General features: G+C 64.7%; 45 protein-coding genes and 2 pseudogenes. 23 read left to right on the top strand and 24 right to left on the bottom strand.

All coding sequences use genetic code 11. From position 1 onward, the window contains the following. Positions 1–71 precede the first annotated feature (71 nt). Positions 72–1,229, top strand: a complete 1,158-nt coding sequence (locus ACODTJ_RS24120; protein ID WP_488850362.1) for a right-handed parallel beta-helix repeat-containing protein — start codon at positions 72–74, stop codon at positions 1,227–1,229. A gap of 176 nt (positions 1,230–1,405) precedes the next feature. On the opposite strand, the gene ACODTJ_RS24115 is transcribed toward ACODTJ_RS24120, so the two are convergent. The 5 genes from ACODTJ_RS24115 to ertC are packed head-to-tail and all read right to left on the bottom strand — an operon-like array spanning position 1,406 to position 6,494. After that, on the bottom strand, positions 1,406–2,089 hold the full coding sequence (locus ACODTJ_RS24115) for an aspartate/glutamate racemase family protein (RefSeq protein WP_488850360.1): 684 nt from the start codon (positions 2,087–2,089) through the stop codon (positions 1,406–1,408). Continuing rightward, on the bottom strand, positions 2,086–2,748 hold the full coding sequence (locus ACODTJ_RS24110) for a flavin reductase family protein (RefSeq protein WP_488850358.1): 663 nt from the start codon (positions 2,746–2,748) through the stop codon (positions 2,086–2,088). The genes ACODTJ_RS24115 and ACODTJ_RS24110 overlap by 4 nt, the downstream gene beginning before the upstream one ends. 5 nt (positions 2,749–2,753) lie before the next feature. After that, positions 2,754–3,998 (bottom strand): N-carbamyl-l-glutamate amidohydrolase ErtE, encoded by a 1,245-nt coding sequence (gene ertE / locus ACODTJ_RS24105; RefSeq protein ID WP_488850356.1) that lies wholly within the window; start codon positions 3,996–3,998, stop codon positions 2,754–2,756. 5 nt (positions 3,999–4,003) lie between these two features. After that, the gene (gene ertD / locus ACODTJ_RS24100) at positions 4,004–5,353 is read right to left on the bottom strand and encodes a hydantoin-5-propionate amidohydrolase (RefSeq protein ID WP_488850354.1); all 1,350 of its coding nucleotides are present in this window, start codon (positions 5,351–5,353) and stop codon (positions 4,004–4,006) included. Between the two features lie 43 nt (positions 5,354–5,396). Then, on the bottom strand, positions 5,397–6,494 hold the full coding sequence (gene ertC, locus ACODTJ_RS24095; RefSeq protein ID WP_488850352.1) for a thiohydantoin desulfurase: 1,098 nt from the start codon (positions 6,492–6,494) through the stop codon (positions 5,397–5,399). Positions 6,495–6,612: 118 nt separating this feature from the next. On the opposite strand from ertC, the gene ACODTJ_RS24090 reads away from it, so the two are divergent. From ACODTJ_RS24090 to ACODTJ_RS24070, 5 genes are all read left to right on the top strand, one after another. Continuing rightward, positions 6,613–7,539: a LysR family transcriptional regulator gene (locus ACODTJ_RS24090; RefSeq protein WP_488850350.1), complete on the top strand. Its 927-nt coding sequence runs from the start codon at positions 6,613–6,615 to the stop codon at positions 7,537–7,539. 144 nt (positions 7,540–7,683) lie between these two features. Further along, the gene (locus tag ACODTJ_RS24085; RefSeq protein ID WP_488850348.1) at positions 7,684–8,559 is read left to right on the top strand and encodes a substrate-binding periplasmic protein; all 876 of its coding nucleotides are present in this window, start codon (positions 7,684–7,686) and stop codon (positions 8,557–8,559) included. 14 nt (positions 8,560–8,573) lie between these two features. Further along, complete coding sequence (locus tag ACODTJ_RS24080; RefSeq protein ID WP_454659052.1) at positions 8,574–9,323, top strand: amino acid ABC transporter ATP-binding protein; 750 nt, start codon at positions 8,574–8,576, stop codon at positions 9,321–9,323. A gap of 8 nt (positions 9,324–9,331) precedes the next feature. Then, the gene (locus ACODTJ_RS24075; protein WP_454658329.1) at positions 9,332–10,006 is read left to right on the top strand and encodes an amino acid ABC transporter permease; all 675 of its coding nucleotides are present in this window, start codon (positions 9,332–9,334) and stop codon (positions 10,004–10,006) included. Beyond that, on the top strand, positions 10,006–10,680 hold the full coding sequence (locus ACODTJ_RS24070; RefSeq protein ID WP_454658328.1) for an amino acid ABC transporter permease: 675 nt from the start codon (positions 10,006–10,008) through the stop codon (positions 10,678–10,680). The genes ACODTJ_RS24075 and ACODTJ_RS24070 overlap by 1 nt, the downstream gene beginning before the upstream one ends. Positions 10,681–10,700: 20 nt before the next feature. Here the strand turns inward: ACODTJ_RS24070 and ACODTJ_RS24065 are convergent, their stop codons facing one another. After that, the gene (locus tag ACODTJ_RS24065) at positions 10,701–11,552 is read right to left on the bottom strand and encodes an NHL repeat-containing protein (RefSeq protein WP_488850345.1); all 852 of its coding nucleotides are present in this window, start codon (positions 11,550–11,552) and stop codon (positions 10,701–10,703) included. A gap of 74 nt (positions 11,553–11,626) precedes the next feature. Here ACODTJ_RS24065 and hydA point away from each other — a divergent pair, with 74 nt between their 5' ends. Continuing rightward, positions 11,627–13,069, top strand: a complete 1,443-nt coding sequence (gene hydA / locus ACODTJ_RS24060; protein WP_488850343.1) for a dihydropyrimidinase — start codon at positions 11,627–11,629, stop codon at positions 13,067–13,069. 18 nt (positions 13,070–13,087) lie between these two features. Here hydA and ACODTJ_RS24055 read toward each other — a convergent pair whose 3' ends face one another. The 8 genes from ACODTJ_RS24055 to ACODTJ_RS24020 form a co-directional block, all read right to left on the bottom strand. Continuing rightward, positions 13,088–14,035, bottom strand: coding sequence for an N-carbamoyl-D-amino-acid hydrolase (locus tag ACODTJ_RS24055; protein ID WP_488850341.1), 948 nt, complete (start codon positions 14,033–14,035; stop codon positions 13,088–13,090). A 159-nt stretch (positions 14,036–14,194) separates the two neighbouring features. Further along, a complete protein-coding gene (locus tag ACODTJ_RS24050) occupies positions 14,195–15,406 on the bottom strand; it encodes an MFS transporter (RefSeq protein ID WP_488850339.1) in 1,212 nt (403 codons plus the stop codon). 194 nt (positions 15,407–15,600) lie between these two features. Continuing rightward, complete coding sequence (locus ACODTJ_RS24045) at positions 15,601–17,598, bottom strand: acetyl/propionyl/methylcrotonyl-CoA carboxylase subunit alpha (protein WP_488850337.1); 1,998 nt, start codon at positions 17,596–17,598, stop codon at positions 15,601–15,603. A gap of 4 nt (positions 17,599–17,602) precedes the next feature. Continuing rightward, the gene (locus ACODTJ_RS24040; RefSeq protein ID WP_488850335.1) at positions 17,603–19,201 is read right to left on the bottom strand and encodes an acyl-CoA carboxylase subunit beta; all 1,599 of its coding nucleotides are present in this window, start codon (positions 19,199–19,201) and stop codon (positions 17,603–17,605) included. Positions 19,202–19,383: 182 nt separating this feature from the next. Next, positions 19,384–20,373 (bottom strand): alpha/beta fold hydrolase, encoded by a 990-nt coding sequence (locus ACODTJ_RS24035; RefSeq protein WP_488850333.1) that lies wholly within the window; start codon positions 20,371–20,373, stop codon positions 19,384–19,386. A gap of 78 nt (positions 20,374–20,451) precedes the next feature. After that, the gene (locus tag ACODTJ_RS24030; protein ID WP_488850331.1) at positions 20,452–21,423 is read right to left on the bottom strand and encodes a hypothetical protein; all 972 of its coding nucleotides are present in this window, start codon (positions 21,421–21,423) and stop codon (positions 20,452–20,454) included. Between the two features lie 39 nt (positions 21,424–21,462). Beyond that, a complete protein-coding gene (locus ACODTJ_RS24025; protein ID WP_488850329.1) occupies positions 21,463–22,170 on the bottom strand; it encodes an ABC transporter ATP-binding protein in 708 nt (235 codons plus the stop codon). A 1-nt stretch (position 22,171) separates the two neighbouring features. Further along, positions 22,172–22,804, bottom strand: coding sequence for a KpsE/RkpR family capsule polysaccharide export protein (locus ACODTJ_RS24020; protein WP_488850327.1), 633 nt, complete (start codon positions 22,802–22,804; stop codon positions 22,172–22,174). Here ACODTJ_RS24020 and ACODTJ_RS24015 point away from each other — a divergent pair. The 6 genes from ACODTJ_RS24015 to ACODTJ_RS23990 all read left to right on the top strand — a co-directional run bounded on the left by ACODTJ_RS24015 (position 22,793) and on the right by ACODTJ_RS23990 (position 29,958). After that, positions 22,793–23,374: a hypothetical protein gene (locus ACODTJ_RS24015; RefSeq protein ID WP_488850325.1), complete on the top strand. Its 582-nt coding sequence runs from the start codon at positions 22,793–22,795 to the stop codon at positions 23,372–23,374. The two genes, ACODTJ_RS24020 and ACODTJ_RS24015, sit on opposite strands and share 12 nt — an antisense overlap. 149 nt (positions 23,375–23,523) lie before the next feature. Further along, a complete protein-coding gene (locus ACODTJ_RS24010; protein WP_488850323.1) occupies positions 23,524–24,783 on the top strand; it encodes a KpsE/RkpR family capsule polysaccharide export protein in 1,260 nt (419 codons plus the stop codon). Between the two features lie 341 nt (positions 24,784–25,124). Next, positions 25,125–26,249 (top strand): polysaccharide biosynthesis/export family protein, encoded by a 1,125-nt coding sequence (locus ACODTJ_RS24005; protein WP_488850321.1) that lies wholly within the window; start codon positions 25,125–25,127, stop codon positions 26,247–26,249. An 80-nt stretch (positions 26,250–26,329) separates the two neighbouring features. Next, the gene (gene cysD, locus ACODTJ_RS24000) at positions 26,330–27,223 is read left to right on the top strand and encodes a sulfate adenylyltransferase subunit CysD (RefSeq protein WP_488850319.1); all 894 of its coding nucleotides are present in this window, start codon (positions 26,330–26,332) and stop codon (positions 27,221–27,223) included. Further along, positions 27,220–29,124 carry an adenylyl-sulfate kinase gene (cysC, locus tag ACODTJ_RS23995; RefSeq protein ID WP_488850317.1) on the top strand — a complete coding sequence of 635 codons (1,905 nt, stop codon included), beginning with the start codon at positions 27,220–27,222 and terminating at the stop codon, positions 29,122–29,124. The genes cysD and cysC overlap by 4 nt, the downstream gene beginning before the upstream one ends. Positions 29,125–29,184: 60 nt before the next feature. After that, complete coding sequence (locus ACODTJ_RS23990; protein ID WP_488850382.1) at positions 29,185–29,958, top strand: sterol desaturase family protein; 774 nt, start codon at positions 29,185–29,187, stop codon at positions 29,956–29,958. Between the two features lie 24 nt (positions 29,959–29,982). Here the strand turns inward: ACODTJ_RS23990 and ACODTJ_RS23985 are convergent, their stop codons facing one another. The 4 genes from ACODTJ_RS23985 to ACODTJ_RS23970 all read right to left on the bottom strand — a co-directional run bounded on the left by ACODTJ_RS23985 (position 29,983) and on the right by ACODTJ_RS23970 (position 33,922). Next, entirely contained in the window at positions 29,983–30,807 is an 825-nt protein-coding gene (locus tag ACODTJ_RS23985) for a class I SAM-dependent methyltransferase (protein ID WP_488850315.1), read from the bottom strand. Positions 30,808–30,818: 11 nt separating this feature from the next. Next, on the bottom strand, positions 30,819–31,715 hold the full coding sequence (locus ACODTJ_RS23980) for a metal-dependent hydrolase (RefSeq protein ID WP_488850313.1): 897 nt from the start codon (positions 31,713–31,715) through the stop codon (positions 30,819–30,821). Positions 31,716–31,869: 154 nt separating this feature from the next. After that, positions 31,870–32,115 carry an acyl carrier protein gene (locus tag ACODTJ_RS23975; protein WP_488850311.1) on the bottom strand — a complete coding sequence of 82 codons (246 nt, stop codon included), beginning with the start codon at positions 32,113–32,115 and terminating at the stop codon, positions 31,870–31,872. 55 nt (positions 32,116–32,170) lie between these two features. Then, positions 32,171–33,922: a fatty acyl-AMP ligase gene (locus ACODTJ_RS23970; protein WP_488850309.1), complete on the bottom strand. Its 1,752-nt coding sequence runs from the start codon at positions 33,920–33,922 to the stop codon at positions 32,171–32,173. 243 nt (positions 33,923–34,165) lie between these two features. Here ACODTJ_RS23970 and ACODTJ_RS23965 point away from each other — a divergent pair, with 243 nt between their 5' ends. Further along, positions 34,166–35,941, top strand: a complete 1,776-nt coding sequence (locus ACODTJ_RS23965; RefSeq protein WP_488850307.1) for a WcbI family polysaccharide biosynthesis putative acetyltransferase — start codon at positions 34,166–34,168, stop codon at positions 35,939–35,941. Positions 35,942–35,977: 36 nt separating this feature from the next. Here the strand turns inward: ACODTJ_RS23965 and ACODTJ_RS23960 are convergent, their stop codons facing one another. Beyond that, complete coding sequence (locus tag ACODTJ_RS23960) at positions 35,978–36,640, bottom strand: CDP-alcohol phosphatidyltransferase family protein (RefSeq protein ID WP_488850305.1); 663 nt, start codon at positions 36,638–36,640, stop codon at positions 35,978–35,980. A 180-nt stretch (positions 36,641–36,820) separates the two neighbouring features. Between ACODTJ_RS23960 and ACODTJ_RS23955 the strand changes: the two genes are divergently transcribed. The 4 genes from ACODTJ_RS23955 to ACODTJ_RS23940 all read left to right on the top strand — a co-directional run bounded on the left by ACODTJ_RS23955 (position 36,821) and on the right by ACODTJ_RS23940 (position 48,470). Further along, positions 36,821–38,110, top strand: coding sequence for a glycosyltransferase family 4 protein (locus ACODTJ_RS23955; protein WP_488850303.1), 1,290 nt, complete (start codon positions 36,821–36,823; stop codon positions 38,108–38,110). Between the two features lie 116 nt (positions 38,111–38,226). Further along, positions 38,227–45,672: an SDR family NAD(P)-dependent oxidoreductase gene (locus ACODTJ_RS23950; protein ID WP_488850301.1), complete on the top strand. Its 7,446-nt coding sequence runs from the start codon at positions 38,227–38,229 to the stop codon at positions 45,670–45,672. Then, complete coding sequence (locus ACODTJ_RS23945; protein ID WP_488850299.1) at positions 45,669–47,021, top strand: aminotransferase class I/II-fold pyridoxal phosphate-dependent enzyme; 1,353 nt, start codon at positions 45,669–45,671, stop codon at positions 47,019–47,021. Before ACODTJ_RS23950 ends, ACODTJ_RS23945 begins: the two co-directional genes overlap by 4 nt. 123 nt (positions 47,022–47,144) lie before the next feature. After that, positions 47,145–48,470, top strand: a complete 1,326-nt coding sequence (locus tag ACODTJ_RS23940; protein WP_454658304.1) for a glycosyltransferase family 4 protein — start codon at positions 47,145–47,147, stop codon at positions 48,468–48,470. Positions 48,471–48,497: 27 nt separating this feature from the next. Here ACODTJ_RS23940 and ACODTJ_RS23935 read toward each other — a convergent pair whose 3' ends face one another. The 4 genes from ACODTJ_RS23935 to ACODTJ_RS23920 all read right to left on the bottom strand — a co-directional run bounded on the left by ACODTJ_RS23935 (position 48,498) and on the right by ACODTJ_RS23920 (position 52,477). Continuing rightward, positions 48,498–49,286, bottom strand: coding sequence for a hypothetical protein (locus ACODTJ_RS23935; protein ID WP_488850297.1), 789 nt, complete (start codon positions 49,284–49,286; stop codon positions 48,498–48,500). Positions 49,287–49,347: 61 nt separating this feature from the next. Continuing rightward, on the bottom strand, positions 49,348–50,166 hold the full coding sequence (locus tag ACODTJ_RS23930; protein WP_488850295.1) for an SDR family NAD(P)-dependent oxidoreductase: 819 nt from the start codon (positions 50,164–50,166) through the stop codon (positions 49,348–49,350). Between the two features lie 40 nt (positions 50,167–50,206). Beyond that, the gene (locus tag ACODTJ_RS23925) at positions 50,207–51,055 is read right to left on the bottom strand and encodes a lysophospholipid acyltransferase family protein (RefSeq protein WP_488850293.1); all 849 of its coding nucleotides are present in this window, start codon (positions 51,053–51,055) and stop codon (positions 50,207–50,209) included. 15 nt (positions 51,056–51,070) lie between these two features. After that, positions 51,071–52,477 carry a cytochrome P450 gene (locus ACODTJ_RS23920; protein WP_488850291.1) on the bottom strand — a complete coding sequence of 469 codons (1,407 nt, stop codon included), beginning with the start codon at positions 52,475–52,477 and terminating at the stop codon, positions 51,071–51,073. Positions 52,478–52,935: 458 nt separating this feature from the next. On the opposite strand from ACODTJ_RS23920, the gene ACODTJ_RS23915 reads away from it, so the two are divergent. Further along, entirely contained in the window at positions 52,936–53,898 is a 963-nt protein-coding gene (locus tag ACODTJ_RS23915) for a class I SAM-dependent methyltransferase (RefSeq protein ID WP_488850289.1), read from the top strand. Between the two features lie 425 nt (positions 53,899–54,323). Beyond that, complete coding sequence (locus tag ACODTJ_RS23910; protein WP_488850287.1) at positions 54,324–55,040, top strand: class I SAM-dependent methyltransferase; 717 nt, start codon at positions 54,324–54,326, stop codon at positions 55,038–55,040. Positions 55,041–55,061: 21 nt separating this feature from the next. Here ACODTJ_RS23910 and ACODTJ_RS23905 read toward each other — a convergent pair whose 3' ends face one another. Beyond that, positions 55,062–55,457: a hypothetical protein gene (locus ACODTJ_RS23905; RefSeq protein WP_488850285.1), complete on the bottom strand. Its 396-nt coding sequence runs from the start codon at positions 55,455–55,457 to the stop codon at positions 55,062–55,064. Positions 55,458–55,726: 269 nt separating this feature from the next. On the opposite strand from ACODTJ_RS23905, the gene ACODTJ_RS23900 reads away from it, so the two are divergent. The 3 genes and pseudogenes from ACODTJ_RS23900 to ACODTJ_RS23890 form a co-directional block, all read left to right on the top strand. After that, positions 55,727–56,515: an ABC transporter permease gene (locus ACODTJ_RS23900; RefSeq protein ID WP_488850283.1), complete on the top strand. Its 789-nt coding sequence runs from the start codon at positions 55,727–55,729 to the stop codon at positions 56,513–56,515. Between the two features lie 272 nt (positions 56,516–56,787). Continuing rightward, a pseudogene (locus tag ACODTJ_RS23895) lies at positions 56,788–57,343 on the top strand (transposase); the annotation flags it as partial. A gap of 62 nt (positions 57,344–57,405) precedes the next feature. Further along, positions 57,406–57,618: pseudogene (locus tag ACODTJ_RS23890) on the top strand (transposase); the annotation flags it as partial. Positions 57,619–57,671: the final 53 nt, after the last annotated feature.

Genomic DNA, 57,671 nt, shown 5'->3' with positions numbered 1-57,671 from the left:
CGGCTGAATACTCCGACGCGCGCGATCAGCGCGCTCGGCAGCCGGGGACTGTGAGTGTGTTGATTCGATCGTTGTTGCTGATCTGCATGCTGTCGCTCGGGGTCGCCGCGCCCGCACCCGTCACCGCACAGACCGCGAGCAGCCCGTCCGACCGTCTGACGGTGGGCTCGGTCGCGGAGTTCGACCAGGCGCTCGCCAGGAGTGGCGAAGCCAAGGTCATCGCGCTGAAGCCCGGCGTCTATGACGAGTTGACGATCCGGGGCGTGGCGGCGGGAACGGCGGTTACGGTTGTCGCCGCGGAGCCGGCCAATCGCCCCGTGATCCACAAGCTGTTGATTTCCGGTTCGCGCAACATCCTGTTGGAAGGGCTCCGGTTCGTCGGCACGGGACGGGAGGCGCCGGAGGCTTTTCTCGCGGAGGTTCGGCAAAGCCAGAATATCCGGATCCGGAAATCCGAGTTCAGTTCGCCTCAGGGACAGGCGGCGAGCAATGCCAGCGCTCTTCGGGCGGTCGAGGTTACGACGCTGCATCTCGCCGATACGGTGATCGATAATCTGCACCGCGGCATCGTGATCGACCGGAGCATGGCCGTGGTCATCGAGCATAATCGGTTTCGCCGGCTCACTCTCGACGGGCTCATGATCGTGCAGTCGGACGGCGTCACCGTCGACAGCAACCGGCTCGACGAGTTCCGGCCGGAAGTCACCGGCGCTCGCCACTTCCTGACGGCGTCGACGCGGCAGACGACCGCGCCGTCCCGGAACATCCGCATCACCCGCAACGTCATGATCCAGGCAGACGGCGAGCCGATCGCCGGCATCTTTTTCGGCAATGACGAAAAGCGGCCCTATGAGAATGTGGACGTGTCGAAGAACATCATCCTGTCCAGTTCTCCGCACGGCATTACGATCGATTATGCGGTCAATGCGTCGATAACGGACAATATGCTCCTCGACGCGCTCCATTCGACTTACAAGAATGCAATTCGATTGCTGAATTCCAGGAGCAGCGAAGTCAGCCGCAATCTTGCGGTGGCCTATGGTTACAATGGCAGCCAGGGCTTGGTGTCGCTGCGGAATGTAACGGTCGCCCGCGGAGACAGCGTCACCCGTCGCCGTATCGTCGAACGCCTGCTGGAAGGGCTGAAGCAACAGGGTTCCGGGCCCTCGCCGGTGCAGGCCGGGCATTCGGTATTGCCCGAGCATCGCGCGGCCGGGCCTCGACTCTAACGCGTTTGGCCCGGCGAGCTCGGCCGTGCGGATAACCTGACGGAACTGAGCGCGCCGCAGGACGTCACACGCCTCGGATCAAGCCGCCATCGATCCGGATCGTTGCGCCCGTGACATAGCTCGCCCGCTCGCTGGCGAGGACGGTGACGGCCTGCGACAATGCCCGGCCGGGCATGTCAGCCCTTGGCGAGTGGGCGCCCGCCCCAGCCCAGCCTGACGCGTCCGAGCGCCATCGTCACCGCGGCCAGCGTCGGCTCGACGATAGGCAGGCCCAGTTCCCGCTCCAGCGCATCGCGGAAGCGCGCCATGCCGGCGCAGCCCATCACCAGCACGTCGGCATGATGCGTGTCGCGCAGGGTTTTGCCGACGGCGATCATCCGGCCGAGCGTGAGGTCGTCATCGGCCATCTCGGCGATGGTGAGGTTGACCGGCAGGTCACCGGCGAAGCGATCCATCATGCCCATCGCGCCGAGATAGCGCAGATGGCGCGGAATCGAATTCTGCAGCATCGCCACGATGCCGAAGCGCTGGCCGAGCGTCAGCGCCGTCAGCACGCCGCATTCGGCGATGCCGAGCACAGGCTTCGTGCTCTGCTCGCGCAAGGCGTGCATGCCGGGATCGGAGAAGCAGGCGACGACGAAGGCAGCAGCCTCGTTTTCGAGACCTGCGGCGCGCTTGAGCAGGGCAGGGATCAGCCCGTCGACATCGCGCTGCGACTGGATGCCGGGCGGCCCGTCCGCCAGCGTCAGGCATTCGATCGCCGGCCCGCCGGCCATACGCAGCGGCGTAACCGCGATGTCGATCTCGCGGGTCACGCGCTCGGTCGAGTTCGGGTTGATGACGTAGATCGTGCCGTTCACGACATCTCTCCTTCGGGAATGGTGGACCGTGTCCGCTCGCGCCAGCCGTCCAATGTCTGGCGGGGCTCCTGGAAACGGTCGCGCAGGCCGACATACCAGTCGGCGCCGTGCAAACGGCCGACGAGATCGAGCTTTTCGATATCGACATGCAGGCGCTCGTCGACGATGCCGTCGCGGATATGGAGATGGACGATCTCGCCGACGACGAGATTGCGATGTCGTGTACCGAGCGAGAGCGAGACGGTTTCGCGGCATTCGAGCTGGACGGGGGAGGCCGCAAGCCGCGGGGCCGCGACCTTGGCGCTCGCCGCGATATCGAGCCCGGCGGCCGCGATCTCGTCGATCTCGCGGGGGAAGTCGATGGCGCAGACCTGCATCGCCGCGACCATCGCCCGATCGACGAGATTGACGACGAAGCTGCCGGTCTCGCGGATATTGCGCATCGTGTCCTTCAGCGGCTCGGTGCCGCTGCGCCCCTCGATGCCGAGCACGACCAAGGGCGGCGCATGGCTGAACACGTTGAAGAAGCTGAACGGCGCGGCATTGGCGCGGCCCTTCTCGTCGACCGTGGTGACGAGCGCGATCGGCCGCGGCAGCACGGTGTTGACGAGGAGCTTGTAGAGGTCGCGCTCTTTGAGGTCGCCTGCCGCCCAGTCCATCGCGTTCAGCCCAGTTGCGTGTCGAGCAGGCGCACCGTCTCGGCCAGCACCCGGGCGCCGTCGCCGGCCTGGTCTGGCGTGATCGATTCCTCCGGCGCGTGGCTGCGCCCTTCGAGGCAGGGCACGAAGATCATGCCGACAGGTCCGATATGGGCGATGTGGACGCCGTCATGCCCGGCGCCGCTCGGCAGGTCGCGCGTGGCAAGGCCGAGCGAGGCTGAGGCATTGGCGATGGCCGTGCGAACCTCCGGCGCGCAGGCCGTCGGCGCGACATGGCTGATCGGCTCGACCGCGATCGTGAGGCGCAATTCTTCGAGGGCAGGGCGCAGGTCGCGCACCAGCGTCTCGCCGAAGGCTTTCACCGCGGCTTCGTTGCCGGAGCGGACTTCGAGCGTCATCACGGCCTCGCCCGGCACCGCATTCGCCGCATTTGGGCTGACCTCGATGCGCCCGAAGGTGGCGACAAGCGGCTGGTTGTCGCGCGAAGTCGCGAGCGCGCGTTTGTAGGCGGCCTCGATCAGTTTCGCCGCGCCGACCAGCGCATCGGCCCGGAGCGGCATCGGCGTCGCGCCGGCATGGTCGGCCCGGCCGGTGACGATGATGCGTTCGCGGCGGATGCCGACGATATCGGTGACGATGCCGATCGGGATGCGCTCGTTCTCCAGCACGCGGCCCTGCTCGATATGGACCTCGACATAGGCTGCGATGCCGTCTGCCGGCCGCCTGACCGAGGCCAGCTCCGCCGGCCGTCCGCCGACGAAACCGATGCCTTCGCGCAATGTCATGCCGTCCGGGCGGGTCAGCGCCAGATGCTGCTCGCTCAGGGTGCCGGCGAGCGCGCGGCTACCGATGCAGGAGAGACCGAACTCGCTCGGCTCTTCCGCCAGGAAATCGACGACTTCCAGCGTGTGGCGCAGGCGGTCGCCGCGCTCGCTGAAGCTCTGCGCGACTTCCAGCGCGGCGAGCACGCCCAGAATGCCGTCATAGCGCCCGCCGGAAGGCACGGTGTCCGAGTGCGAGCCGATCAGGATCGGCTTCAGGCTCTGATCGGCCCCAGTGAGCCGGCCGATCAGGTTGCCGGCAGCGTCGAGCTCGGTCTCCAGCCCGGCCTCGCGGAACTCCGCCGCGAGCCATTCGCGCCCTTCGAGGAAGCGCGGCGTGAAGGAGCGGCGCGTCCACGGCCGCTCGGGATCGGTGATGGCGGAGAGCGCCTCGATGCGGCGCCAGAGCCGGTCCTGATCGATCGACATGGCGGTCACGCTGCCGGGCGCAGGAAGCGGCCGTCGCCGGCCTTGTTGCGGATTTCCTTGCCGTCCCAGGCGAGCTGGCCGCGCACATAGGTCGCAGCGACGCGGACGCGGAACTCGCGGCCCTCCATAGAGCTCCACTTCACCGCCGACAGGCTCTTGCTGGGATCATGGATGAAGCGGCCGGGCTCCAGCACGGTGATGTCGGCATCCGCTCCGGCCTCGAGCCGGCCCTTGTCGGCGAGCAGGAAGGCCTTGGCCGGTCCCTCGCAAAGCTGCTTCACCACGATGGTCGGCGACAGACCGTGCTCCTCGCAGCCGGTCCAGAGCGCCGGCAGCAGCGTTTCGATGCCTGGCCCGCCCGAGGTGTTCTTGAAGATCATCGGATCGCCCTTCTTCTCCAGCCCCCAGGAGACGTGGTCCGACGAGATGAAGTCGCAATGGCCGGCGGCGAGATGGCTCCAGAGCAGGTCGCTCTCGGCCTTCGGGCGGATCGGCGGGTAGTGCTTGATCTTGGCGCCGAAGCGCGGGCCATGCTCCTCGGCATTGAGCATGAAATACTGCACGCAGCTCTCGACGGTCGCCTTGTAGCCGGCCTGCTTGTACATGTTGCAGATCTCGAAGCCGCGCGAGGTCGAGACGTGGACAGCGTGCGCCCGGGCGCCGGTCTCGGCGCCGATCTCGTAGATGCGGGCGGTGGCGAGGTTCTCGACCAGCGGCGTATGGGCGCGCAGGAAGGCGTCCGGGCCGGTATCGCCGGCTTCGATCAGCCGGGCGATGTTGCGCCGCGTCATCTCCTGGTCCTGGTTATGGACGCCGCAGAGCAGGCCGGTCGGCTCGATCAGCTTGAAGGCCTCGTAGAGCGTGTCGTCGCCGATGCGGGGGAAGCGCGTCGGGTTGGCCTCGAAGGTCGAGAACTTGAAGGCGCAGGCGCCGGCCTCGACCAGCCCCGGAATGGCATGAAGCCCGTTCTCGATGGTGATCGTGGCATAGAGCGCGACATCGACATGGGCGTCGCGCTCGACCACCGCGACCTTCTCGTTGAAAAGCTTGGCGCTGGTGACCGGTTCCGGCTCGTCATAGGGCATGTCGACCATCACGGTGACGCCGCCGGCTGCCGCCGCCCGCGAGCACATGCCGATGCCCTCGTGGTTGGCCTGGCTGCCGGAATGGACCTGCCCATCGATGACGCCCGGCATGATCCACTGTCCCCGGAAATCCTGCGTCTCGCGGGCCGAGGGCGGCGTGCCCTGGCCGACCTTGCCGACCTTGCCGCCGCTGACGGCGACATAGCCATCCTCGATGATCCGGTCGGACAGCACGATATTGCCGCGAAGGACGAGATCGAAATCGCTCATGTTGGGTATCCGGTGATCCTGCGGGGTAGACGAAGGAGTGCGTTCAGCCTTCGCGGCCGAGCGCGTAATCGGTGAAGTTCATGCCGAGCGCCTTCTCGACGATCGGATAGACGCTGGGGTCGGTCACGCTGGAGCTCAGCGGAATCTTGCTTTTGGGCACGCGCAGCACCGAGAGCTCCATGCCCTCGCGGACATGGCCGGCACTGACCGGCTGGCCGTCGCTGTCGAGCGTGGTGATCACGTCCGGGAAGCAGGCATGGCGGGCGCCGTCGAGATCGGTCACCGCCATGTACTCGTTCATGACATGGATGATGCGGGCGGCCGCGCCGGTGCCGACCTGGATCGTGCCGATGTCGAAAGCTTCATTGGTGTAGCACACGTCCTTCTTGGCGACGGTGCCGCGTGCGATGATCGTGCCGCCGGTCTCGTCGCAGATCGCGTCGATCACGGCGCTGCCGCCCTTCGGCTTGGCGGCGAGGATGCGCTCGCCCAGCGCCAGCGCCATCGAGATGCCGCCGAGCGCCGCGTTCTTGCGGACATAGGCCGCCGAAACGGGATTGCGGCAGGAGGCGATGAAGCCGCCGGACATGTCCGAGGCCGTGCGCAGGATCGGCGAGATCTTGGCGGTCGCGCCTCGTGTCACCAGCTCGATATACTGGTTCTTCGAACGGTTGCCGCCGACCGCGACCTGGATCGTCGCTTCCGGGCTGTTGGCGAGGCCGATCGAGCCCATGTCGCCGGTGGGGTGGGCGCGGATGTCGCCGACGGCATCGACGACCTTGACCCCGAGGATCGCGCTTGGAAGCCAGGCATTCAGCGTGCTCGACATGCCGTTCTGGCCGATGATCAGGCCGTAGATCGGCTTGCCCAGCGCTTCTTGAAGCAATTGTACGGCCTTGACGTAGTCGATGCCCCACATCTCCCACTCGGTCGTGCCGGCGGGGGCGCCGATGGCGGCGGCGGTGGCGATGATCGCGTCGTCGGGGATTTCGTCCATGGTGACGAGTTCGGGCTTGCCGGTATTGACCGCGGCGGTGCCGAGCATGCGGCCATGATCGGCCCAGCCGCCACCACCCGCCGCGAAGACCGACCCGCCCGCAACCGCCGCTTCGACATCCCTGCTCGTCAGAAAGCGTCTCATCGGCCGGCCTCGCTCTTCTCCCGAGCCGGTCGTTGCCGGCACGCTGGCGAACTTAGGGCGCTAGGCGCGAAATGAATCATGCTTATTATGCGACAGACCATAATCGGATGTTATCGCCATGCGCCTCAATCTCCGGCAGATCGAAGTCTTCCGGGCCATCATGATCACCGGCTCGATCAGCGGCGCGGCCCGTCTGCTCTCGGTCTCGCAGCCTGCGATCAGCCGCCTGCTCGCCTATACGGAGGATCGACTGGCGTTGCGCCTGTTCGAGCGTGTGCGCGGCCGCGTCCAGCCGACGCCAGAGGCGCGCCGCCTCTTCCAGGAGGTCGACCAGGTCCATCAGGGCGTGGTCAGGGTCAACGAGCTCGCCGAGGAATTGCGCGAGCGCGGCACCGGCTCGGTGCGGATCGTCGCGAGTCCGAGCGTCGGCCAGGCGCTGGTGCCGGATGCCATCGCCCGCTTGCGCGAGCGTTTCCCCGATCTGCGCGTCGAGTTCGAGGTGCTGACTCTCCTGGAGGTCGTCGCCAAGGTCGTGGCCGGCCGTGCCGATCTCGGCGTCTCGATCATTCCCGTCGACGAGCCGACGCTCAATACGGAGATTCTGACGGAGGGGCGACTGATGGTGATCATGCCGCGCGACCATTCGCTGGCGCGATTGCGCGTCGTCCGCCCGGCCGATATGGCGCCTTACCCGCTGATCGGCTTCGGGCCACAGACGCCCTATGGCGATGTCGTCGGCCGGGCGCTCACCCTGAAATCCGCACCGCTCAGGATCAGCACCGTCGTGCGTTTCACGCCGGTCGCCTGCGCCATGGTGCGTGCGGGTGCCGGCGTTGGCGTCGTCGACGAGTTTGTGCTGCGCGGGCGGACCTGGCCTGAACTGGTCTCGCGACCGTTGGCGCCGAAGACGCGTGTCCGCGCCCATCTGCTGACGCCGCGCTTCGAGCCATTGTCACGCACGGCGAACGCTTTCGTCGACATTCTGCGCGGCCTGGTGCCGCCGCCGCCGGCCAGAAAGGGCGAGGAAGGTGAGGGTGGCGCTTAACATCAGGTTATGGCCACCCGACAATAAATGATTGGCTGGGCATGATTTTGCCCTGTTAGGCTCCCTTTGGACATGGCCGGATTGCTGCATGAAAGGGGTGCGGCACTCGCGGTGTAGCCACCACGCATAACGGGAGCGGGAATCATGAAGCTGAATTCGATCAAGCTGACGCGGGCCTTTGCGGCGGGCGCCGTGCTCGCCGCGATGGTCGCCATGCCGGTCATGGCGCAGGATGCCGACCACCCGCAGGGCGAAAAGCTGAAGGTTGCCTGCGATCTCGGCTTCGCACCCTTCTGCTTCAAGACGCCGACCGGTGAGACGACGGGCTTCACCTATGACATGTCGGCCGCGCTGGCCAAGCAGCTCGGGCGCCCCGGCGTCGAGGTGACGGATTCGAACTTCTCGGCGATCTTCGCCGGCCTGTTCTCCAAGCGCTACGAGATGATCCCGGCGCCGACCAACATCACGACCGAACGCGCGGCGCAGATGCTGTTCAGCGAGCCCTATATGCCGACGGGCCTCGGCTTTCTCGTCAAGAAGGGCGGCAAGATCGCCGGTCTCGATGACCTCAAGGGCAAGGCACTGACCGTCAACAACGGCTCGATCTCGGACAAGTGGCTGACCGATAACGAGGCCAAATACGGCTACACCATCCAGCGCTACAACAAGAATGCCGACGCCGTGCAGGCGGTGATGATCGGGCGCGCCTTCGCCAATGTCGCCGACGCCCCGGTCTCGCGTTATGTCGCGACGCAGACGCCGATGGCGGAAGTCCCCTTCGTGCTCGATGGCGGCCGCAATTTCGGCATTGCCTTCCGCAAGGAGGACGCGGCGTTCCGCGCCAAGGTCGAGGCGGCGCTGGAATGCATCAAGAGCGACGGCACGCTGGCCCAGCTCCACGAGAAATGGTTCGGGGTGAAGCCTGCGGCGGATTCCTCGACCGCCAAGATCTATCCGGGCATCGGTGCGCCGGATTTCGAGGGCTATGACGCGACCCCGCACAAGGCCACCTGCAAGTGACCTCCGCGCCCGCCATGACGGCATCGTCGTCCGAGACGATCGTTTCGATCGAGGGGCTGCGCAAGAGCTTCGGCCAGGTCGAGGTTTTGCGCGGCGTCGACCTCAAGGTCGGCAAGGGCGAGGCCGTCGTGATCGTCGGCTCCTCCGGTTCGGGCAAGAGCACCTGCCTGCGCTGCATCAACCGGTTGGAGGAGCCGACGGCGGGCACGATCCGCGTCGGCGGGCATGAGGTCACCGGCCCTAAGGTCGATCTCGACAGGTTGCGCCGCGGGATCGGCATGGTCTTCCAGGGCATCCACCTCTACCCGCACAAGACCGCGCTGGGGAACGTTTCGCTCGCGCTGCGCAAGGTCGTGGGCCTGAGCAAGGAGGCGGCGGAGACCAAGGCCCGCCACCATCTCGAAGTCGTCGGCCTCGCCCACAAGGCCGATGCCTATCCGGCCGAGTTGTCCGGCGGCCAGCAGCAGCGGGTCGGCATTGCGCGGGCCATGGCGCTGGAGCCGCAGGTCATGCTCTTCGACGAGCCGACCTCGGCACTCGATCCCGAACTCGTCGGCGAAGTCCTCAACGTCATGGTCCGCACCAAGGAGATGGGCATGACCATGATCGTGGTGACCCATGAGATGAAGTTCGCGCGCGATGTCGCCGACCGTGTCGTCTTCATGGATCATGGCGCGATCCTGGCCGAGGGCACGCCGCAGGATATCCTGGTCAATCCGCAGCACCAGCGCATCCGCGACTTCGTGATGCGCTCGCACGGCTGACGGCACCCATGGACCAGATCGTCCGCTATTTCTTTGATTTCTCGCTGATGGCGGCCTATTGGCCGGACATCCTGCGCGGCTTCCTGATCACCGTCCAGATGTCGATCCTGACGGTCCTGATCGGCATCCCGCTCGGCCTCGCGCTGGCGATCCTCAGGCTCTACGGCATCCGGCCGCTGAACTGGCTGATCATCTTCTACATCGATTTCTTCCGCTCGATCCCGCAGCTCGTGCTGATCGTGCTGGCCTATTTCGCGCTGCCCTATTTCGGGCTGGTGCTGGAGCCGATCACCGCGACCGTGCTGGCGCTGGCGATCGTGCTCTCGGCCTTCGCCGAGGAGATATTCTGGGCCGGTATCAACGCCGTAGCGAAGGGGCAGTGGGAAGCCGGCCGCTCGACCGGTCTCTCCTTCACCAGGACGCTGGCCTACATCATCCTGCCGCAGGTCGTGCGCATCTCGATCCCGCCTTTGACCAACCGCGCCATCGGCATCAGCAAGGGCACGACGCTGGGCTCGGTCGTGGCTGTGCCGGAACTGCTCAACGTGACCTCCAGCATCCAGTCCAACGTCGCCAATCCGACCGCGCTGACCGTCGGCGCACTCCTCTTCCTGCTGCTGTTCCTGCCCTTCGTGCGCTTCACGCGCTGGCTCGAACGCGCCTATGCGCATCCGAGGTCATGATGGACGATCTCGTCACGACCTTCCTCAATATCGATGTCCTCCGCCAAGTCTGGCCGCTGCTGCTGCAAGGCTTCTGGATGACGCTGGCGCTGGCCGCCGTCGCCGTGCCGCTCTCCGTGCTCGCAGGCATCGCCATCGCCATGGCGCAGGATGTGCCCAACCGGCTGCTGCGCTTCCTGCTGATCGCCTATGTCGACGTGATGCGGGCGATCCCGCCGCTGGTGCTGCTGATCTTCATCTTCTTCGGCCTGCCTTTCCTCGGCCTGAAGCTGAACGAGTTCACCGCCGCCGTGCTGGCGCTCACCCTCAACGGCTCCAGCTATTTCGCCGAGATCTTCCGGGCCGGCATCGAATCCGTGCCGAAGGGCCAACGCGAGGCAGCCCGCTCGACGGGCCTGAGCTGGTACAAGAGCATGATCCATGTCGTGGTGCCGCAAGGCACGCGCAACGTCTTGCCGGACCTGATCAGCAACACCGTCGAGCTGGTGAAGCAGACCTCGATCGCCTCGGCCGTCGCCTTGCAGGAACTGCTGCGCTCGGCCCAGCTTGCCCAAGGGCTGCTCTATAACCCGACGCCGCTGATCGCTGTGGCGATCGTCTATTTCCTGATGTTCTGGCCCTTCGTGCGGCTGGTCTCGCGCCTGCAGAACCGCACCGCCATGTCCGCCGCATGAGGGCGACGCTACCCGTCGCGTCAACCCGCGACGGGGAACAGCCGTGTGATGCGGTTCGGACTGGTCTCGGCGAGGAAGATGTCGCCGGCCGGGCCGAGCCACAGGCCATGGGCGCCGTTGAGCACCGGCCGACAGCGGCCGAGCAGCGCGCCCTCCGCCGAGAGCAGGCTCAGCGTCGGGATGGAATCGCAGACCAGAATGCGGTCCTGGACATCGGCGACGACGTCCTGCGGCCTGAGGAAAGCGTCCCATACCTCCAGAAGCGTGCCCTCCGCCGTGAAGCTCTGCACGCGGCTGTTCTCGCGGTCCGCGACGATGACGCGTCCGTCACTGAGCACGCAGATGCCGTGTGGCGTCAGGAAGGCTCCCGGCCCGGTTCCGACCGAGCCCCAGCTGGCGATCAGGCGGCCAGTTGCGTCGAAGCGATGGATGCGGCCGTTGCCATACCCATCCGCGACATAGAAGCCGCCATCGGACGCGAAGGCGATGTCGCTGGGGTGATTGAACGGCTGGCCTGGCCGATGGCTCTCGCCGATCTGCTGCCCTACGCGACCTTCGAGATTGCAGAAGAAGATGCGATGCGCGTCGCGGTCGACGATGGCGAGCCTGCCATCGGGCGTTGTCGCGATCTTGTGGGCATCGACGCAGAGTCCTTCGCCCCAGTTTCTGACGAAACTGCCGTCGGCCGCGAGCGTGACGACGCAAGGCCCTTGCGGGTCGACGGCGCTGTCGTGGCGCAGCAGGACATGGACGAGCCCGTCCTCGCCGACCGCGAGATCGGTGACCCGGCCCGGCGTTGCGGGCAGGGCGCCCCAGGGACGCTCGATGCCGTAGAGCCTGTCGCCGAGCGCGACGCGCAGTTCCGTTTTCATCCTGACCTCGTTGCTGTTTCGCGCGCTGCGGGCTGCCATCGATTCATGGCCCCGGCCGCATGGAGAGAAAGACCATGAGCGATTTCGACCTTGTCATTCGCGGCGGCACGGCTGTCACCGCCACCGATATCGGGGCTCTCGACATCGGCATTGCCGGTGGCGTCATCGCCGCGATCGGCACGGGTCTGACACGCGGCAAGGAGGAGGTCGATGCGCAAGGCCTGCTCGTCCTGCCGGGTGGCGTCGACAGCCATGTCCATCTCGACCAGCCCTTTTCCTCCGGCGCCGACATTGCCGATGGCTTCGCCAGCGGCACGGCTTCTGCAGCGGCCGGTGGCACCACCACGGTCGTCTGCCATGCCCCGCAGATCCGCGGCGGCTCGCTCGCTGGCGCGGTCGCCGCCTATGCCGAAAAGGCGAAGCAGGCCCGGATCGACCACGCCTTCCACCTGCTGGTCAACGATCCGACTCCCGAAGTGCTCGACAAGGAGCTGCCGGCGCTGGTCGCGGCCGGGCACCGCTCGGTCAAGATCTTCATGACCTATGACAGCAATCGGCTGGGTGATGCGCAGATCCTTCAGACGCTCGCGGCGGCGCGGCGTGCCGGCGCGCTCGTCTGCGTCCATGCCGAGCATCACGAACTGATCACCTGGCTGACGCAGGCGCTGCTGACGTCCGGCCAGACGGCGCCGCGCCATCTCGCCTGGGCCAAGCCGATGGTGGTGGAGCGCGAGGCGACGCATCGCATTCTCGCGCTGGCCGAGGCGCTGGATACGCCGATCCAGATCTTTCACGTCTCCGGCCGTCAGTCCGGCGAGGAGGTCGCGCGGGCTCAAGGGCGCGGTCAGAGGGCCTGGGCCGAGACCTGCACGCAATATCTCGTGCTCGACGAGGCCGACATGGACCGGCCGGGCTTCGAGGGCGCGAAGTTCATGATCTCGCCGGCCCTGCGCAATGCCGCCGACCGGGAGGCGCTCTGGCAATTCCTGCGCGACGGCGTCATCGACATCGTCTCGTCCGACCATTCGCCGCTGCGCTATGACGATCCGCGCGGCAAGAAGCAGCATGGCGAGAACGCGCCCTTCAACAAGATCCCGAACGGCGTGCCCGGCCTCGCGGCGCGGCTCCCCATTCTCTACTCGGAAGGCGTCGCAAAGGGGCGGATCGACCTGCGCCGCTTCGTCGATCTCGTCGCGACCAACCCGGCAAAGCGTTTCGGGCTCGCCCCGCGCAAGGGCGCGCTCGCGGTCGGGGCCGATGCCGATATCGTGCTGTTCGATCCGAACCTGCGCGTCACCCTCACCAATGCCATGCAGCATCACGGCAGCGACTACACGCCCTATGAGGGTATGGAGCTGCAGGGTTATCCGAGGGCGACCTACCAGCGCGGCCGCCTCGTCTTCAACGGCGAGCGCGTGCTGGCGGAGCCGGGGCAGGGGCAGTTGCTGGCACGCGCGCCTTACGCCGAGATCGCTCCGACCGGTCGCTTTCCGACGCCGTTCGATCCGTTCGGCTGACATTGCCAAGGAGGGCGCTCAGGCGCCCTCCGGCTTTCCGAGCGGGGCGCCGACGCCGGTGCGCTCGGTCAGCAAGCCGTAATGCTCGACGCGGCGATGCCTGGCGAAATCGAAGATCGTCGCCTTGCCGAAGCGGGTGTCGTCGAGATCGCAGGGATGGACGAGCACGCCGTCCTCCTCATGGTCGAGCTCGCCGACGATCTTGCCGTCCGGCGCCGCGATCAATGTGCCGCCGAAGAGGGGATAGCCGTCCTCGTTGCCGGCCTTGGCGACAGCGACGACCCAGGTCGAGTTCTGGTAGGCCCCCGCCTGCACCGACAGGCGGTGGTGGAACATCCGATCGGCCTTCGTCTCGTTGAGCGAGTGCCCGTTGGCGGCAGGGGTGTTGTAGCCGAGCACGATCATCTCGACGCCTTGCAGGCCCATGACGCGATAGGTTTCGGGCCAGCGCCGGTCGTTGCAGATCGCCATGCCGAACAACCCGCCCTCGAATTCCCAGACCGGGAAGCCGAGATCGCCCGGCTCGAAATAGCGCTTCTCGAGATGCTGATGCGCCCGCTCGGGGTCGAACTCGACATGGCCGGGCAGGTGGATCTTGCGGTATTTGGCGACGATCCGGCCGCTGCGGTCGACCAGGATCGAGCTGTTGAAATGCCGTCCCTCGGGGGTCAGCTCGGCGTAACCGAAGCTCATGCCAAGACCGAGCTCCCGCGCCTTGTCGAACAGCGGCTGCGTCTCCGGGCCGGGCATGCTGCGCTCGAACCATTGATCCGCCTCGGCGCGGTCCTCATGATACCAGCGCGGGAAGAAGGTGGTCAGCGCCAGTTCGGGAAACACGGCGAATGTCGCGCCCTGCGCCTTGGCCTTTTCCAGCAGCGCGATCATCCGCGCGACGACCTGCTTGCGGCTGTCGGCCCGCTGGATAGGACCCAACTGTGCGGCGGCGACGGTGATGAGGCGGGGCATCGGCAATGTCCTGATGTGGCCTGTGATCTGGTTCTCTCTGGGAATGGCTGTGGGGCCTGTTCCACCGACAAGCTCTAGAGGCCCAGCCTCCATTGTTCTCATGCTTTATTTGGGATCAGGCATAACCTGATGTTATTCGGATTGGAGCGGTCTTCGGCGTCAAGCCGATGGTCGGTGCCGGAGATACCAGAGCGCGAAGGCGCCGGACACGGCGAGCTGACCGGCGACCAGTAAGAAGGGCCAGTCGAAGCTGCCGGTCCGGTTCGCGATCACGGCAAAGACCAGCGGGCCGCAGATCGAGCCGACGAAGCCGAACAGGCTCGCCCCGGAGGTCACGTCGCCGATGAGGGCGGGCGGCGACACCCGCGCCAGCTCCGCCATATGCACGCCGTTCCAGCCCATCGAGGTCGCGCCGACCAGAGCCATGCAGGGATAGATCAGCCAGGGGTTCGTGCCGGCCGTGCCGATCAGCAGGGCGGTGGCCGATCCGGCAGCCAACGCCAACACGCAGAGAAGCTGCAGGCCGTTGCCCATCCGGTCGGCCAGCCAGCCGAAAAAGATGCGCGCGAAGGTGCTGGCGATGAGCAGGGTCGCGACGAGGTGCCCGGCTTCCGCAAGCGTTCTGCCGTGCCGGGTGACCATGTAGGTCGCGGTGAATGCAGTGATGCAGGCTTGTGAGATCGAGAACGAGACGCCGAGCGCCGTCAGCATCGGCAGCGAGCCGTGCGCGCTCAGGACACGCGCCGAGCGCGACAGCGACGACGGGGACAGGAACATCCGGGCCCAGGCCCGGTTCTGCGTGCCCTTCTCCGCATCGAGGCTCCTGCGGAAGGGTTGCACGGCCAGCGCACTGATCAGGACGACGGCGACCACGGCCCAGATCGCGCCGGTAAAGCCTAGCCCCAGGACCATCGGCGCGACGGCAAAGCCGGCGATGGCACCGCCGAGCGGAACGCCGGCCTGCTTGATCGAAAAGACGAGCGTTCGGTGGCCGGCGGGCGCCGTGCGCATTAGGATCTGGCTGCCGGCAGGCGTGTTGGGCGCGAGGCCGAGCCCGATCAGCAAGGCGCCGGCAAGCCCGATTGCCGCGAAGGGTTGCGACATGAGCAGGAGACCGGCTGCAACGAAGGCAAGCCCGATCTGCAGCGCTCGGACCGGCCCGTGATGGTCGAGCATCGGATTGCCGCAGGCGAGGAACCAGCAGATGCCGACCGAGACCACGGCCGAAACATAGCCGATGCTTTCGGGCGCGAGGCCCCAGCGCTGGGTCAGGAGCGGGCCGAGAAGCGGAATGGCGGCTCCGGCGAAGGAGCTGACGACCTGGACGAGCAGAGTGGCGCTGAGCGCGCTTCCCCACAAAGGCAGCTTCAAGGCGGTTCCCCCGATCCCGTCGCTGCGCGCCTGTCCCGCTTCTGGGATCGAGCGGGTGAAGCGGCAGCGTCAGAAACGTTCATCCGGCAAGGGCTGCGGGCGGTCGAGATGGATTGATGGGCTGACGGGGCTGCGCGGGGAGCATGAGGGCGCGGATTTCGCTCGCTGGCTCTTCGTGGCGATTGGCGGCCCGGCTAGGCCGCGACCGCCTGTTCGATCAGCACGAGCCTCTTGCCAGCCTGGACCGTGTCACCAGGTCGGCAGGAGACCTCGGTCACCACACCGTCGACACCGGTCGAAAGCGATGTGAACAGCTTCATCGATTCGAGCACGATGACGGTCTGCCCGGCCGCGACTTGATCGCCCGGCGTGACGCGGACTTCCGCGACCACGCCCGGCATCGGGGCGAGCACCGCTCCTGAGCCGGCTCCGCCACCACCCGCCGCCATCGCTGGCCGTGCCTCGCTGCCGATCCCGATGTCGAAGCTCTCGCCCTCGAGCGTCAGCCGGACTCGCTCCCCGGCCATGGCGTGGCTTCCGCGCAGCAGCCGGTCTTCAAAGGAGAGTTCGAAGCGCTCGGGGCCGATGCGCAGGGCCAGTTCGATCTCACCATCTGCGTCGAGAACGATGCGTCGTCCGTCCGGCTGGAGCCGAACCTCCAGTTTCGTCTCCCCGCCTTCCTCTCCGGCGATCAGGCGGCTCGTCGCCACGCCGCCGGCCGGGGCCAGCAGGCGGAAGCCTGACAGCGTGTGCCAGGCATCGACGCTCGGACGGGCCGTCTCCCGCTTCTCCAGCCAGAGCAGGGCGGCGACGGCGCGCGCCAGCCGCTGCCGCGGCCGCTTCACGGTCCATCCATCGGGAAACGCTTCCTCGATGAAGCGCGTCGTCGCCTTGCCCTGGGCGAAAAGCGGGTGCTCGACCGCGTCGATCAGGAAGGGCAGGGTGGTCGCCGGGCCGAGAATGGCGAAATCGCGCAAGCCCGCCGCCAGCCGCGCGCAGGCGGTTACGCGGTCCGGCCCGGCCGCGATCGCCTTGGCCAGCAGCGAGTCGTAGAACAGCGTGACCTCGGAGCCGGCGCCGACGCCACTGTCGACGCGGATCGAAGCGGGCTCGGCATAGCCTTCAATCCGCCCCGTATCGGGCCGAAAGCCCTGATCGGCGCGCTCGGCGGTGATGCGAGCCTCGATCGCGTGTCCGCTCTCGCGGATCTCATGCTGCAAGGCCGGCAGCCGCTCACCAGCCGCGATCCGGATTTGCCATTCGACGAGGTCATAGCCTGTGATGGCTTCGGTGACCGGATGCTCGACCTGCAGCCGCGTGTTCATCTCAAGGAACCAGGGCTCGTCGAAGCCGTCCTCCAGGATGAACTCGACCGTGCCGAGATTGTCGTAACCGATGGCCTTTGCCAGCGCGACGCCGCGCTCCAGCAGCTTGCCCCGGATCGCGGGCGCGAGATTGGGCGCGGGTGCTTCTTCCAGCACCTTCTGGTTGTTGCGCTGGACCGAGCAGTCGCGCTCGAAGAGATGAACGACATTGCCGTGCTTGTCGCCCGCAACCTGCACCTCCAGATGCCGCGGGCGCATCACCAGCTTCTCGATCAGAAGGGCAGGGTCGCCGAAGGCAGCCTGCGCCTCGGCACGTGCTATCTCGACCGCAGGTACCAGTTCCTCGGCCGCGAAGACGCGGCGCATGCCCTTGCCGCCGCCGCCGGCTGAAGCCTTGATCATCACGGGATAGCCGATTCGCGCCGCTGCATCGGCCAGCGCCGCGTTCGACTGGTCCTCGCCGGCATAGCCCGGCACGCTCAGTACGCCGGCTTTCTCGGCGATCAGCTTCGAGCCGATCTTCGGCCCCATCGCGGTGATGCATTCGGCGGAGGGGCCGATGAAGATGCGGCCCGCCTGCCGGCAGAGCAGCGGCAGGTCCGGCTTCTCGGAAAGGAAGCCGTAGCCCGGGTGGATGGCCTCGGCACCGCTGCGAGCAGCGGCCTCCGTGATCGCTTCCGCCCGCAGATAGCTGTCGCGCGCGGCGGCGGGGCCGATGCGCACGGCCTCGTCGGCAAAGGCGACATGCTGCGCATCGCGATCGGCATCGGAGAAGACGGCGACGGTGCGGATGCCGAGGCGCCGACAGGTCCGCATGATCCGCACGGCGATTTCGCCGCGATTGGCGACAAGAAGAGAGCCGATCATCGGGTCACATCCGGTAGACGGGGCGATGCCCGGGCAGGTCGATCTCGCGCGCGGCGAGCGAGAGGCACAGGCCGATCACATCGCGGGTCTGGGCAGGCTCGATGATGCCGTCGTCCCAGAGCCGCGCCGTGGCGTAATAGGGCGTGCTCTGCTCCTCGAACTGGCGGCGCGTCTCGCGATCGAGTTTTTCGATATCGGCCTCGTTGGCGCTGCCGCGCGTCAGGCTGGACCGCCGGAGCTCGGTCACTACGGTCGCCGCGACATCCGGCGACATCGTCGCGATGCGCGCATTCGGCCAAGCGAAGAGGAAGCGCGGCTGGAAGCCCCGCCCGCACATGCCGTAATTGCCGGCGCCATAGGAGCCGCCGATGATCACGGTGTAGCGCGGCACCCGCGCATTCGAGACGGCATAGACCAGCTTGGCCGAATGCTTGGCGATGCCGCCGCGCTCGGCCTCGGTCCCGACCATGAAGCCGGTGATGTTCTGCAGGAACAGGAGCGGAATCCGGCGCTGGTCGCAGAGCTCGATGAAATGCGCGCCCTTGAGCGCGCTGTCGGAGAAGAGGACGCCGTTATTGGCGATGATGCCGACGGGCTGCCTGTGGATACGAGCGAAGCCGGTTACCAGCGTCGCGCCGAAATCCGGCTTGAAGGCATCGAAGACGCTGCCATCGACCATGCAGGCGATGACCTCGCGCACGTCGAAGGGCTGCTTCAGGTCGGTGCCGACGATCGCCTCGATCTCGGCCGGGTCGTAGAGCGGCGGCGTGACAGCACGCGCCGGAACGCGCGGCGGCGCCGGCCAGTTGAGCGCGCCGACGATGTCACGAACCTTCGCGATCGCCTCATGCTCGTCCTCGGCGAGATAGTCGCTGACGCCCGAGACCTGCGTATGCATCTCGGCGCCGCCCAAGGTCTCGCCGTCGACGATCTCGTTGATCGCAGCCTTCACGATCGGCGGACCGCCGAGATGGATGCGGCCCGTGCCGCGCACCATCACGACCTCGTCGGACAGCGCCGGGATATAGGCGCCGCCCGCCGTACAGCCACCGAACACCGCCGAAATCTGCGGGAGGCCGGCCGCCGACATCCGGCATTGCTGCAGGAAGGCACCGCCGAAATGGTCGCGGTCGGGGAAGACGCGGTCCTGCTCTGGCAGGAAGGCGCCGCCGCAGTCGACGAGATAGATGCATGGCAAGCGGTTCTCGAAGGCGATCTCCTGCGCCCGCAGGTGCTTCTTGACCGTCTCGTGGAAGAAGGAGCCGCCCTTCACCGTCGCGTCATTGGCGATGATCATGCAGGGTGTGCCGTGGACGACGCCGATGCCGGTGACGATGCCAGCGCCCGGCACCTCGTTGCCATAGAGTTCCCAGGCCGCGAGCGGGGAGAGTTCGAGGAAGGGCGAAAGCGGGTCGACCAATAGGTCGATGCGCTCGCGCACCGGAACCTTGCCGCGCTCGCGATGGCGCGCCCTGAGCTTCTCGCCGCCGCCGGCCAGCACGCGCGCATGGCGCTCGCGCAAGGTCTGGATCAGCGCACCATAGGCGGCCCGCTTCTGCTGTTGCTCGGCTCCGGAGCCGATCCTGCTTTCGATGACCGGCATGCGTGCGGAGTCTCCTCGGACGTCCCTGCGGCTCGCTCGCCGTCGGGTTCATTTCAACCTACCTACCGGTAGGCAGTTGAGCAAGGGGAATCGACACCTGCGCGCCGGGCGGGTGCTTGCTTCTCGGTGGTCGATATCTTGCTCGTCGCAGCGCCACCGGTGGCGCGGTGGGCAAGGAGCGGCTACGGCGGCGGCATCAGCGTTTCGATGGCTTCGGCGATCGCATGAGCCTTGGCGCGATGCGGCATATGGCCGATGCCGGGCAGGGCGATCAGGCGGGCGCCGGGAGCGTCGCGCGCGATCGCTGCGGAATGGGCGGGAGCGACGATGGCGTCGCGATCTCCGGTGATGGCGATGACCGGCACGCGCAAGGTCCTGTAGCGCGGGGCTTGCGACCGCAGGAAAGCATCAGCTGCGACGATATCCTGGAGATTGTTGCGAAAGGCCGTTTCCCGGAACATGAGGGGCAGCTCCGCCGCCTCGCCATAGCCCGCGGGAACGTCCAGCGGCGTGAAGGCGAGGTGCGCACCTCTCGGCAGCAGGGCGCTGCCCAGCGGTATCGCGATGATGCGATTGAAGATCGGGCCGATCAGCGGCGACGTGACGGGAGCATGATAGCGCGCGAGGTCGCCGAGCCACGGGTACAGCATGGCGCTGAGCAGGACGAGCCCGCGCAGCCGCTCTGGCCGTTCAAGTGCGATACGGGCCGTTAGTGCCCCGCCGAGCGAGTATCCGACAAGAACCACCGGCTCCGGCGCGATCCTGTCGAGCAAGGTCATCACCGCTTCTGCCTGCTTTTGCGGTGTAGCCCAATCCCAGCTCTCCGGCCGGTTGCTCCAGCCCTGCCCGGGCCGGTCGACCGCGATGACGCGGTAGTCACGAAGGGCGGGCGCGAGTGTTTCCAGCAGGTCTGCATGGCCGGACCACGCCCCGTGGATGAGCACGATCGTCCCCTTGGGAGCAGGCGGCGCGATGTCGCGATAATGAAGCGTGGTATCGCCGATGGAGGAGAACGAGCCGCGGGGCGGATAGTCTCGTGCTGCCCGAAAGCCCAGCCACTCGCTGTAGAGGGGCAGGGCGAGTAGCACGAAGGCCAGAAGCCAGACCGGCGCAGCCCTGAACAGTTTTCGGCGCGGGCGCTTTCGGAGCTGGCCGGGGTTGCTGATCGGCACATTCGCCTCACGAGATCGGATGACGGGCGTCTCGGCCTTTCAAGGACTTGCCGGATAAAGACAGGGGCGATGCGGGCGTTACCCGACAGCCTTGTCGCGGCCGAGATGAGTGAGCTCCGCCTGGCCGAGGGCGATCCGTCCTTCGATGGCGCCTTCCGCAGTCCAGACCTGAAGTTCCACCGGATGTTCCGGTTCGCCGATGGTGAAGTTGAATTGGGCCGCGAAGATGCCCTCCTGGCGCGGTCGCAGCAACGCTTCGCCAAGGAGGCTCGGGCCCTGGACCCAGATCTTGAGAGGCAACCCGACAGCTTCCTTGGTGAAACCGAGCGTCAGCTTAACCCGCCAGCGGCCCTCGGCGAGGTGGAAATAGGGGCCGTAGAACAGTATCCGCGATCCGCCGGCGGCTTCCGCCACGAGCGGAGCCTCTTCGTTGGGCCGGTCACCCGCAAGAAAGACGCGGTGCGGCCAGATAGACTTCAGGGGAACTCTGGCGTCCCGCAGATGCGCGAGACTGTTTTCCAGAACCAGCGTGACGATGCCTTCTTCAGCCTCGGGAAAGGTTGCCGGCAAGAAGGCCGGCATCGGCCCAACCGCGGCCAGAACGGCATCGGCAAGATCGGAGGACCATTTGCAGCCGAGATGGGCAGCGACGGCATGGATCACGGTATCGGCGGACGTCACATCAGAAGCATCGAGAAAGAGCGCATACTTCTGCGGGCGACAGTCCCCGATCAGGACGATGCTGGCGCCGATCGCACCGACTGCCTCGCGCAACACAGTATGATGCGGACGTTGGTGATTGACCGCGTCGAGAGCCGAAGTCGTGAAGACGATGGTCCGAACCTGACCCGTTGACAGGACTTCGCGCAGTGGGCGGGAAGGGAAGGATGAGCATGCGAGAAGGTTGGCCATCGCATCATGCTCAAAAGGATCGGTCTTATCGATCCAATGTTGCTGCATGTAGGGATGGATCGCCTGCGCCAGAAGACGAACGACCTCGAAGCCCCAAGACGTGTAAGCGCACGGTATACCTAGAGCGGCGATCATCATGGGTAGCTCACGGCATCACGGGCTGCGCCAAGGATCCGCTCACAGCGACGCATAGATCGAGCAGGCCAGATCGAGATCGTAGAAGACGCGGCCGCGGCCCTGTTTCAGGACGAGGGCCGAGCTGCAGAATTCCTTGGCAAAATCCATCGAATGGATGGCCATCAGCATGGCGCGGTCCTTGCGCTTGACCAGCAACTCGTCATGGCAGCGCTGCTGGAAGCGCCTGTCGCCGACGAGGATGACCTCGTCAATGAGATAGCATTCGAAATCGATCGCGAGGGACAATGCGAAGGCCAGGCGCGCCCGCATGCCGTCCGAATAAAAGCGAAGCTGGGTGAAGAGCTGGCTGCCCAGCTCGGTGAAATCAGCGACATATTCGACGACGTCCTTTAGCGGCGCGCCGTAGAGGGTCGAGATAAAGCGGCAGGTGTCATAGCCGGTCATTTGGCCTTCGAAGCCACCGCCCAGCGCGAGCGGCCAGGACATGTTCAGCCCGCGATGGACCGAGCCGCGTGTGGGTCTTTCGACGCCCGCCAGGATCTTGATCAGCGTCGACTTGCCGGCGCCGTTGCGGCCGAGGATCGCCATGCGCTCGCCGACGCCGACACTGAAGGAAATCCCATCGAGAACCCGCCTGCGGCCATGCTCGGTATGGAACTCCTTGACAATGTCGTCGGCGCGTATCGTGCGTTCGGCCTTCTGGGGCGGGACATTGGGTTGCGCGCGGCTGGCGAGTGACCAGGCCATGTCAGTGTTCGTTCCCGCGCAGGTTGTTGACGAGCGAGCGGCAGATCGCGTGAACCGAGAAGCTCAACGCCATGACGATTGCGATCCATTGAAATCGCTTTGGCTGGTTTGGATAGTCCGCGGCATGCGGCTCGACGACACGCTCAAGATAGAGCTGTTGCCGCTGCGATTCGATCCGCGCGCTCTCGAGAGAGGACAGGGCGGAGGCGAGGACGCGGTCACCAAACTCGCGTTCGAGCACGAGGCGCTCATATTCGGCGATGATCGGCGCAAGAGCCTGTGCCGACCCACCGATCTGCTGCTTTTCCTCGGCGATCTGCTGCTCGATCGCCTGACTGCGATTCCGCAGATTGGCGATCTGCGGACCCTGCGGCGAATTCCGCTGGGCCTCGGCGAGCTGAGCGCTGACCTGCGCCGCCTCGAAGGACAGCTTGCCGATCGTTTCCAACAGATTCTGGGAGGATTTCGCTGGGTCGACCGTTCCGGCGCGCGTGCGGAACGCGGTGAGTTCTTCCCGCCGCTGGAACGCGCGTTCCTTCGCGGTTTCGACCTCGGCTTCAGCAGCACGAATCGTGTCGCGCCGGGCCCGTTCGTTCAGCCGGTTGATCAGGGCTTCGGAGCCTTGCAGCAGCACCTGGGCGATCCTGACCGAATCCTCGGGCCGGAAGCTCTGCACGACCAGCGTGCTGATGCCGGTGGCGCTGTCCTGTTTGATCGAAACGAAATCGAGATAGCGATCGAACAGTTTCTCCTTGAGGTCCCTGGAGAACCAGCCTGGGAAGCGCCAGACGGGATCGCTTTCGGGGCGCGACAGGATGGCCCGCAGATCCGCTTCCCGCACGAGCAGGTCGACGGCGTCACGCGAGCGGACGAATTGATGGACCGCACTGGCTTCGTCAGAGGCGCGCTCCATGCCCGTGGTCGTCGGTATCGCGCCTGCAATCTGGTCGATGCTCGTCCGGCTCTGGCTGCGAACGACGAATTGCGCTTCCGATGTATAGCGATCGGCGGCGATCAGCCCGTAGTAAAGCACGGCAATGAGGCTGGGCAGAACGAATGTAATGAGCAGAAGGGCATGACGGCTGAGCCAGATCAGCCAGCCGGGGCGATGTTTTGCGGCGGGCACATGCAGTTCGACGCCGTCGGCCCGCAGGGGAACGAGCTCGACATATTCGGTGACGTGGTCCTGCGTGACGTCCTGTGACATCGTCGTCTTCTGATCTCTGCGTGAGGATGCTAGATAGCAGGCCGACTTCTGGATAGGAATGCCGGAACCGATGCTTCCGGCTGCGGTATATATGGGCGCGCTATGAACCCGGCTCTGCGGCTTTGCGAAGGCGACACGGTGTCGAGATGAGGCAGCGCTTCGAAAAGATTTCCCGCCGCCTGCGGCCGATCGCGCATGCGGCGCGCCCGCTCGCGGCAAAGCGTTTCGGGCTGCCGTTTGTGCGAAACGCCACCGACGATTCGGAGGCGGAGAATCAGGCGGCGGTGCGCCGCCCTGCGCCCCGTCCTCGTTTGAGCGGCAGCAAGGCTGCGTTCCTCGCCGTCGTGATGCTGCCGACAATATTGTCCGCGCTCTATTTCGGGCTGATCGCATCGGATCGATTCGTGTCCGAGGCGACTTTCGTTGTCCGCTCGGCGAAATCGCCGCTGCCCGGTGGGCTTGGAGGTCTGCTGCAGATCGTTGGCATCTCGCGTTCGCAGGACGACAGTTATTCTGTCCAAGAGTATCTTTTGTCCCGCGACGCAGTGGCCGCGCTGTCGCAGCGCCTGCCGCTTAGGGACATGTTCCATCGCCCGGGCGCGGATTTCGTGGCCCGCTATCCGAACCTCATTCAAGGTTCGAGCGAAGAAGAGCTGTTCCAGTATTACAAGTCGCGGGTCAGCGTCATCCATGGCGCGGCGACGGGGTTGACGACCTTGAAGGTCGAGACCTTCCTGCCTGAGGATTCCCTTGCGATCAACCGGACTTTGCTCGAGCTGGGCGAGGCGCTGGTCAATCGCATGAACGAGCGGATTCGCGCTGATTCGATCCGCTTCTCCGAGGCCGAAGTGAAGCGCGGCGAGGAGCGGCTGGTCGAGACGCAGATCGCCATCACCGAATTCCGAAACCGCGAGCTCATGCTCGACCCGTCGATGAGTTCGTTGATCGTGACGGAGTTGATCGGCCGCCTGTCGGCGGAGCTGGCGGTGGTGACGGCGCAATTGCGGGAAGTTCAGGCCGCTTCGCCGAGCTCGCCGCAAATCCCGGGCTTGCAGCGGCGTGTCGCTGCGCTTGGAAGTCAGATCGTTCTAGAGAGGCAACGGGTTTCGAGTGCTTCCGACGGGCTTGCTGATAAGATCGCCGGCTACGAGCGGCTGAACCTCCAGCGTGAGTTTGCCGTCAAGGCTCTGGCTTCGGCGGTGACCAGCCTGGAAGTGGCCCGCAACGATGCGCGTCGCCAGCAACTCTATCTCGAAAGAGTGGTCGAGCCGCATGTCGCCGACTTCGCCGAGCAGCCCCGCCGACTGCGCAGTGTGCTCCTGACCTTCGCGGGCAGCATGATGGTGTTTTTCGTCGGCTGGCTTCTTCTCGCCGGCGTCCGCGAGCATGGCGTCAAGATGAAGTGACAGAGGAAAGCGGCGGCTGCATGCCGCTCCCCAAGTCGGGGCGAGCCGAAGCCAGCGTGAATTCGAGCATTGAGCGCCCGGGTTTTCGCGTGAAGGGCGCTTGCTGCAAGGGAATCTGGGGTTGCGCTTCGGATCCCGTTGATTCTTTGGCATTTTAGTAATCATGTTTACTGAAGCGGCGGCCTTCGTAACCGATCGGCGATGCGAAGAGACCACACTGCACAGCTGAAAATGCCCACGACGCTTCGGCTCGGTTCCCAAATGGGTCGATCGATGGTAGTCGCCGGGTGGCTTAGGAGATGGGAACTGTGCGGGTTGGCCTAATCGCGATCTTGTCCGTCATGGCGTTGACGGGCTGCTCCAATCTGCCCTCGAGCGGCCCGTCCGCTGCCGACATCATCGCGCAGCCTGCCGACGGAGCGACTTTCGGTTTCGAGCTGATCGATCTGAACCCCGCTTCGCTGGCCGCGATCAACGGTCGCGCGAGCGACAGTTTCAACGGCAGCTTCGGCGACCGCAGCGGAGCCACCGAAACCCGAATCGGCGTCGGTGACTTCGTCGCCGTGACGATCTGGGAAGCCGGTGCCGGCGGCCTCTTCTCCGCGCCGCTGACGACAGACCGCTTCACGCCGGGATCGCGCACGGCAACCATCCCCGAGCAGGGCGTTGCCCGCGACGGGACGATTTCCGTGCCTTATGCCGGGCGTATCAACGTCGCCGGCAAGACGACCGCCCAAGTCGAGGCGACGATCCAGGAACGCTTGGCTGGCAAGGCGATCCAGCCGCAGATCCTGGTGACGCTCAGCCGGCCGATCAGCAGCGCTGTCGCCGTGACCGGCGAGGTCGCGGCGGGCGGTCGCATTCCGCTCTCCAACAAGGGCGACCGGATTCTCGAGGTGGTCGCAGCGGCTGGCGGCATTCGCGCGCCCGTCAACGAGACGGAAGTGCGCCTCACCCGCGGCTCGCGGACGCTCGCGGTGCCGATGATCACGATCGTCAACAACCCCGCCGAGAACATCTATCTGCGCGGCGGCGACACGCTGACGCTGGTCCGCAATCCGCGCACCTTCATTGCCGCCGGCGCCACCGGCCAGAATGCGGAGATTCCGTTCAACGCCGATGCGATGAATCTGGCGCAGGCGATCGCCAAGTCGGGCGGTCTGCTCGATTTCCGTGCCAATCCGGAAGGCGTGTTCCTCTACCGCTTCGAATCCGCCGAAATGCTGCGCCGGATCAAACCTGACAGCCCGCTTCTCGGCATGGGCGGCAGGATTCCGGTCGTCTATCGCGTCAACCTGCGCGATCCCAACGGCCTCTTCGTGGCACAGGGGCTGCGGATGCAGCGCGGCGATATCCTCTACGTTTCGAACGCGCCGCTGACCGATCTGCAGAAGGCCTTCTCTGTCTTCCAGAGCCTGACCTCGCCTGTCGTGCAGGGCGCCAGCATCGCCGCCGGCTTCAAGTAGGCGAGACTGAACGGATCATAGGGGCGTCGCCTCTGGGCGGCGCTTCTCGACGACAGCGCGTTGTTTGGACGAAGCGGAACGTGAACCAGCTCCGGAGGCTCGAGGAAGAGGCGATCTTCCTGTTGCGGGAGACCGCCGCGCTGTTCCGGCGGCCGGTCATGCTCTATTCGATCGGTAAGGACTCGACGGCCCTGGCCCATCTCGCCGCCAAGGCGTTCTGGCCCGCGAAGCCACCATTTCCGCTACTTCATATCGATACAACTTGGAAATTCCGCGAAATGATCGCGTTTCGCGATCGACTGGCGCCGACGCTCGGCTTCGACCTGCAGGTGCATGTCAACCGCGACGGTGCGGCGCGCGGCGTCTCGCCGGTCTCCGTCGATGCGAGTACTTATACCCGCATCATGAAGACAGATGCGCTCAAGCAGGCGCTGGAGCAGGGCGGCTTCGACGCAGCGATCGGCGGGGCGCGGCGGGACGAGGAGAAGAGCCGCGCTAAGGAGCGCATGTTTTCGCTGCGCAGCCCGCAGCATGGCTGGGAGCCGCGCAGTCAGAGGCCGGAATTCTGGCGATTGGCCAATCCGCATCTGCAGTCCGGCGAGACCATGCGCGTCTTCCCGCTCTCGAACTGGAGCGAGCGCGACATATGGCGCTACACGCTTGCCGAAGGCATTCCGATCGTTCCGCTTTATCTGGCGCGCCCACGCCCTGTCGTGCGGCGGGGCGGCTCGCTCATCGTGGTGGATGATGAGCGTATGCCGCTGAATCCGGGCGAGGCTCCCGTGCACCGCTCGGTCCGCTTCCGTTCCCTCGGCTGTTATCCGCTCTGTGGAGCCGTGGAATCGGAGGCTACTACGGTTGCGGAAGTGGTCGCGGAGCTGGAGGGGGCCACGACCTCCGAGCGGCAGGGCCGGCTGATCGACGGCACGGGCGCAGCGTCGATGGAAGCGAAGAAGCGGGAGGGCTATTTTTGAACCCCGTTTCCGCAGTCTACTACGCCACTTTCGGCGAGACCGAACGAGCCTTGCCGGTCGATCGCCCGCCTGCGTTGCGCATTCTGACGTGCGGTGCGGTCGACGACGGCAAATCGACCCTGATCGGGCGCATGCTCTATGAAGCTGGCGCCGTCCCCGACGACCAGCGCGCTACGCTTGCAGCGGACTCCCGTCGCTATGGGGCGGCCGAAGGTGAGCTCGACTTCGCCCTGCTGACGGACGGGCTGGAGGCCGAACGCGAGCGCAACATCACGATTGATGTCGCCTATCGCTACATGTCGACCGCGAAGCGCGATTTCATCATCGCCGACACGCCGGGCCACGAGCAGTACACGGCGAACATGGCCACGGGCGCCTCGCAATGCGAGGTCGGTATCATCCTGATCGACGCCGTGCGGGGCTTGCGGCCGCAGACCTTCAGGCATGCCGCGATCTGCAGCATTCTCGGCGTCCGGCACGTCGTCCTGGCCGTCAACAAGATGGATGGGGTCGGCTTCTCGCAGGAGCGCTTGAATCAGCTTGTCGAGGAATTCGCGCCGGCTGCGCGGCATTTGCAACTCGACATGGTTGTAATCCCGATATCCGCCCGCAATGGCGACAATGTCGTGAGCGCCAGCGCCGCGATGCCCTGGTATGGTGGGGCCACCCTCCTGCAGCATCTCGAGCAGGTCGAGATCGTCAGTCCCGCTGAGGAAGCGGGCTTGCGCCTGCCGATCCAAGGCGTGAACCGCACGCCGGAAGGCGAACGGCTCTATGTCGGCACGATAGCCGCGGGAGTGCTCTCCGTGGGCGATCGGGTCAAAGTCGCGGTCGGCGGCGCCGAGGCCACGGTCCAGCGCTTGATCGGCAGCGAAGGTCCTGTCGAGCGGGCCGTGGCCGGAACGGCCGTGGCACTGACCCTCGCGCCGGAGATCGATCTCGGCCGAGGCGACCTGCTCCATGCCGGGCCGGATGCTCCGGCCTGTTCCAACCATTTCTCGGCACATGTGGTCTGGTTCGCTGATCACCCTCTCTTCGCTGGGCGGGACTACGAATTGCGCTTGGGCACCCTGACGAGCCCGGTGACCGTGACCGCGATCCGGGGAAAGCTCGATATCGTCAGCGGAGCCCGCATCGCTGCAACAGAGATCGCGCGCGACGAGATCGCGATCTGCCATCTGGCGACGCCCGGAATGATGGCCTTCGACAGCTACGCCCATTGCCCGGCCACCGGTGGCTTCCTGCTGATCGACCGGGTCACGGGCGAGACCGTCGCGGCGGGAATGGTGCGCAATGCCCTCGACCGCGGCAGCAACCTGTTCGCTCAGACCCTGACGATCGACCGCCGGGCGCGCGAGAGCCTGCTCGGGCAGAAGGGCGCGGTGCTCTGGTTCACCGGTCTGTCCGGGGCGGGGAAATCGACCATCGCCGATGGCCTGGAACGCAGGCTTCACGCACGACGTAAGCTGACGATTCTGCTCGACGGCGACAATGTCCGCCTCGGTCTCAATCGCGATCTCGGCTTCACCGAGGGCGACCGTGTCGAGAACCTGCGCCGGGTCGCCGAAGTCGCGCGCTTGATGGTCGATGCCGGGTTGATCGTGCTGTGCAGCTTCATCTCGCCCTTCGCTGCCGATCGCGCCATGGTGCGCGAGCGTCTGGCGGGCACGCCGTTCTTCGAGATTTTCGTCGATGCCCCGCTCGATATCTGCGAGCACCGCGATCCGAAGGGCCTCTATGCCAAGGCCCGGCGTGGCGAGATTCGCAATTTCACCGGGCTCGATTCGGCCTATGAGCGGCCGGCTGCGCCCGACCTTCATCTTGACTCCGGGCGGAGCGAGCCCGACGAGCTTGCAGAGCGTGTAGTGCGCTTTCTGGCGGAGCAAGGTATCGCGGTTTAGGCGAAGGCGCTGCTGCTGGTCGGCGTATCGGCTCCGGCGAGCGAGGATGGACTATTGGCTGTGGCACTGCTGCTCGACTTTCTTCGCCTTCTCGGCCTCGTGATCGCGGCCGTCGTCCTTGTCATGCTTCTGACCGGGCTGTTCTTCGAGGTGATGAACGCCCGTCACCCTGAGCGCCGCATCCAGAAGGATCGGGTCAATCGACGGAAGTGGAAGGAGCTTTGGCAGGCACCGGTCTCGATCCTCACGCTGTCGACCTGCTTCGCCTTCGGCCTGTTCGCGCAGCAGCAGGGCTGGTCGCTGGCGCCATTGGAGCTGAGTTGGTGGTCGGGGCCTTTGACGCTGCTCGTCTCGGTCGTGCTTTACGACGCGTGGTTCTACTGGGTGCACCGTCTGCTCCACAGTCGCGTCTTCTACCGCTTCCACGCATTGCATCATAAGAGCGTGGCCCCGACGGTCTGGAGCAATCACCACGAGAGCTTAGTCGAGGCGCTCTTGAACCAGGCTTACTACGCGATCATCGTCTTCATCCTGCCGATCCCCTGGCAGATGCTCGTGCTGCAGAAGCTCTACGATCAGATCAGCGGGATGCTCGGCCATGCCGGCTTCGAGCATTTCGCCTCACCGGCCGGCCGTGCGCCCTGGCCCCTCGCCAGCACCGTGTTCCATGACCAGCATCACGGCACGTTCAGGTTCAACTACGGCCACACCTTCTCGCTCTGGGACCGTTGGATGGGCACACTGCATCCGCGCTACGACAATACGTTGAAGAGCTTCGAGCCGACCCGGAACGACCCGGAGGCGCCCGAGCCGCGTGCTCCGGAGCGTCCGTGACGCATCACGGGTGAAGGCCTGCGCTTAGGCGCTGCCATCCTTCTGGTAGCGCTGGGCGAGATAGACGACGCCGCCCTCGCTCAGCTCGCGGTAGAGCACCGAGCCCTTCGCGCCGGCGAATTCGCTGATGAAGCCGCGCATGAAGCGGATCTTGGAGATGCGGGCCCGCTTGCGCAGCTCGGCCGCGTCGAGGGCGGCGGTGACGCCTGACGACAGATCGGTCTCGCTGTGCAGCGTGAGGCCGGGCACTGCCAGTTGCTGGCGCAGCAGGGGAAGCGCGCTCTTGCCGCGCATGTCGGCGAAGGTGAACCAGCCGCCGGGAGCGAGCACGCGCGCGACCTCACGTGCGAAGGCCGGGACATCGCCGTAGCAATGCGAGGATTCGATATTGACGACGATATCGACCGAACCGTCGGGGAACGGCAGCTTTTCCGCATCCCCGATCTCGAAGGTCAGGCTCGCCGTGTCCTGGTTGAGGCGGCGTGCCAGTTGCACCGTTGCCGACGAATAGTCCAGCCCCGTGACAGCCGCCGGGCCGTGATAGCGCGCGATATAGCGGGCCCCGCCGCCGCGGCCCGAGCCGATCTCAAGGACCCGCGCGCCTGCCACCGGCAGGCCCGCCACGGCCTGGGCATAGAGCCCGATGAAAGGGCGGTCGGCTTCGTCGCCCGGTTCAAGCGGAAAGGCTGCCCCCGGCGGCAGGAAGCCGTAATTCATGAAGCGCCAGTCATCGTCGCGCCAGCGCCGCGACAGGATGTTGTAGAGGCCGCGCCAGAGCCATTTCCGGGTCCGCGGAAAGGCGCCCCTGTCGATGGCCTCCAGCAGGCGGGAGAAGGCTTGGCTCGCCACCGCGCTATGCCTCAGACGCCGGGCTTGGGAGCAGCCGCGGCGGGCGGCGGCGGCAGGTTCGCCGCCAGCCAGTCGCGCCCCTTGCGCATCAGCTCCTGGTCGTCGCTGTTGCGGGGGTCGAAGCCCGGCAGGTAGTAGCGCAGCGTGTTCGGCAGGCAGCGCCGCCAGTAGCCGGGATAGACCATGGTCACCCAGAAGAAGCGCAGCCAGAAGCGCAGGCCCGTCTTGACCCCGTCGGCCTTGGCATAGATCGGCACGTTCCGCAGGAACAGTACGAGGAAGGGGAACAGCGTGCCGTTCATGCCGAGGACGCGGACCAGATAGCGCTTCCAGCTCGACATCTCCGGCGTTGCCGCCTTGAGCACGTCGAGCGCGACCGCCTTGTGCTCCAGCTCTTCGAGCGCATGCCACATCCACAGCCGGCGATAGGCCGGCGCGGCCTTGTCCATCAGTTCCGGGTGGCGCAACGTCAGCGTCGACAGGGTTGCCGTCATATGTTCGATCGCGCAGGTGATCGACAGCCGGTGCAGCGGGTTCTTGACGATCTCGAAGCCCTGCCGGATCGGCTTCTCCATCTTCTCGACATCGTAGCCGAGCGACATCATCGCACGGTTGTATTCCTCGTGCTCGCGCGTGTGATAGGCCTCCTGCACGGAATAGCCGCTGATCTCCGCCGCGAGCTCCTTGTCCTGCAGCTTGGGGCCGTAGTGCTTCAGCGAGCGGATGAAGAAGCGCTCGCCCTCTGGGAGGAAGATCGACAGCCCGTCGATCAGCACGGTCTTGATGATATCGTCTTCCAGCCAGTGGCGCTGGGCGTTTTCCAGGATGCCGAAGCGGATATCGCGCGGGATGATGTCCTCGGCATTGCCCATGTGCTGGCTTCCTGCCGCGTTCGAAGCATGTGCCATCAGCGCTTGTCCATCCGGTGGATCGTCCTGCCGCATCGGTCCGTCGGCCGGGCTTACCTACCGCCGATCATCCGAGCCGTCGAGGCAGGATCGCATAGCAAAAGCAAGTCGATGCAGAGTTGTCCTGCACAATTTTGAATGAAATGCCCGCAGCTTAGAGTGGTTTCAAGGTGCCGAGATAGTTCGCGAACTGCGCGACGGTTGGGTAATCCTGCGTGACGCCGGGATAGAGCTCGACGCGATACTCCTGTTCGATCTCCAGGACGAAATGGACGGCGGCGGCCGAATCGAGGCCGAGGCTGGCGAACGTCGTCGCAGGCTCGATGCCGGCTTCGTCGATGTCGAGCATGGCGGCCAGGCTGGACCGGCAGAAGCGTTCGATATCCGGGGCGGGCGGCATGATGATCCCTAGGGTTGGGCGCGGGCGCTTCGCTTGCCGCGCCGGCGGACTTGCGTCAAGCTGAAGCCGCGCTGCGGTCCTCGGCGTCTCCCGTCAGGTTCCAGGGTTCGAGCGTCCCCTCCAGCCAGCGAAGCCGGGTCAGGCTGCGCTGGACCTTGCCGCTCGTCGTCTTCGGCAAGGAGCCCGTCCGGATCAGGACGATCTTGTGCAGGGCGACATCGTGATTGTTGACCACAGCCGCCTGCACGGCGGCGACCACCTCGGCCTCCGCAATGCCGTGGCGCTGCGTGCGCTCGACCTCCTGCACGACGACGATGCGTTCGGCGTCATGCTCGTCGGTGATCGTGAAGGCGGCGCCATGGTCGCGCCGCAGCGAGGGGTGGCTGGCGGCAACCGTCGCTTCGATATCCTGCGGGTAGTGATTGACGCCGCGGATGATCATCACGTCCTTGATGCGGCCGACGACATGGAGCTCGCCCGCTTCGTCGAGATGTCCGAGATCGCCGGTCCGCAGCCAGGAGCCGCTGGCGCCGGGTGCGTCCGTCTCCAGCCTTGCCCGGAAGGTCTGCTCGCTTTCCTCGGGGCGCTGCCAGTAGCCGTCGGCGACGCTGGAGGCCTGGATCCAGATCTCACCGATCGCGCCTTGGGGCAGCGGGTGCCGCGTCTCCGGGTCGGTGATGGAGATCGTCAACCCGGCCATGGGAGCGCCGCAGCTGGCGCTGGCGTGCCGGTCGGCGGCGTCCTCGGGCGGGGCGATGCGCGCGGCCTTGAGCGCCTTCGCGCTGACGTCACGCGTGGGGGGCAGGGAGCCTCGCTTGCCGGCGGTGACGAGCAGCGTCGCCTCGGCCAATCCGTAGGCGGGGCGCATCGCCTCCGGCGCGAAACCATAGGGTGCGAAGGTCGCGGCGAACCGCTCCAGCGTCGCGGCCCGCACCGGCTCGGCCCCGTTGAGGGCGATCTTCCAGCTGCTGAGGTCGATGCCGTCCATCTGCTCCGGCCGGAAGCGGTCCACGCAGAGATCGAAAGCGAAGTTCGGGGCGGCGCCGACCTCCGCGCGATGCTCGTGGATGGCGCGTAGCCAGTTCAAAGGGCGATGCATGAACCCCGACGGCGTCAGCAGGACGCAAGGCGCGCCGAGATAGATCGGCTGCAGCAGGTTCATGATCAGGCCGAGATCATGGTAGAGCGGAATCCAGCTGACATGCGCCGAATCCGCATGGTTCCCGAGCCGCTCCCGCATCATCGCGAGATTGTCGATCAGGTTGCGGTGGCTCACCATCACGCCTTTCGGCGCGGAGGTCGAGCCGGAGGTGTATTGCAGGAAGGCGAGGCCATCGGCATTGGGCCGAAAGGCGTCGAGGGGTGCAGGCTCCGGTGCCAGCGCAACCGGGAGATGGCGAATGCCATGCGCCGCCAGGCGCTCCCGCAGCAGACCGCGCGGATCGGGATCGGAAGCCGGGCTCAGCGCCAGGCGCGGCGTGCAATCGGCGATGATCGCCGCGCTGGCGTCGTGATTCGCGTTGCGGCGCGGCTGCATCATCGGCACGGCGACCACGCCCGCCATCAGGCAGGCGAAATAGGCGACCACGAATTCCACGCTGGAGGGAAAGATCAGCAGGGCGCGATCGCCCGGCGTGGTTTCGGCTGCGAGCTGGCGCGCCAGATGCGCGGCCTGCGTGTGCAGCGCGGCGAAGGTCAGGCTCGGCCGCTCGCCGGGGCGATCGGAATAGACGGTCACGGCGGCGATGCCCGGCCGAGATAGGGCCTGGTGCTGCAGGACCTCGGCCAGTGACGAAAAATGGCTCATCGCAATCTATCTACGGAACAAGCGTCGCCAGTGGCCGGGAGTATATTGCACCTGCCGCTCCCTCTTCTGTGCCGAGGCAAGGTCGAGAAAGCTTGCTGCCTTCTATGGAGCGCGCTTCCGGCGAGATCAACCTCAACAGCGCGAAGCTGCCGGCTGCATGTTCACGCGAGTGATGCTAGAGCATGCGTTAATCAGCTTCGTCATGGACGCATGAGAGCCGGAAGCGACCCGCTGGAATTGAGGATGGATACGCTAGCTCAAGCGGATACGCCGCTGGAACCGATGCCGAAAGCGCAGGACGGCTTTTCCCGCTCGCTGCTGCCCGTCATGGAGGTGCGTGAGCCGGCTCGACGTTGGGCGGACGGTTCGGTCTCGGTCGTTCTCCTGGTGCCGGCCCAGGCCTTTCTCTACGGGCCTTTCCTGCGTCTGCCGGAAGGACGGTATCGCCTGTCCTTCCGCTGCCGGGTGCGCCTGCCACTGCAGGGCGATCACCCGGTCATGGGCCTCGAAATCGTCGCGCAGAACCGCCTCCTGCGCGCCTGGCGCGATTATAGCGCGGCGGAGCTTCGTGGCGGCGAGCAGAGCCTGACCTTCGAGGTTCCGCGCGAACTGGGTATCGAAGGCGGCGCCGATGTTCCTTTCGAGTTCCGCTTCACGCATTTCGGCAATGCCTTGCTGACCATGGTCGAGCTGAGGCTGCAGCGCGAGCCCACGGCGGTCGTGCCCGAGAACGTTCCGGCCGAACTCGAACCCTGGCGGTTGCTCGGCCGGCTGCGGACCTTGCCGCTGCCCGGCGCTGTTAGTCTCTCGCCGCTTTCGATCACATCCCTGAAATTGTGGCGTAGTTCGGCGGTTCTGCGGCTTCCGGCTGGGGTCTTTCGCGTCGAGATCGACTGCGCGCTGAAGCAGGCCCGCAGACCTTCGGAGGCCGCGCTGGCGGTCGAGGTCGAAACGCGGGACGGTATTCCGCTTGGGGGAGGCCGCTTCCGGGCGAGTGAGTTGGAAGCTGGCCGGGTTTCATTCGAATTTACAGTGCCGCAGGATATCGGGCTCGACGCCGGCGTGCCGCGCACGATCGATATCCGGCTGCGCCATTTTCGCAATGCGAGCCTGCTGTTGCACTCTCTCGATCTGCGGCGCGTTTCGGCCGATGCACCTGCCCTGGCCTTGCTGGCGCCGTCCGGACGAGTTGCGGCTTCCGGGGGCGCCAGGAAGCAGATCGTCATCTTCGGCAATTGCCAGGGCAATCTGCTGGCGGAGGCGCTGCGCTACCATTCCGGCTTCACGCGCCATTTCTCGGTCAAGCACCACTACATGGAACTGCCGGTGAACCTGCACGAGCAGGGCCGGCGCGACCTGCAGGAATGCGACCTGCTCCTGATTCAGGACATCCGGGAATGGGAGCAATATCCGTTGCGCGCCGATGTCCCGAGCGATCTGCCGACGCTGCGCTATCCTTGCGTGCGCTTTGCCTCGCCCTGGCCTTTCGACGCCTTCAACGGGCCGGACGACAGGCTCGCCCGCAACCGCGACCTTCCCAATTTCGAGTTCACCTATTTCGACGGGCTGCTCGGGCGGCTGCGGCGTCAGATTCCCGATCCGGAGCAGCGCTTCCGGACCTATGAATCGCTGGCGATCGAGCGGCTCATCGATTTCAACCGCCTGCACCAGTTCGAGCAGACAAGGCTCGAGGAGATGGACCGGAAATTCCCGGCGGGAATCGGCTCTTATATCCTCGACAATTTCAGGAAGAAGCAGACCTTCTACACGACGGCCCATCCCAATGGCCGGATCATGAAGATGCTGGTCCGGCAGGTCACCAAGGAATTGGGTCTGTCGCTGAACTTCTGGCTGCCCGGTTCGCTCGATTCGCTGCGACGCCTGCAGGTGCCGGTTCATCCGAAGGTCGCTGCGGCGCTGGGAATCGGTTGGGCTGATGCGCGGCGCAAATATCTCGTGCGCGGCGAGTGGCTGACCTGGGAAGATTATTTCCGGAAATACATCGCCTATTACGGGTAGGGGGAGCCGGTTCAGCCTCCCCAGCCGTTTCCAGATCTATTTGCGGTCGGCGGGTTCCTCGCGCGCAAGCTCGGCTGCGTAACTCGCAAGCAGGCAGATGAAGGCCGTGAAGAGCCCCGCAGCCATCAGCAGGATGGTGACGTCGCACCATGTCATCGTCAGGCCGGCGACGGTGAAGGTGGGCGCGCCGAAGAAGAAGATCGTCGTGTTCATCAGGATGATGAGCAGGCGCATCTCCGTTGGCCCCCAGCCGACCAGCGAGATATGGAACTCGCCGGAGACGCAGGCCTTGACCAGCGAATAGATCGACAAGGCATGGTAGCCGGCCAGCGCCAATAGGGCAAAGTCCATGCGGACATAGGCGGACAGGCCCATGCCGGCGCAGATCAGCAGGTTGCCGATGACGTCGATGGTCTGGTCGAGGAAATAGCCGTATTTGGGCCGCTCGATTTTCCTGAAGCGAGCGAGGCTGCCGTCGAGCGAATCGCCGAACCAGTGAAAGACGAGGCCGAGCGAGGCCAGCCACAGGAAACCCGGCGACCAGGCCGTCAGGACATAGCCCGCCAGTGTGAGGGCCGCTCCGAAGATGCCGAAGGCCGTGAGCTTGTCGGGAGTGACGCGTGCCGGCATCCGCCGGACGAGCCAGGCCAAGGCCTTTCGCTCGATGGCGCCGACGAGGCTGTTGTTGATGCGTATCAATGAAGTCGACTGCTCGGTGCGAAAGGCCAGGCAAGCTATTGCCTCTCGCGCCGCGGGTTTCAAGTGTTGCGGTTGCGAGAAGCCTATGCCATGCGGACGTTGAGCATTCCCGCTCTTCGTGCTGTGTTGAGATCGTGACGATCGGCGACCGAGATCAGCTGAATCCGCCAGGGTTTCCTTGTGCCGATCGCCTATGACGCGACACGCCTGTTCCTCGGACCTTTGTCCCTGACGCCTCGCGGGATCGATCGGGTCGATCTCGCTTACGCACGCCATTTCTTCGAGCATTCGGATGAGGAATGCTGGGCGGTCCTGCCCACCGCATGGGGCACGCGCGCGTTTCCGCGGGAGCGTGTCCTGCGCGGATTGACGCGGCTCGAGGAGCTCTGGGCCGAGAACAGGCAGCCGGCGATCGACGGTGCCTGGATGGCGCTGGCGCCGACCATGCAGGCCGGCAAGTCGTCCTGGCATCTGCCGCGGAACGGCAGTCTGGCCGTCTCCGCACGGATGACCTCGCTGCTCAAGGCGACGGGCATCGGCTTCGGCAGTGATGTCGTCAAAACCCTCAAGCCCGGGACCGTCTACGTCAATGTCGGCCAGATCGGATTGGCGGTGCCATTCCTGCTGCGCTGGCTGAACAAGCGCCCTGATGTGCGCCCGCTTTTCATGCTTCACGACGTGATTCCGCTGGAGATGCCGGAATATGTTTCTCCCGGCGCGGTCAAGGCTCATGCGGCGATGGTCGACCAGACGGCGCGCTATGCCTCTGGGCTGATCGTCACGACCCGTACCGCCCAGCAGGCGATCGAGGTCGAGCTGAAGCGCCGGGGCGCGCGGACGCTGCCCACGCTGGCGCTGCCTCTGCCCGTTCCCTCGATCTTCCGCGAGGCGCCGGATCCGGATCCGACTCTCGCCTCCATCCCCTATTTCGTGGTCTGCGGCGCGATCGAACTCAGGAAGAACCATCTCCTGCTGCTCGAAGTCTGGAAGCGGCTGCATCGCCGGCTTGGTGCGGCGACGCCGCATCTCGTGATTGCCGGCGCGAAAGGCTGGCAGGGCGATCTGATTCTCGACCGCCTGCGGCGCTCTGGCGATGTCAGCACCTATATCCATGTACTTCACGGCCTTTCCACGCCGGCGCTGAAGCGCGTGATCAGCGGCGCCCGCGCCTTGCTGATGCCATCCTTCATCGAGGGCTTCGGCCTGCCGGTCGTGGAGGCGGCGGCACTGGGCACGCCGGTGGTCGCTTCCGACATCCCGGCGCATCGCGAGGTCGGGCATCCCGAAACGGTTTTCGTCGATCCAATCGACGGCCTCGGCTGGGAGGCTGCGATTGCCTCGCTGCTGTCGACGGGACCGCGTCGCCTGGCACCCTTTCCGGCCTATGCGAACTTCACCTGGGTCGAGTACTTCGCCGCACTGTCGTCCTTTATCCGCAGGATTGAAGACGGTGAAGCAGCTTTAGACTGAACTCGGATTGTTTTTTGGCGAAATGCCCCTTATCAGCAGACAAGGATGGGAGCGAGACTAGTCTGCCGTAAAGCACCGGCTGTGATTGCCTGAGAGCACTGGGATTGCCGAAGTCTATGCCGTTTCACAAGCAATCAACTGTCGCAGAGGCAGCCATTATCGGCGCTTCCTGCCTTCTGCCCGGTGCGAATAGCCTCGAATCGCTGTGGCGGCTGCTGTTGGAGGGACGAAACGTCGTCTCGGAGCGGCCGCGTGGGCGCTGGAACGTCGAGCGCTTCCTGCGGCCGGGCGATCCCGCTCCCGGCTTCTCCTATAGTTTCGCTGGCGGCTATCTCGATGATCCGTTCGGTTTCGATCCGGCACCGTTCAACATCTCGCCGCGCGAAGCCCAGCAGATGGATCCGCAGCAGCGGCTGCTGCTGACTGCTGCCTGGCGCGCCTTCGAGGATGCCGGCCTGCCACCCTCGACACTGGCCGGCCGCAATGTCGGCGTCTATGTCGGGGCCTCGCTCGCTGACTACCAGAGCGCCGGTGCCTTCGATCCGGCTGTGATCGGCAGTCACTTCATGACGGGCAATGCCCTGTCGATCCTGGCCAACCGGCTATCCTACGTGTTCGACCTGAAGGGGCCGAGCTTCACGGTCGATGCCGCCTGCTCTTCGTCCTTCATCGCGCTGGCGCAGGCGGTGGCGGCGCTTCGTGCCGGCGATGTCGACCTGGCGATCGTCGGCGGCGTCAACATGTTGCTCTCGCCGGTGCCGTTCATCGGCTTCTCGCAGGCGCGCATGCTGTCGACGACAGGGCTGTGCCGGCCCTTCTCCGAGGCTGCCGACGGCTATGTGCGTTCCGAGGGCGCGGTCGTGCTCGTGCTGCAGCGGGAATCCGAGGCGATCGCCGCCGGCCGCCGGATCCGCAGCGTCGTCGTTGCCGCCGGTACGAATGCCGATGGTCGGACCAATGGCATCTCGCTGCCGTCACAGGACACGCAGCAGCAACTGATCGAGGCGACCTATCGGAATGCGGGCTTCGACCCTGATGTCCTGGCCTTCGTCGAAGCGCACGGAACTGGGACCAAGATCGGCGATCCCATCGAGGCGGCCGCGATCGGCGGGGCGCTGGGCCGGCATCGCGCGGCTCCGCTGCCGATCGGCTCGGTCAAGTCGAATCTCGGCCATCTGGAGGCCGCCTCGGGGCTTGCGAGCCTGCTGAAAGCGAGCCTGGCACTGGAGCACCGCCTCGTGCCTCGGTCGCTGTTTGCCGAAGCGCCGAATACGGCGATTCCCTTCGACGATCTCAATTTGCAGCCCGTCGTCGAGCCGCTCGCCTTGCCGTCCGATGGACGCGATCTTTTCGCCGGCGTCTGCAATTACGGCTTCGGCGGCACCAACGGTCACGCTATCCTGCGCTCGGCGCGCTGCGAGGAGCAGGGCAGGACAAGTGTTGCAGCTTCCCGGCCTGCCGAGGTTCTACTGGTTTCGGGCAGTACGGCGGATGCACTGAAGGCGCGCGCGCTACAGATCGCCGAGACGGTCGCCGGCGACCGGTCCGTCGCTCGTGTCGCGAGCGCGCTCGCCTATCAAGGTGAATTGCTGCCGCACCGGCTTGCCGTTCCCATCCAGGAGAATCCGTCGGCTGCAGCGGACGTGGCGGCCAGCCTGCGCACCTTCGCGCAAGGCTCTGACTCCCGCAAGGACAGCGCATCCGCCGTGGCCCATGGTGGCGAGCGGCCTGCGATCTTCGTGTTCAGCGGCAATGGCGCGCAATTCGTGGGAATGGGCCGCGCAGCCTATCGCGCCAATGCCGCCTTCCGGCGAGAGATCGACGCGATCGATTGCATCTATGCGGAGATTGCCGGCTGGTCGATCACCGGGCGCCTACGCGACGGCGTGTCGGACGAGGAACTCGACCAGACCTCGATCGCGCAGCCGCTGATCTTTGCGGTCCAATCGGCGCTCGCCGCCGTTCTGGCGGAATATGGTACGCGCCCTGTCGGCATCCTCGGCCATAGCGTCGGCGAAATCGCGGCGGTGGAATGTTCCGGCCTGATCTCCCGGCGCGATGCGCTGCGGATCATGCACACGCGCAGCCGCCATCAGGAATCGGTGCGCGGCAAGGGGCGGATGCTGGTCCTGGCCTGTCCTGCATCGAAGGTGGAGGAATTGCTCGTCGAAGCCGGCGTGCAGGATATCGATATCGCTGCCTATAACAGCGCGACCTCAACGACGGTCTCCGGCCCTGCCGACCAACTCGAAGCGCTGGCAAGGCTGGCGCGGAAGAGCCGCATCGCGGGCGTCCCGGTGCATGTCGACTATCCCTTCCACTCGCGGGCGCTCGACGGGGTGCAGCAGGCGCTGGTCGCCGATCTCGGCACGTTTGTCGCCCAGGCGCCGCGCGTGCCGTTCTATTCGACGGTGACCGGGCAATTACTGGCTTCCGGCGAGCTCGATGCGGATTACTGGTGGCACAATATCCGCCGGCCCGTCCGCTTCGCCGAAGCTGTGGCGGCGGCGCGGGCTGCCCATCCTGACGCCGCCTTCGTCGAGATCGCGCCGCGCTCGCTCCTGGTCGGGCCGATCTCGGACATCTTGCGGGCCAGCGAGGCCCAGAATCCGGTGCTGCCAACACTGGCGAACAACGACCCTCTCGATCGCGACCCGATCCGCAGTGTCGTTGCGCGCCTGGTGGTGAACGGCGTCGCCCATCAGCGGGAGGCGGCGTTCGGCTCCGCGCCGCCGACGGTCGAACCGCTGCCGCCCTATCCCTTCCAGCCGGAAGACTATCGCTTCGAGGAGACGGTCGAGGCGATCAACCTCCACGGCCGCCTGATCGCGAGCACGCCGCTGCATCCGCTGCTGGGGCCGCGCGTTTCGGACGGCTCGGCGGAATGGCGCAATCTGCTCGATCCCGTCCTGCTGCCCTATCTCGACGATCATCGCGTCGATGGCGGCGTGGTCATGCCGGCTGCGGCGCTGATCGAGTTCGCACTGGCCGCCGGCCGCGAATTGTTCGGCGAGGTGCCGCTCGAGATCGCGGAATTCGACATCACCAAGGCGATGACCTTCGGCGAGGACGAGACGCGCGAGGTTTCGACACGCTATTTCGAACACACTGACACCGTCGAGATCTGGAGCCGACGCCGCTTCGCCGCCGCCGACTGGATTCTGCACGCGCGCGGTTCGCTTGCTGCCTTGCAGAATGCGGCGGCGTTGCCCTTGCCGCCGCTGCCAACAGTCCATGCCCCCATCCTGAGCGAGACGGCTGAGATCTATGCGGCGGCCGAGCGGGCCGGGCTCGACTACGGGCAGCGTTTCCGCGCCGTGGTCTCGACGCTCCGGGATGAGACGGTCGGCGAAAGCCGCCTCCGCGTTCCCGAAGGTGGCACCGGTGCCTATGACGACCGGCATGTGCTGCACCCGGTTTCGCTGGATGCCAGCTTCCACGGCCTGTTCCTCGCCCGCCCCAACAGGGACGGGGAGCGCAAGGCGCATCTCCCGATCCGCTTCCGGCATATCCGGGTCTGGAAACCAGGTGTGAGCGTCACCCATTCGGTGACGAAGCTGGAGACCGAGACGGAACGCTTCAAGACGCTTTCGGTCTCGCTGATGGACGAGAGCGGCGGGCGCGTCGCCTCGATTGAGGCCGCGGTCCTGCGCTCGGTGCATCTGGTCAAGCCGTTCATGATCGAGCGGACCTTCCGCGAGGACCATCTCGCGATCGCGCCAGTCACATTGCCGGCCGCTGCTCTCGGCGGGGCCGATAGCGGCAGCTCCGAGGAAGCGCGGCAGCTATCGCTGCTGCTGAAGGCCTTCTCTATCTCGCTGGCGCGGAGCCTCTGCCGCGATCTGCTCTCCGCCGAAGCTGTCGACAGCTTCGAAAGCGTGCTGATCGAGGGTAAGATCGCAGCCGTCGCCGAGCCGTTGTTCGGCATGGCCCGCGATATTCTCGCGATGGCCGGCGGCCTGGACAGCGCGGAGGAGGGCACGCGGCTCTCCGCGACATTCGCCATGCCGTCGCCTCAGGCCCTGCTAGGCACGCTCCAGCAGCGTTTTCCGGCAGCCAACCGCGAATTGCGTCTGGCCGCGCAGGCGCTGGTCCAGGCCGGCCCCTTCCTGCGTCGGGGCGAGATCGAGGCCCGCTCCGCCGGCTTTGCGCATGATCAATGGGATCTGCTCGGCCTCTCGGCGTCGATGCGCGGCGTGGCGAAACAGGCGCTGGACGGCTGGACTGCGGCCGCCTCGCGGCCCCTGCGCGTGCTCGTCGCCGGCGGCTGGAATGGCGGGTTGACCGAGGCGTTGGCGGAGGCAGTCCGGGCCGGGCGCATCCAGGCGACCTTCGCCGCGGCCAATGCCGAGAGGGCCGACGAGCAGAGGCACTGGCCGGGGATCGGCAGCCTCTTCGATATGCTGGTGATCGCGGGCATCGAGAAATCCGCCCCGAGCCGTTTCGATGCGCTGATCGGTTTCGACATGCCGCTGTCTCCGCTCCACGAGACGAACGCGCTGGTGATCCGGAGCGCCCTGGCCCTGCTGGCCGACGATGCGCCGATCCTGCTCGCCCAGCCCGACGAGGACTTGCATCTGTCGTTTCTGCTCGGCGCGGCGACGCCTGCTGTCTGGCAGGATGGCAGGGGCTTGCCGTCCGGCGGGCCGGCGGGAATGCGCCGTCTCGCCGAGGAAGCGCGCGCAACCGCAGTCGAGTCGGGCCGGAGCCCGGACGGAGCGCTGGCCTTGGTCGGCGCCCGCGCCGCTTCGGTCGAGGCGCCCCATCATGTGCCGGATGCCGTTGCCATCGTGACCGGGCAGGGCGCGGCCGATCCGCGCGACCATTACGGTCTGACGAAGGCTGCGCTCTTCGCGAGCGATCGGGTCGAGCAGCTTTCCGGTTGGCTCGCCGCTTTGCCCGAGGGTGCGCATGCGACGGTTGTCGTGGCGCCGGACGCTTCGGATACGACCTCGCTCGACCGGCTGGCTGCGCGCATAGAGACGATGATTGCCGTGCTGAAGTCGCTGGCCGCAGCCCAGCGTCCTTGCCGGATGCTGGTCCTGACCGAGGCAGCCTCGGCTGGCGACGGCTCCCGCATGGGCGAGGAGGCCGGTATCCACGCCTTCATCCGGGTCGCGATCAACGAGTTCCCGGAGATCGACCTGCGTCTCGTCGATATCGCCTCGTCTGCGCCGGCGGCGGAACTGGCCGCTGTTCTGGATGCCGACAACGCCGAGCGGGAACTGCGGATCACCGCTTCCGGCCTCGAAGTCGGCCGCATCCGACGCGGCATGGAGCGCGATGCGCCGCTCGGCCGCGACGAGCGCGCCGTCCTGCATTTCGCCGATGGCGTCGGCCTCGACGGCTTTGAGTGGCTGCGGCAGCCGCGCCACGAGCCGGGCGAGGGCGAGATCGAGGTCGAGGTCGTCGCTGCCGGCCTGAACTATCGCGACGTCATGGTCGGTCTCGGGCTCCTCGACGACGACCTGCTCGGCGCGGGATTGACCCGTGCCGCGCTGGGCTTCGAATGCTCCGGACGGGTCAGCCGGGTCGGCCCCGGCGTGACCCGGCTGCGGCCGGGCGATCCCGTGATGGGCTTCGCTGCCGGGGCCTTCGCCTCCCACATCACCTGCCCCGACTGGCATTTCTTCCCGGTCCCGGAAGGGCTCGATCTCGAAGCGGCCGCGACCATCCCCGTCGCCTTCTCGACGGCCTGGTATGCCCTGGTCGAGCGCGGCCATGTCCGCGCCGGCGAGACCGTTCTGGTGCATGGCGCGGCCGGCGGTGTCGGCCTTGCCGCGATCCAGATCGCCAAGCTGCATGGAGCACAGGTCCTGGGGACGGCGAGCAGCGATGCGCGGCGCGCCATCGCCACGGCGGCAGGTGCGGATGCGGTCTTCGATTCGCGTCGGGAGCGCTTCGCCGACGAGATCCGCCGGCAGGTCGGCAGCGTCGATGTCGTGCTGAACTCGTTGGCGGGCCCGGCCATGCTGGCGAGCTTCCGCCTGCTCAAGCCTTTCGGGCGCTTCCTCGAGCTCGGCAAGCGGGACTTCCTCGACAACACCCAGCTCGCTCTCCGGCCGTTCCTGCGCAACATCGCCTATAGCGGTGTTGATCTCGACGAATTGCTGGCGGCCGATCCCGCGCTGGTGCGCGGGATGCTGGCGCGGCTGTCGGACGCTTTCGGAAACCAGGGTCTGCGTCCGCTGACCTATCGCCGCTTCGAGGCCCATGAGGTCGGGGCGGCGTTCCGGACGATGCAGGCCTCCGAGCATGTCGGCAAGATCGTCATCCGGCCGCCTCGCGCGGCACGGACCGATCTGGCTTCACTGACCTATGCCGCTCGTCCCGGCCTCTATGTCGTCGTCGGTGGCACCACCGGCTTCGGCTTTGCGACGGCGCAATGGCTGGCGCGGAAGGGGGCCTCGCAGATCGCCCTCCTGTCCCGTCGCGGCGCCGTTGATGACGATCTCGCTCCGCAGCTCGCCGAGATGCGCGCGAGCGGCACAGAGGTCGTCGTCGAGAGCCTCGATGTCTGCGATAAGCTTGCGGTTACCGAGACGCTTGGTCGCCTGGCGCGGGAGCACGGGCCGCTGCGCGGCGTCATCCATGCGGCGGTGCATCTCGATGACGGGTTGATCGCCAATCTCTTGCCGGAGCGCCTGCGGGCCGTGCTGCGGACCAAGGTGGACGGCATCATCAATCTGGCGCGCGCGACCGAGGATCACGATCTCGATGTCTTCGTCGCCTATTCCTCGGCGACGACATTGATCGGCAGCCCGGGGCAGGGCGCCTATGTCGCCGCCAACGGCTTCCTCGAAGGCTTCATGCGGGACCGCCGCAGGCGGGGCAAACCTGGCCTCGCCATCGGCTGGGGCGCGATCTCCGATGTCGGCCTCATCGCCCGCGACAAGGAACTCGGGCAGCGCCTGCGTCGGGCAACGGGCGTGGTGCCGATGCGCGCTTTCGAGGCGTTGGCGCATCTTGGCCGGCTCCTCAGCCTCGGAAACGCGGCCGATCCCGTGCAGTTCTACGCCGGGCTCTCCTCCGGCTCCGGAGCCGAGAGGCTCAGCCTGCTCAAGAGCGCCGCCTTCCTCGATCTCGTCCAGCCCGGAGGGGAGGCGCGCGCCGCCCATGCCGAGGACCTTGGGGCTACCCTGCGCGGCAAGAGCCGCGAGGAAGCGATCGGGATCGTCACCGGCGTGCTGCGCCGCGAGGTCGCCGAAATCCTGCGCATGGCGGAAGGCAAGGTCGATCTCACGCGTCCGCTCGCCGATCTCGGCCTCGATTCGCTGATGGCGCTGGAACTCCACATGGCGCTGGAGAGCGCCATCGGCGTCCAGATCGCTGTGGTCGGCGCTGGCGACCGCAGCCTGCTCGACATGGCCGGCACGATCGTCGACCAACTCGACCAGGCCGAGGGGCAGGATCAGGAAGCGGCCGTGCCTGCCTCTTCGGGGACCATGCAGGCGACCATCATCCGGCTTGCCAATGTCCATTCGAAGATGGACATCTCTCCGGAACAGGCGAGCGAGATCGAGGCGATGGTTCGCCGGCCCAGCCGCGGCGCTGCAGAATGAGCGATCAGAACAAGCCCCTGTCCGATGGCGCCCTCGCCGATCTGCTGGCGCAGATGAATGAGGCGCCGCGCGCCGCGCCAGCTTCGGCAGTGCGGGCCGTCCGGCCGCGGCCGCGCGTCAGCATGGCTTTCGAGGACCATCCGCTCTACCAGCAGATGAAGTTCCAGCGCGGCTTTGCCGATTTCGCCAAGCTGCAGAACCCCTATTACCGCCTGCACGATGCCCAGGCCGGCGCGACCTCGGTGATCGCTGGCAAGCCTGTCGTCAATTTCGCGTCCTACGACTATCTTGGCCTGAACGGCCATCTTGAGATCGCCGATGCCGTGGGCAAGGCCGTGGCGGTGTTCGGAACCTCGGTCTCCGCCAGCCGGATCACGGCCGGCGAGCGCCGCGTTCATCGCGATCTCGAACAGGCGCTGGCGCGCAACTACGAGGCGGAGGACTGCATCGCCTTCGTCTCCGGCCATGCCGGCGCGGTCTCCTCGATCGCGACGCTGCTCGGGCCGAAGGACCTGATCCTTCATGACGCCCTGATCCATAACTGTGTCGTGGTCGGCGCCCAGCTCTCCGGCGCGACGCGGCGTTTCTTCCCGCATAACGATCTCGATGCGCTCGAAGCCATACTCGCGGCCGACAGACACCGGTTCGAGCGCGTGCTGATCGTCAGCGAAGGCCTGTTCTCGATGGATGGCGATGGCCCTGATCTGGCACGCCTGATCGCGATCAAGCAGGACTTTTCCGCCTGGCTGATGATCGATGACGCCCATGGTCTCGGCGTGCTGGGAGCGAGTGGCCGTGGCATCTTCGAGCATCAGGGCCTCGCGCCCGATGGCGTCGACCTCTGGCTCGGAACGCTGTCGAAATCGCTCGTCAGCTGCGGTGGCTATGTCGCGGGCTGTGCGGCGGTGGTCGATCTGCTGAAGCATCAGGCGCCTGGCTTCGTCTATAGCGTTGGCATGCCCGCCTCGAATGCGGTTGCCGCCTCCGTCGCGCTCGACCTGATGGCGCGCGAGCCGGAGCGCGTCGCGCGGCTCCAGCGGCAATCGCAACGGTTTCGCACGCGGGCACAGGATGCCGGGCTCGACACCGGCGAAAGCTGGGGCTTCGGCGTCGTCCCGGTCATCATCGGCGAGACCGTACCGACCGTCATGCTGGCGCAGCGCCTGCTCGAGCAGGGCATCAACGCCTTCCCGATCGTGCCGCCGGGCGTGCCCGAGAAGGCTGCGCGCCTGCGCTTCTTCATCAACGCGACGCATAGCGACGCCCAGATCGACGATGCGGTCGAGGGGCTGGTCCGTGAAATCCGGAACCTGGGCGACGCGTCATTGAAGCAGATCCTGAGAGGCTGAGCCGGGAGCAGGTTGGCGCTCGATCGGTCCGCCCGGATCGCGGCTTGATCGAATCTCTTCGGCCACATCATTCTGCCGCCGGCAGCGCTTGAAACGAGACCGTCAAAGAAGGGACCGGAGCCGGTGCCGAAGAATATCCTCCTTGAAGCCCATGCGACGATGCTCAAGCAGGGCACCGGCATCGCGACCTATGCCCGCAACCTTGCGAGCACGGCGACCGGCCTGGGTTACGATGTGGAGCTGCTGATCGGCACCGAGCAGCGCGTCAACCGCCGCGATCCGCTTCTCTCGGAGGTCGTTCTCAACGATGCCGTCGATCCGAAGGCGATCGACCCGCTGAAGCTGGCCGCCCGCGGCATCGACTGGGTGACTGGCATCCCCGGCGGCGTCAGGGCGCAGCGCCTGCCGAATCCGCGCATCGTTGTCGATCGGGGTTCCGGCGCTTCGGCGGAGCGAAGCCACCCGACTTACGGTGCTGTCCGGCTCTGGGAGCGTGCCTTCATGCATTTCAACCGCTTCGGGCATCGCATGCCGGTGCGCTCCGAGGGGCGGCATGACCTGTTCCACGTGACGCGCCCGACGCCCGCTTTTGTGAAGGGCGCTGCGAATATCTATACGATCCATGATATCGTGCCGCTGCGCCTGCCCTACGCGACGTTGGACAAGAAGAAGTACTTCTACACGATGATCAAGCATCTCGTGGAGAAGGCCGACCATATCGTCACGGTCTCGGAGTTCACGCGCAAGGACGTCCAGGAGTTCTTCAAGATACCGGACGATCGCATCACCAATACTTGGCAATCCGTCTCGCTGAGCGAGGCCTCCTTGTCCGTCTCGGACGAGGAGGCGGCGCGCGACGTGGATAATCGCTATGGGTTGGCGTTCAAGGAGTATTTCCTGTTCCTGGGCGCCATCGAACCCAAGAAGAACATCTCGCGATTGGTCGAAGCCTACGCCGCGTCGGGGTCGACGCGGCCGCTCATTCTGGTCGGCGGCCTGGGCTGGCTCTACGAGCAGGATGTCGAGATGCTCAAGGACGAGCGCCTGCTGAGCTGGCGCTTCGACGGCTCGCATATCCGGCCGGAACGGCGCGTCCAGCGCCTGCCCTATGTGCCGCTGGGTTCGCTCCTGTCCCTGATCCGCGGCGCACGCGGCGTCCTCTTCCCCTCGCTCTACGAGGGCTTCGGATTGCCGATCCTTGAGGCCATGCTGCTGGGGACGCCGGTGATCACCTCCAATACCAGCTCGCTGCCCGAAGTGGCCGGCGATGCGGCGATGCTGGTCAACCCCTATCATATCGAGGAAATCCGCGATGCGATCCGGACCCTTGATGCCGATGCCGACCTGCGCGCGGAACTGGTCAATCGCGGGCGGAAGCGCGCGGAGTTCTTCTCGCCTGCGCGGCATGCCGAGCGGGTGAAGGCGGTTTACGATCGCGTCCTCGGCTGACAGAGCCCGGTTTGGCCGGCGTCTCCGTCAGAAGCCGAAGCGCCGCCGCAGCTTGGTGATGAACTGGGCGACCTCGCCCGAGGCGCGCAGCGTGAGCGATGCCTGTTCCGCGGCGATGCGGCGGGCCTCGTCGGTATCGAACGCGTAGGTGGCATAAAGCGCGGCATAGCGCTCGCGAAACACGGCCTGGTCGCTGTCGCTCATCTCGGAGTAGCGCAGTGCCTTGCCTTTGCTGAACTGCCCGATGACGCCCTTGTCGTGGAACTTGCCGAGAACGGCCTCGACATCGACGGTCGCGCCGATCTGTTCGGCGATGGCCCGGATGACGGCCGGACTGTCATAGCAGATGGCGTTATAGGTGAAGACCTTGAGCGCGCCGGTATCGGTCCAGCCCTGAAAGCAGCCGAGCTGGATATCGATCGAGTTCAGCGTGTCCGCCACATCGGCGAATTCCGAGAACGCCTTCGTCCGCCAGCGCCGCGAACGGGTGCCGTGATCGACCATCGACAGAGCGATCTCGCGTGGGTCCCGGATCGAGGCGTTTGCCAGGATCTCGCCGGCGGCCACCATCTGCGCCACGTTCCCGCGCGGCGGGCCATGCGTCTTGAGGACGATGTCCTGGTCGCCGATCTCGGCCTGGATATCGCCCAGCAGCTCGTGATCGATGAAGTTGAAATAGTTCTCGACGGAATCGGCCTTCCGGAACGGCTTTCCGAGCCTGACCACTGGTCGCCCGGCTGCACGGAAGACCTCCTCGGTCATCTGGTAGAGGAAGGTGCTCGCCGATTTCGTGATGCCGTAGCAGATATAGATCATGCGTTCATTCGCGAGGAGCGCGTTCCGGTTGCCGGGCGGTGTCGGGGCGTCGCGAGTCTCATCATGCCCGGTCGGTCCCGCGGCTTCGCTTGAGGACGCGCCGCTGCTGCCATGCGAGGACCGGCCTGTACAGGCTGTGGAACTGCGCCAGCCAGGCCATCGTCCGCGAGGGCGCCAGGAAGAATGCTCCCGTCTCGGCTTGCGCGATCATCCTTTCAGCAACCTGCGGGGCGCTCATCGTGCCGCCTTGCTCGGAGATCAGGCGGGTCACCAGCGGGCGCTTCGGCTTTTCGCCCGCCAGTTGCGGCGTTTCGGTGTCGGGCGGAGCGACGAAGCTGACGGCAATGCCGTCTTCCGCGAGCTCCAGCCGCAGGATCTCAGCCAGCGCCCGTACGGCGAACTTGCCGGGCGCATAGCCGCTATAGCCGGCGATCCCGATGAAGGCTGCGCCTGACGAGACCAGCGTGATCCGCCCGCCACGGCCGCGCATGACTGGAACCGCTGCCTGTATCAGGTGAAGCGTCCCGAAATAATTCGTCTCCATCTGTGTCCGGTGGGCGGCGAGGTCGAGATCGCGGAACAGGCCGGGTTCGACGATGCCCGCCGAGGTGATGAGCCAGTCGATCCGCCCGTGCCGGGATGCGATCTCGGCGATGGCCGCCTGGCACGCCGTTGCATCGGTGACATCGACAGGCATGAGATCGACGCGCGCTTCGGTGTCGGAGCCAAGCGTAGCGGCGGCTTTACGCAATCGCATCGGATCGCGCGCGAGCAGGGCGACGCGATAGCCGCGCGCCAGAAGCACACGCGCGCAGGCCAGCCCGATACCGCTCGATCCGCCGGAGATGACGGCGACCTTCAGTGGGGAGGGCGCTGGCACGATGGCGTTCTCCGGTCAGGCGGTTGCAGGTTGGCGATGGTCATACGACCGGGCCGATTGCGTCGTCGAGATAGTACCATTGGTCGAGATGACGCAGGATCGCGGGCTCGATCCGGCTGTTGAGGAAGGCGACATCCGCGAGCGGATCGCTTCTGCCGGCATCCATATGGAACGGCCCCTCGAAATGCAGCCGGAACCGCACGCCCTCCAGCCGCTCGCAATAGACCACGACGAGCTGCGCGCCGGTGCGCCGGGCGAGTTTGGCCGCCAGGGCGAGATTGCCTTTCGCGTGCGGCGATCGTCCAAACAGGGGCGCCATCATCGTGTCGCCACGCTTCTCGTCCGGGAACAGAGCCAGCACGCCGTTGCCCTTCAGGATGGACAGGGCCCTGAGCGCTCCGTTCCGGTCGGGCGGTAGGACCTTGACGTCGAAGCCGCTGCGCGTCGCATCGGCGATGTCACGATGGGCGGCATTCTCCGGCACTTCGGAGATCGAGGCGATGGGAACGCCGATCATCTGCATGGCTGAAGCCAGCACCTCCCAATTGCCGAGATGCAGGCACAGCGCGATGGTCGGCACCTTGCCGACCTGCGCACGCGCTGCTTCTTCGCCGACGAATTCCAGCCGCCCGGACGCCGCGAAGCGGTGGACGATGGAGAATTCGGCCATCAGGCGCCCGACATTGTCGACGAAGCGCCAGACGAGTCTTTCGACCTCTGCCGCAGGCATGGCGGGAAAATGGTGACGGATGTTGTCGCGGGCCTTCCGGGCGACCTTCGGATCGATGAAGCGGATCTTGAGCCAGGCCAGCCTGGCGCCGATATCCGAAACGAGCTGGATCGGCAGGCGCCGCATGGCGCTATGCAGCACTCTCTCCAGGGCCTGCATGACGATATCGTCCCGTTAGATCTTATCCCGCGACGCGCGCGCAACCACGCGGGCGGGCAGACCACCCTTCGGTCGCAGGGTCAAGCGGCAGACCGGCTCGACCTTGTACCCCTCCCGCGGCAGAACCTCGAAGCGCTGGGCCAAGATGGCCAGGCATAGCGTCGCTTCGTCCAGGCCGAAATTCATGCCGGGACAGATGCGTGGGCCGACCGCGAACGGAATATAGGCGAAGGGATCGATCCGGGCGCCGGACAGGAAGCGCTCCGGCAGGAAGTGGTTCGGCTTGTCCCAGAGATCGTGCGACCGGTGCAGCAGCCAGGGTGAGATCATCACGAGGGCCGATTTCTCGACATCGATATGCCCGATGCGGTCGGCCTCGCGCGCCTGTCGTGGCAGGAATGGAACCGGCGGATAGAGCCGCAGCGTTTCCTGGATCACGGCGCGGCACCAGCGCAGCTGCGGGAGATCGGTGAGGGTCGGCGCTCGGTCACCGCAGACCGCCGCGATCTCCTCATGGACGCTCTGCCTGACCCAGGCCGCATTGGCCAGCAGATACCAGGCCCAGCTCAGCGTTGTCGCAGTGGTCTCGTGTCCGGCCATGAAGATCGTCGCGGCCTCGTTCCGCAAAGCGGCGACATCGAGCGGTTCTCCGCCGCTCTTCTGGTTTCGGCGGATCAGCAGGTCGACCATCGAGCCGGCATCGCCTTCGCCGGCAAGATGGGCGTTGATGACATTTTCGACGACGCCATGGACCATCGCGATCGACTGGCGCCGGCGTTTGCGGCTAAAAGCGGGCCAACCCTCGTCGGCGCCGAGGAAGTAGCCGAGATTGAAGGAATCGGCGTGGCGTTGATAGGCGCTGAAGCCGTCAATGACCTGTTGGGCTGCCTCGCGCGCGATACTCTTGCCAAACACGGCGCGCGATATGATCGCGGCGGTGAGGCGCCCCATCTCCTCGGTGAGCTCGAGTTCGGCCCCGGCGGGTAGTTGGCTCCATTCGGCAGCGACCGCGAGCGCCGCCTCTTCCATCGTCTGGCCGAATTCCGGCAGGCGGCGCTTGTGGACGATGTCGGCGACCAGCGGCCGGCGACGCTTCCAGGTCTCTCCATCACTGATGAAGAGCCCATCCCCCAGAAGCGCCTCGAGCGCCCGCCGCATCTGCGGGCTCTTCCGTTCGAAATTATCGTGCCGCGTGACGATAACGTAGCGTATATGCTCCGGACTGTTCACCAAAAAGATCTGACGTCGCAATATATTGAATCTATCTATGCCGGATCGATAAGAAGTGATTGGCCATATTTCAAGAAGGTTCCGGCGAGATGCCGTGATCAAGTGAAAAATACTTGGATCTTTATCCAAAGGAATTGGATAATTTGGTATAAATGTTCGATCGAAATTTGAATTCATAATATTGTTTGTCATTTTGTTTTTTCACATCGGTGTAAATTATCAAAATACGAAATATCTCTCTTATAAATATTATTTTTTCTATCATTCTCGAAGTAGTGATCTCTATTTCCGTAGATAAATGGCGAATTTTGTGATGTGTTTCCGATGTGTAGCAGGTTGGGTCTGGGAAGACGGGCCGAAATGCTGTCGGGCTTCAAGCGGGTGTCGCGGCATACGGCCTTGTGGAGAGCGTTCATGAGCCGGTCCGGGTGGGGAAGGGTGCTTTGCTACTGAAAGGAGGGGCGGTGCTTCGGTTATTTTGTCAAGACTTGTTCCGCCAATATCTCTGATTGTGGTGCTTGCTCTTTGGGCGCTTTCAGGCAGCGTTATGGGTGGCCAAAGTCTGCGGGTGTGCTAACTGCTTCGCTGCCATGCGATTTACCGAGTTCAGCGTAAGAGGGCGTCCTTTGGAAAATGATGAGAGTTCCTTCGTGATCGGCGCTTCCTCGTCGACGGCTTGGTCTCAGATGCTCGCATCTGATTGGGAAGAGCGTCGGAAGATCCTCGATTGGAAGGGGCTTGCGCCTGTTCATAGGTACGTCAACGAGATGACGACTGGTCTGCCTATGGATGCTGGAGGGACATGGTTCGCCTACGCCAAGGAGAAGCATCTGGATTCGCTTCTGGCTCGCTTGCGCATGCAAGGGATCAAACGGGGCGACGAAGGGTTGCGGATGGTTTCGTTTGGGTGTGGGCTCGGTAATATCGAATATGATATGATTAAACAAGGATGGCCGATAGATGATATTACACTCCTTGATTACGATGCGGCATTGATTGCGGCTGCCGAGCGACGATTTTCCGATATTGACATTTCAAAACGGTTTTCAACATTTGATTTTAACGATCCAAATTCTTTTGATGGACGAGATTTTGACATAATATTTTTCTGCCACTCTATACATCATGTAAGTAATATTGAAAAATTTCTTATATATCTTCGTGATTTGATGGATCAGAATACGTTAATACTGGGGGTTGATCATTTTGGGCCTCCGCGTATGCAGATAGATCCGGAAGTCCGGCGCATTATCGAGAGAGCATTTCTCGCGCTGCCTCCTCATCTGCGTCTTAACTTGCAAACTGGCGTTGTTGAAGATCGCTTTGAGGGTGTCAGCATGACCGAGTTGATGCGCGTCGATCCGACGGAATGCCCGCGTTCTTCTGATTTGCGTAGTTTGCGCTTCAGTTTGTTCGATGCCGTCGAGGTTCGCCCTATGGGAGGTACTCTTTTGCAGCAGTTGCTTGCTTGGCGCGCGGGGAATTTCCGGAGCGAATCCGATTTCGCCATCCTAGAGATTCTCATGTTGCTTGAGGAGGAGTTAATTCGAGCTCGGGCTATTCCGTCGAATGACCTCTTCTTTGTATTGCGGCGGGGCCTGCAGCGTTGGTGAGGCTGCTGTCTGATTAGTTGGTGCCCTTAAACGTCAATTGATGGAAATTGAATTCAGTAATTGTGACAACGAGTTGGAGTTGATCTATAACAGATTTACCTTTATCAAGGGTGTTGTCTTAGCGCTGGGCAAAGCTGAGGCCGAGATCTAAGTTTATGGGTGATCATCTCGGCGCCCTATTTGCGGTTGTTCGAACTTTGAGGGGGCTCTGGAAATCTGGGCCGCCAGACGGCGCTGTTGTCGCTGGGCGTAGGAGCGAATTATACCGATTTTAATGCTCCCAATGTTGCGGGCTAGAAGGTGGAATGAAATCGCCTCTCGACTATAACGGCGCTAAGGGGCATTGGATTGCTTCAGATTGCATTTGTGCGTTGGCTGAAGGTGCCAATACGTGCAAGCCCGAGGGCTCGTGAGGAAAGCTGATTATGATCACGTTGGACGAGTATTGGGAGGTGGGGTACCGCGAAGTGCAAGGTTGGCTTGGTGAGCGTGTCCGCTTGCCGATCGCACAGATTGCGGTGCTGCATGAAACGCATGCGATTGCAGGCGGTGTGCTTGAGATCGGGGTTCATCATGGGCGATTCTTCATCGCTCTCGCGACGCTCTCGCGCCCGGGAGAGTCTTGCGTTGCGATCGATGTATTCGATCAGCAGGATCTTAATGTCGATAAATCCGGTGAGGGTAATCAGATCATTTTTAGCGATAACGTAGCGCGCTATATCGCTGGAGACCGTAAAGTTATTGTGATAAAATCCGATAGTGTTTCATTGAACGTAATGGACAGATTTAATTTAGTTAATGAAAGTGGAGCGTTTCGTATTATTAGTATTGACGGCGGTCATACTGCAGAACGTGTATATAGCGATATGATTTTAGCTATGGATATCATGGCGGGGGGCGGGATAATTATTGTTGATGATTATTATAATTCTCATTGGCCTGGGGTCCATGAGGGGGTTTGTAAATTGATGGTGTCGCCCTATGCTAAGGCGAAGCCTTTTTGCTATCATGAAAATAAATTATATTTTACCGATATCAGCCATGTTGATCGCTACTTCGAAAGTTTTCGTATGTGCTTCAAGGAGCAGCCCAGCTTTAAGGTAGTGCATATGTGGGGCTCTCCGGTCGTCGTCTTCGGCTGAAGTTGCAGAAGCGCTTGGGACTTAAAGCCATTTTGGGAAATCAAAGATGGGCGCTTCTTCGCATGAGTTTGCGCTCATTTCGACGAGACACATGGCTTTTTGGATGCTGATCCGCCGCTCTTGGTCTCGCGCGGGGGGGGGGGCGATCAGCGCGTCGAGCACCCGCACAGCGCGCCCGCGTCGACCGACCAGGAGGTTGCGATCCGCGCCGGGCGCAAGCTCGGTAGCGTCGGATAGACGACGGCTTCGGCACGTAGAATCCGTAACGGCTTCATCGGAAGTCGGCGCGGGGATGGTATCGGTCACGGCGTCGCCGCCGCTCGAGCGCGCCCCAAGCCTCAGCCGGAAAGGTAGCTGTTCCAGATCGGCGATCGGCTGACCTTCCGGCGTTTTCTCGGGCTTGGCCTGTCCGATCATGCCGTGGACGTGCGCGCAATCTGGCTGTTCCGGGGGGGGACGAAGGTGGCGTGAGCGAGTGGCTATTCGTCTGCCTCGAGGCGATGCTGTTCGAGGCGAGCCATGTCGCCATGTTAGGCAGATTTTCGTTCCAGCTTGGTTGAGGCGCGGCGCAAGCGCAATCCCACTGGCCTAGGGGCGCTCGGGTAGCTATCACAATTCGGTAGACTAGATGCTGGGGCGACCGGTATGTAAGGCTGGCGATCAGCGAAATCGCATAGGATTAGCCGGTGTCACGATTTGACCAGTTGCAAGCTGCGCTGAGCGTAAAGCAGCGTGTCTTTCAAGCTTTGATCATTCGTTTTATGATTGGGCGTTATGGAAGAGATAATCTTGGATTTATGTGGACCATCGTTGAGCCGATGGTTCTTTGCTTGGGGGTGATGGCAATTTGGTCGTTTACCAAGGGACCGTCATCACACGGTATTAGTATGGTAGCGTTCGTGTTTACGGGATACATGCCGCTCACTTTGTGGCGTCACCAAACCGGCATTATGGTAAACGCGATGCGGGTACAAAAATTTATTACAATATTTAGAAATATATCCCTGATGGATGTATTGTTGGCAAGGCTTTTGCTAGAGTACGTATCGGTATCTGGTTCCGCAATTGTTGTTTTCTTGGTGTTATATAATATAGGAGTTCTTCAGTGGCCCTATGATTCAGGTTTGGTGTTAGAAGGTTGGTTGATTATGGGGGCGATTGGCACCGGCAGTGGTCTACTGATTGCATCGCTCTCCGAGTTGTCCGAGATCGTAGAAAAAGTGAACCAGCCAATGCAGTATTTTTTGCTGCCATTCTGCGGTTGCTTCTTCATGATTGAGTGGCTTCCGGATTCGGTGAAGGAATACGCGGGGTACGTCCCTTTGGTGCATGGGTATGAGATCATCAGGGGCGGCTATTTTGGCCCTGAGGTTACGATCCACGCTGATCGGCTATATGCGGTGTCGTGGGCCCTCATTTTGGCCGGCGTAGGCTGTTTTGCTTTCGAGTGGGTAAAGGATAGAGTTGAAGCCTAGGTTGAGGGCGCGTTTTTGCCACTACGTCGTCTAGCCTGCTGCCGGTTCTGTGAACAAATAGTTTGGCTAGTCCCGCCCTCTTCTCGCATTCGACCGGGCTGATGTAGCCGATGGTCGAATGCCTGCGAACGGCATTGTAGAGCCGCTCAATGTAATCGAACACGTCGGCACTGTTCTGAGTGATCTGAGCCTGATCTGAGCCCTTAAAACTGGATCGCTTTGGGTTAGAGTTTTCCGCGTCGTTTCCCATGGGCTGGGAGGAGCGGAAGGCGATGAAGGATTCGAAGTTTTCGGATGCCCAGAAGGCGTTCATTCTGAAGCAGGGCGCGGACGGGATTCCGGTGGCGGAGATCTGCCGGCGGGCCGGAATCAGCCAGGCGGCCTATTTCGCTTCGCGGACCTTCGGTTCAACTGGAAGAAGAAGTACGAGGGGCTGCTGCCGGCCGAGGTGCGCCGGTTGAAGCAGCTCGAGGATGAGACCGCGAAGCTGCGCAAGCTCGTCGCCGATCTCGCGCTGGACCGTGAGATGCTCCAGGACGTGATCCGCCGAAAGCTCTGAGGCCTGGTCGCAAGCGCGAGCTCGTCGGCGTGATGTGTGGCGAATGGCAGGTGTCAATCCGGCGGGCCTGTGCGGTCCTTGAGTTCGACACGTCGAGCTACCACTACAAATCGTGCCGGCCCGACCAGACCCCCTTGGCCGCCCGGATCAAAGCAATCTGCGAGACCCGCGTTCGCTATGGCTATCGTCGTGTGGACGTGCTGCTGCGGCGCGAGGGCTGGCATGTCAATCAGAAGCGGATTCGAAGGATCTACAATGAGTTAGGCTTGTGACCTGAGACCCTGATCTTCCTCAAGATTTGAGTAGAGTCTGTCGATCAAGGAGACGGACGATGCGCCCCTCACGATTCACGGAAGAGCAGATCATCGGGATGCTGAAGGAGCAGGAGGGCGGAGCGGCGACGGCGGATGTCTGCCGCAAGCACGGCATCTCCTCGGCGACCTTCTACAAGTTCAAGGCGAAGTATGGCGGGATGGACGTGTCGGATGCGCGCCGGCTGAAGACCCTCGAGGATGAGAACGCCCGCCTCAAGAAGCTGCTGGCTGCGTATTCCGATGAAGCCGGCCATTGATTCCGAAACGAAGCCGGCCACCTGTT

The sequence above is a fragment of the Allobosea sp. FG18 genome (genome assembly GCF_057809495.1).
Note: the sequence above shows the minus strand (reverse complement) of the source record. Positions and strands in the feature narration are given on the sequence as shown.

What these genes read in the sequence shown, in the direction of transcription:
- ACODTJ_RS24110 (WP_488850358.1), bottom strand. Translation starts at nt 2,748, where the DNA reads ATGGACTGGGCGGCAGGCGACCTCAAAGAGCGCGACCTCTACAAGCTC.
- ertE (WP_488850356.1), bottom strand. Translation starts at nt 3,998, where the DNA reads ATGTCGATCGATCAGGACCGGCTCTGGCGCCGCATCGAGGCGCTCTCC.
- ertD (WP_488850354.1), bottom strand. Translation starts at nt 5,353, where the DNA reads ATGAGCGATTTCGATCTCGTCCTTCGCGGCAATATCGTGCTGTCCGAC.
- ertC (WP_488850352.1), bottom strand. Translation starts at nt 6,494, where the DNA reads ATGAGACGCTTTCTGACGAGCAGGGATGTCGAAGCGGCGGTTGCGGGC.
- ACODTJ_RS24090 (WP_488850350.1), top strand. Translation starts at nt 6,613, where the DNA reads ATGCGCCTCAATCTCCGGCAGATCGAAGTCTTCCGGGCCATCATGATC.
- ACODTJ_RS24085 (WP_488850348.1), top strand. Translation starts at nt 7,684, where the DNA reads ATGAAGCTGAATTCGATCAAGCTGACGCGGGCCTTTGCGGCGGGCGCC.
- ACODTJ_RS24080 (WP_454659052.1), top strand. Translation starts at nt 8,574, where the DNA reads ATGACGGCATCGTCGTCCGAGACGATCGTTTCGATCGAGGGGCTGCGC.
- ACODTJ_RS24075 (WP_454658329.1), top strand. Translation starts at nt 9,332, where the DNA reads ATGGACCAGATCGTCCGCTATTTCTTTGATTTCTCGCTGATGGCGGCC.
- ACODTJ_RS24070 (WP_454658328.1), top strand. Translation starts at nt 10,006, where the DNA reads ATGGACGATCTCGTCACGACCTTCCTCAATATCGATGTCCTCCGCCAA.
- ACODTJ_RS24065 (WP_488850345.1), bottom strand. Translation starts at nt 11,552, where the DNA reads ATGAAAACGGAACTGCGCGTCGCGCTCGGCGACAGGCTCTACGGCATC.
- hydA (WP_488850343.1), top strand. Translation starts at nt 11,627, where the DNA reads ATGAGCGATTTCGACCTTGTCATTCGCGGCGGCACGGCTGTCACCGCC.
- ACODTJ_RS24055 (WP_488850341.1), bottom strand. Translation starts at nt 14,035, where the DNA reads ATGCCCCGCCTCATCACCGTCGCCGCCGCACAGTTGGGTCCTATCCAG.
- ACODTJ_RS24045 (WP_488850337.1), bottom strand. Translation starts at nt 17,598, where the DNA reads ATGATCGGCTCTCTTCTTGTCGCCAATCGCGGCGAAATCGCCGTGCGG.
- ACODTJ_RS24040 (WP_488850335.1), bottom strand. Translation starts at nt 19,201, where the DNA reads ATGCCGGTCATCGAAAGCAGGATCGGCTCCGGAGCCGAGCAACAGCAG.
- ACODTJ_RS24030 (WP_488850331.1), bottom strand. Translation starts at nt 21,423, where the DNA reads ATGATGATCGCCGCTCTAGGTATACCGTGCGCTTACACGTCTTGGGGC.
- ACODTJ_RS24025 (WP_488850329.1), bottom strand. Translation starts at nt 22,170, where the DNA reads ATGGCCTGGTCACTCGCCAGCCGCGCGCAACCCAATGTCCCGCCCCAG.
- ACODTJ_RS24010 (WP_488850323.1), top strand. Translation starts at nt 23,524, where the DNA reads ATGAGGCAGCGCTTCGAAAAGATTTCCCGCCGCCTGCGGCCGATCGCG.
- ACODTJ_RS24005 (WP_488850321.1), top strand. Translation starts at nt 25,125, where the DNA reads ATGGCGTTGACGGGCTGCTCCAATCTGCCCTCGAGCGGCCCGTCCGCT.
- ACODTJ_RS23980 (WP_488850313.1), bottom strand. Translation starts at nt 31,715, where the DNA reads ATGGCACATGCTTCGAACGCGGCAGGAAGCCAGCACATGGGCAATGCC.
- ACODTJ_RS23975 (WP_488850311.1), bottom strand. Translation starts at nt 32,115, where the DNA reads ATGCCGCCCGCCCCGGATATCGAACGCTTCTGCCGGTCCAGCCTGGCC.
- ACODTJ_RS23970 (WP_488850309.1), bottom strand. Translation starts at nt 33,922, where the DNA reads ATGAGCCATTTTTCGTCACTGGCCGAGGTCCTGCAGCACCAGGCCCTA.
- ACODTJ_RS23965 (WP_488850307.1), top strand. Translation starts at nt 34,166, where the DNA reads ATGGATACGCTAGCTCAAGCGGATACGCCGCTGGAACCGATGCCGAAA.
- ACODTJ_RS23950 (WP_488850301.1), top strand. Translation starts at nt 38,227, where the DNA reads ATGCCGTTTCACAAGCAATCAACTGTCGCAGAGGCAGCCATTATCGGC.
- ACODTJ_RS23945 (WP_488850299.1), top strand. Translation starts at nt 45,669, where the DNA reads ATGAGCGATCAGAACAAGCCCCTGTCCGATGGCGCCCTCGCCGATCTG.
- ACODTJ_RS23935 (WP_488850297.1), bottom strand. Translation starts at nt 49,286, where the DNA reads ATGATCTATATCTGCTACGGCATCACGAAATCGGCGAGCACCTTCCTC.
- ACODTJ_RS23925 (WP_488850293.1), bottom strand. Translation starts at nt 51,055, where the DNA reads ATGCAGGCCCTGGAGAGAGTGCTGCATAGCGCCATGCGGCGCCTGCCG.
- ACODTJ_RS23920 (WP_488850291.1), bottom strand. Translation starts at nt 52,477, where the DNA reads ATGACAAACAATATTATGAATTCAAATTTCGATCGAACATTTATACCA.
- ACODTJ_RS23910 (WP_488850287.1), top strand. Translation starts at nt 54,324, where the DNA reads ATGATCACGTTGGACGAGTATTGGGAGGTGGGGTACCGCGAAGTGCAA.
- ACODTJ_RS23905 (WP_488850285.1), bottom strand. Translation starts at nt 55,457, where the DNA reads ATGATCGGACAGGCCAAGCCCGAGAAAACGCCGGAAGGTCAGCCGATC.